Raw genomic sequence first — 54,244 nt, 5'->3', positions numbered from 1 at the left:
AGATTGCCGTCCCCGCCCAGGGCGCCAGACCGCTGACCGAAGTAATATTGACGATATGGCCAGCGCTTCGCGCGCGCATCGAAGGCAGCACTGCCTGGATCATCGCCACCGCGCCAAACAGGTTCACATCGAACAGCGCACGCGCATCATCCAGCGATATTTCCTCGATCGCGCCGATCAGGCCATAGCCGGCATTGTTCACCAGCAGGTCAACCGTGTCCAGGCGTTCTTCCGCATCGGCCACAATCCTTGCCGGCGCGGATTGATCGGAAAAGTCGAGCACGCTCGCAAAGGCCCTGCCGGGCGCCAGCGCCTCGAAACTGTCGCGACTTTCCCGGCTGCGCGATGTGCCGAACACACGGTCCCCGCGTTCCAGCGCCGCCAGGGCAACTTCACGCCCCAATCCACCCCCGATTCCGGTAATCAGCCAGTTCTTCATTGCGCGGCCCCTCCTTGGACGACCATTCCTGTTCCCTAAGCGAGTCTGTGCGCCGCGCTTTGCAACAAGACCCGCAATTATTGTCCCTCGGCGCACGAACGGCCCGCTCGCTTGCCGCACAGGCCTCAAACATGCTGATGCGATACGGAAAATCTCGCCAAAGGAGGCAGCCCAATGGCCGTGCAGGTCGCAGGTTCCATCAATGTGGACCTGATCCAGTCCGTCGAACTTCTGCCGCGTCCGGGTGAAACCGTGCTCGCACTTTCCTCCAGCCGCCTGCCCGGCGGCAAAGGCGCGAACCAGGCGGTTGCCGCGGCGAGAATGGGCGCTGCGACCAATATGATCGCGGCGATCGGCGATGATGAAAACGGCCAGTGGATGCGCAGCAAACTGGCCGCCGACAATGTTCATGTGGGCGGCATCGCGACCCTGCCCGGCCAGGCAACCGGCACCGCCTATATCGCGGTGGACCGGAAGGGGGAGAATCAGATCATCGTTGCCTCCGGCGCCAATGCCCGGCTGGCGCCGCTGGACGTGGAATACGCCGCTGCGGAAGCGGATATTTTGCTGGCCCAATTGGAAATACCGATCGAAACTGTGCTTGCCTTCTTCACGGCACCGAGCGCGGAAAGCCGCATCCGAATACTCAATGCGGCACCTGCCCGACCGGAAGCGTCAAGCCTGTTCGCACACACCGACATACTGATCGTGAACGAACATGAACTGGCAGTCTATCTTGGCCTTGATGGCGAATTGTCACATGCGGACAGGGCGCGTGCCGCGCGCGGATTGATAAGCCGGCCCGATCAGATAGTCGTCGTAACGCTGGGCGCGCAGGGCGCGCTGGCCGTGCGCATGGACGATGAACTCCACGTTCCCGCCGCGAAGGTGACGCCGGTGGATACGATCGGCGCGGGGGACTGTTTCACCGGCGCGCTGGCCGCGCTGATCGATGGCGGGCTCGCAGTGGCGGATGCGCTCCCCCTCGCCAATATTGCAGCGGCCCTGTGCACGCAGCAACATGGCGCAATACCCGCCATGCCCACGCGATCGGACGTGGATCGGTTCCTCGCCGCAACGAGTGAGGCCAGCTGACCAAGATAATATGCGCGCGCAGTCAAGAATGGGCGGCGCTTGCCAATACATTCGTAGCCAACGCACAAGACGGGATACGTGAAACATGACCGAGCAAAGCCACACGCCTTTCGGGTTGCCCTCCGACACCGGAGCCAAGGATCTGGGCGTTTTCCTGCCCATCGCCAATGGCGGCTGGATTCTTTCCAGGAACAAGCCGAAGATCGACGGATCCTATGATTATTGCCGCGATGCAGCCGTGCTGGCGGAAAAGCACGGCCTCGACTTCGCGATGGCGATGGCGAAATATCGCGGTTTCGGCGGCGAAACCGAACATTGGGACTACCAGCTCGATTCCTACATGACCGTGGCGGCCATTGCCGAAGCCACCAAGCGGGTGAAGGTCTGGGGCACGGTCCACACGCTGCTGCAGAATCCGGGCGTGGTCGCCAAGATGACGGCGACACTGGACCAGATCAGCCATGGCCGCGCCGGGCTGAACGTCGTCACCGGCTCCTACAAGGATGAATTCGCGCAGATGGGCGCGTGGCGCGACGATGTCGATCACGACCAGCGCTATGATCTTGCCTATGAATGGATCCAGGCGATCAAGGCGCTCTGGACCGAGGATTCGGTGACGAAGCACGGCAAGTATTTCACGCTGGAAGATTGCCGTTCGCAGCCCAAGCCTTCCACCCGCCCCTTCATCGTCTGCGCCGGCACTTCCAAGAAGGGTATGCGCTTCACGGCAGAGGAAACCGACGCGATCTTCCTTTCGGGCGGCACGCCGGAAGAACTGAAGAAGGCCAGCGAAGCGGCCAAGGAAGCGGCTGCCGAAATCGGCAAGACCATCCGCACCTATTCGATGATGACCCCGGTGATCGGTGAAACCGATGCCGAGGCGGAAGCCTTCGCGCAGAATATCCGCGACGGGTTCGACGAAGGTGCTCTGCACGGCATGATGCGCGCTTATGGTTTCCTCGACAGCGAAATCGGCAAGGAAAACGACTTCACGCGCAAGAGCCGTGCCGGCTTCATGACGCCGCATGTCATCGGATCGCCCGAAACGGTGACCGAAAAGCTGACCGAATTGTTCGAGGTTTCCGGCACGGACGGCCTGATGCTGATCTTCCCGGATTACATCAAGGACATCCCGATCTTCGCCGAAACCGTACTGCCTGCGCTGCGTGAAAGCTTCCCCGGCAAGGCTCCGGTCAATGGTTGAGGCGTCTGCCGCGCAATTGCCGATGGTCGATCCGGCCGGGCTTCCGCCGATGATCGTGCCTGAACGCACGGCTCTGGTGGTGGTGGATATCCAGAAGGATTTCGCCGCGCCGGACGGGTTGCTGGGCCGGGTCGGCGTCGATCTGGCCTGCGCGGAGGAGGCGATCGACCGGATCGAGGAACTGATCGCCGCGGCCCGCAAGGCCGGGGCGACAGTCGCCTTCATGCGGGTAGTCACCACGCCGGAAACGGATTCCAACGCGCTGAAAACCTATATGGCGCGCACTGGCCAGCCCGGCGGCGAAGCGATCTGCCGGGTGGCGGATGGCGGGGCCGATTACTATCGCGTCTCGCCCGAAGCCGGCGATATCGAGATCGACAAGCTGATGTTCGACAGTTTCCACGGCACGGATCTGGAACAGCAATTGCGGGATCGCGGGATCGATACGGTCGTGATGACGGGCCTCAGCACCGATTGCTGCGTGGATTCGACCGCTCGCGCCGCCTTCCATCGTGATTTTCATGTCTTCGTGGTCGCAGATGCCTGCGCCGCCTATGACGCGGACCTGCACAATCACACGCTGCAAGTTCTGGCGAAGAATTGCGCGATACTGACGAACAGCGATGCAGTCAGGGAAGCCTGGTCAGCATGAATGCAATGGCGGCGAGCAGGCGTGACAAGCTCGGCATCCTGATCGCCGCCACGACCGGCAGCGCGCTGGCCACCACGGCCACCGTCCATGCCGTATTCGGGACGTTCCTTGTCCCACTCTCGGAAAGTTTCGGCTGGAGCCGCGCCAGCATCTCGCTCGTGCTGGCGATCCTCGCGCTCACGGGTGCGATCGTCTATCCGCTCGCGGGGCGATATGCGGACCGGCACGGGACCCGCAGGATGATCCTGGCGGGCAATGCCCTGCTCGCGCTGTCGGTTGGTGCGCTGGCACTGACCAGCGGAAGCCTGTTCCAGTTCTATCTCACCTATCTGGCAATCGGCATTTTCGGCGCCTTGCCGGCCACGGCCATCTTCTCGAAACTGGTGGCGGAATGGTTTGACGAAAATCGCGGTACGGCTCTGGGCGTCACGGCCGGTCTCGGCAACGGCCTGGGCGCCGTGCTCATCCCGATCCTCGCGGCGGTGCTGGTTTCCAGAGAGGGGTGGCGCGCAGGCTATGTGGGCATTGCGGCGGTCATCCTGCTGGTCGGCTTCCCGATCTTCTTCTTCCTTCTGAAAGACGCACCCGGATCTGCCGGGAAAGAAACGGGCAGCGGCACCAGGGCGATAGAGGGGCTTTCCCTTGCAGAAGCCGTCCGCCTGCCCATTTTCTGGCTGATCATGATCGCAATCGCTGCCGGCGGGGGCATTTCCACCGCAGTTCTCAGCCATGTCGTGCCGATATTGGGCGATCGCGGCTTCAGCCTTGCGACGGGCACGGCGGTAGTCAGCATTTTTGCCCTGGTGGGCTCGATCTGGCAGATCGCCACCGGGAGAATTCTCGACAGGACCAAGGGGCCGCAAGTCGTCGTGCCGATGTATGGGCTCGCCATTCTCGGCCTGCTCCTGCTCGAATTCGGGCAATCGACCATGCTGCTGCTGATTGGCGGAGTCTGCCTTGGCATTGCGCTGGGTTCGCAATTCGGCTCGCTGCCTTTCTTCATCGCCCGTTATTTCGGGTTGAAGAATTTCGGGACGATCATCGGCGTCATGTATTCGGGCGTCATCGCGGCACAGGGCATTACACCCGTCCTGCTGGACCTCGCCTATGACAGCCAGGGAACCTATCGCGGCGCGATCTATGTCTGCATCGCGGTGATGGCATTGGGCAGCCTGCTGCTGTTCCTTCTTCCCGCCTATCGGATGGATCCTGCCCTGCCCGAAACCGCGGGCGTGGCGGCACATTGACGAAATCGCGTTGCCAAGAGGCTGTGCGCCGGCAATCAAGACGGCTTGCAGTACCGGCCACATATTCCATGACCATAGGGTCAAAGCAGAACGAGTCGGGCAATGGTATTTGACGGACGACTGAAATATCTCGTCTTGGCAGCGCTTAGCCTGCTATTCTTCGTGTTAAATGCCTGCACGTTCAATGGCTTGGGCGTAGTTCTTCCCTATATGGTTGAAGAATTGGGCTGGGCCTGGGCCGTTGCTGGCCTTGGTTTTACATTTCTCGGCGTTGCCTGCGGGCTTTCCAGTCTTGCCCCGGCCATCGCCATTCGCCGTATCGGTGTGGCAAAGACCATGCTTCTGGGCGGCGTGATCCTGCTGATCGGTTTCAGCTGCATGGCCATGGCACAGACGGCCTATTCCTATTTCATCGGCACGATCTTCCTCGGCATCGGATTTTCGCTTTGTGGGACCACTACGGCGGTCAATGTGATCTCCCACTCCTTCCAGCGGGCATCCACTGCGATCGGCATTTATTTCACCGCCGGCGGATTGGGTGCAGTTGCCGGTCCTCTGATCGTTTACGCCACGCAGGAAATCGCCGGCGACTGGCGCTATTACTGGGCCGGTGCTGCTGTTTCCTCCATGCTGCTCTCGATCTTCGCCGCCATCGTGACGCGCAATCGCAGCGATCTGCTGACGGATGACAAGACCGCCCGCCCCGCGGCACCGCAGGCTGGCTGGCTCGCCCGCGATGCGTTGCGCACCGTGCAATATTACATCGTCGTGGGCGCCTACACCGCGTTCCTGCTGATCAACACCACCGTGCATGGCTTCGCCGTGCAGCATCTTGCCGAAACGGGCCTGACCATGGGCGGCGCCGCCACGGCCATGAGTGCAATCGCGCTGATCAGCGCCGCCGGATCCATGGGTGCCGGTGTCGCCGGTGAAAAGCTGGGTGCGCGGGAGCTGACCATGATCTCGCTGGGCGCGACCGTTGTGGGCGTGCTGGCGCTGGTCGCCGGGGGCAGCTGGCTGGCCGTCGCCGTTGCGATCATCGGCCTCGGTATCGGTTTCGGCTTCAGCTATGTCAGCACGGCCAATCTGCTGCTGGACCTGTTCGGCAAGCGTTCCAATCTCGAACTTTATTCCACGATGAGCCTGATCTCGACCGCGGCGGCTGTCGGCCCTGCACTGGGCGGCATGATCCGCGACGATACGGGCAGTTTCTCGCTGGTCTTTATCGGCTGCGCAGCCTTGGGCTTCATCTTCCTGGTGGCCCTGTTCGGAATGCGCCCGCCGCAGGAACCGGCCGATATCGTGGATGCCCAGCCTGTTCCGGCTGAATAGAATCATGACTGAAAATACGACAAATGCCGGCGTGCCTTTCGCCGATCCCGCCAAGGCCCCTTATCCGATCAGCGAGCAGGAGCGCGCCGCCATCGCCGCCGCAATCGACCAGGACGAACTGGTCGAACTGGCACTGGAACTGGGCAACATTCCCAGCCGGAGCCGGGAAGAGGCAGAAGCCGCGCAATATGTCTTCGACTGGATGGACCGCGAAGGTTTCCAGCCCCGTCGCTGCGGAGCGACACCCGAACGGCCGAATATCATCGGTGAATATGGCGGCAGCGGCGTTGGCGCCAATCTCCTCTTCACCGCCCATCTGGATACGGAAAGCCCCAGCGGCGATTATTCGCAGGACAAGTTCCGTTACAAGGAAACGACCCTGCGCGATCCGGAATGGACCCAGTGCTGGAAGGACGAGGAAGGCCGTCTGCGCGGCTATCCCATTTCCAATGATCGCGGGCCCATGTCCTGTTTCATGATCGCGGCAAAGGCGCTGAAAAAGGCCGGGATCGGCCTGGCCGGCAAATGCTGGCTCACCGCATGTCCGGGTGAAATCGGCCCCGAACCCATAGAGGAGTTCGAAGGGATCGATTATCTGGGCAAGGATATCGGCGCCCATTATCTGTTCCATCACGGCGGCGTCGCGCCGGATTATGCGATTGCCGCGGAAGGCACCGATTTCGGCCTCACCTGGCAGGGATGCGGCTATGCCGTGTTCCGCGTGCGTATCTTTGGCTCGGGGATGTTCACGCCCATCCTCGAAACGCCGGAATCGGTTTCCGGGCATCCCAATCCGATCTACCGGCTGGGCCCGGTGATCGAAGCGCTGCACGGCTTCGGCCGGCGCTGGGAAGCCGAAAGCGCGCATGAAACGCCGGGCGGCCTGTCCCAGCCAAAAGTGCAGATCGCATCCGTTCGTGCGGGAATGCCGACCGATTATGGCGCCGGGACAGAAGTCTGCGCCCTCTATGTCGAAGTCGGCCTCGCCCCCGGTCAGAAATCGGCCGACGCCTATCACCGCATCACCGCCGCCATGCGCGATGTCGATGTGCAGAGCTTCGATGTCGAACCCGTGGTCGTGCGTCACGGATTCGAGGCAAGGCCGCAGGAAGTAGCGCCTCTTTCCGGCGCGGTCGACGCGGCGACCCGGCTTGCCCGCGGCGCCCCGCTGGAACGGGCCCATCCGGTCTATTCGAGCATGTGGCGCGACCAGAACGTGTTCAACATGCACGGCATCCCCGCAGTCACTACGGGAATGCCGCGCTGGAGGCCGACACCGGAAGACATGGCCAGCAGCGCACTGGTCTATGCACTGACCATGCTTGCCATTTGCGGCCGGGACGATAGTGGCCTGTCCGGGAATGAGACATCTTCCGTCTATGGTGGCAACGACACGCCATTCTGACGGCGTCTTTTCGTCCCTCTTCAACGGAAGGAGTTCCCTTCCCGGCCCGGATTGCTATTAGGGCGTCGGGGGACCTGAGCTTGTAGTCAAGAGTGCCCATTTGCGTTTCACAACCAATGCCTATCCCAAGGAACAGCGCCGCGATTCCTGGCGCTTCGCCCTCAAACGCGTGTCGATTACGCTGGAGGCGGCGGAGGAGGCCAATCTCTACGGCGAGCTGATCCAGTTTCGCAGCGATGCGGGCATGGGCTTCGTCCGCATTGTCGGCACTGCGCAGGAATATGGCGTGGATTTCCGCGATGCGCCCGGCAGTCTGTGGCTGGTCGTTCTGCTCGACGGATCGGGCGTGGCGCGCAGCGGTTCCGAAACAATATCGCTGAATGACGGCGACATGGTCTGCGGCCGGGGCGAAACGCCGCTCTCGCTGGAACTCACCACGGATCACCGCATCCTGCTGCTGAATATTCCCGCAGCTTCGCTGGACCAGCGGCTGAAGGCTCCCCTGCCGGAAAAACCACGCCATCTGGCGGTGGAAGGCGGCCCCGCCCGTGTTCTGTCCGGTATGTTGCGGTCCATCGGCGAAATGGGCAGCGAAGTCACGCAGGAGGATCTGCGGCCGGTGGAACTGGCGCTGCCCGAATTCCTGCTGGCCAGCCTGTTGAGCGATGCGCCCTCGCGCGCGCTGGGCGGTGCGGCCGGTATGCGCGCAGCCCTGCTGGAACGTATCTTCCAGACGATCGAGATGCGCCTTTCCGATCCGAACCTGAATTATCAGCAAGTGGCCAGCGAGCACGGCATTTCCCCGCGCTATCTGCAGAAATTGTTCGAATCCATCGATGACAGTTTCGGCCATTATGTGAAGGTACGGCGGCTGGAACGCTGCCGGCTGGACCTGCGCAGTCCGTTGCACGCGCAGAAATCCATCTCCGACATATTGTTTCAGTGGGGCTTCAACGATTCCGCCTCCTTCAGCCGCGCCTTCCGCGAACAATATGGCGTGTCTCCGCGCGAATATCGCAAGATGCCGCCCAGCGAAGAGGCGGAAAACACCGAGACGCTGCGACGCGGCCGGCCGACCCAGGCAAGCAAGCGCGGATCGGGCGATGCGGAAGAAAGGCTGGAAGAAACCGATCTCGGCACGCTGGAACCCGTTGTTGCCCTGCCCATGTCGGATGAAGGCACCGTGCGGCATCACCACCTGCCGGTCAGCCCGAAGACAGTGCACTGGGGCTATTTCAGCTCGCTGATAAAGCCTGCGATAACCGTGCGTTCCGGCGATTTCGTGACAGTGGAAACGCTGACCCACCACGCAAATGACGATCCCGAACGGATGGTCCAGGGAGATGAAGGCGCGGAGAGCGTCTATCACTGGGACAAGGATGGAAAGGCCGTTGAACGCCGCGGCGCCGGTCCGATGGATGCCAGCGCCCTTGGCCGCGGCGCGGGCGAAGGTTTCGGCGTACATATCTGCACGGGCCCCATCGCGATCACGGACGCGCAGCCGGGTGACATTATCGAGGTCAGGATCCTCAGCCTGGAACCGCGCCGCAGCTGCAATCCCCGCTTCCAGGGCAAGGCTTTCGGCAGCAATGCGGCCACGTTCTGGGGCTTCCAGTATAATGACCTGCTGACGCAGCCGAAGCGCGAAGTGGTGACCATTTACGAGGTGGAAACCGGCAGCGAACGTATGCCGACAGCCCATGCCGTCTATTCCTATCGCTGGACGCCGCAGACCGATCCCTATGGCATCGTGCATGACCGTTACGATTATCCAGGGGTGCCGGTCGATCCCGAAACGATCGAGCGGAAATATGACATCCTGCGCGACGTGGAAATTCCGATCCGCCCGCATTTCGGCGTGATCGCCCTCGCCCCGGCCCATGCCGGCCCGGTCGATACCATTCCGCCCAGTTCCTTTGGCGGCAATCTGGACAATTGGCGCACCGGCCCGGGATCGAGCGTGTTTCTGCCCGTGCAGGTCGCAGGTGGCCTGCTGTCACTGGGCGATCCCCATGCCTCGCAGGGTGATTCCGAGCTTTGCGGGACTGCTATCGAATGTTCGATGACGGCCCTGATCCAGGTGATCCGCCATCCCGCAGGCGAATTGCAGGGCCAGTTGCGCGATCTGGATTACCCGCTGATCGAAACGGACACTGAATGGGTGATCCTGGGATTCAGCCATCCGGATTATCTGATGGAACTGGGCGAGGATGCGCAAAGCGAGGTCTACAAGACCGCATCCATCGACAGCGCCATGCGCGATGCATTCCGCAAGGCCCGCCGTTTCCTGATGACGACCAAAAATCTGGACGAGGACGAGGCGATTTCCCTGCTGTCAGTTGCCGTGGATTTCGGCATCAGTCAGGTCGCCAACGGCAATTGGGGCGCCCATGCGGTGATCCGCAAGGAATTGTTCACCGCCTGATCGGCAGCAGACACCAGCCTTCGCAAAGAAAAATGGCCGGGGATCACCCGGCCATTTTTTTATCAATAAGGCTTGTCACCCGCGATCGTGACGCGGAAGCCGGAACGCGTTTCCGGGAAATAGTCCCAGGTGGCGAAATGCTGCGTGCAGCGATTGTCCCAGAAGGCCACCGAATTCGGCTGCCAGCGGAAGCGAACCTGGAAGTTCGGGTTCTTCACATGCTCTGTCAGGAAGGTCAGCACGGCATCGCTTTCTTCCTTGGACAATTCATTGATCCGCGTCGTCTTCGACTTGGAAATGAACAGGCATTTCTTCTTGGTCACCGGATGGGTGCGAACGACCGGATGGGTGTTGCGCGGATAGGTCTTTTCCACATCGGGGAAGAGTTCGCGATAGATGTGGTTGGAATCATGCACGGCCGTAAGCGGATCAAGGAACGCCTTCATCGCAGGCGATAGCGCTTCATAGGCGGCATACATGCTGGACCACAGCGTATCGCCGCCTGCCGGCGGGACCGTGTGCATATACAGAATGCTGCCCATTGGCGGTTCGGCATCTTCGGACAGGTCCGAATGCCAATCTTCCCCGGCCACGAACTTGCTGTTCGCATCCGCATGGATCGCCACGATTTCGGGATGATCCTCCAGCCCGGAAACCCCGCTATGCAGCGCAAGGTCGCCGAAATAGCGGCCGAGACGCTTGTGGCCTTCATGTTCCAGATTCTGATCGCGGAAGAAGATCACCTGATGTTCCATCAGTGCTTCATGCAGTTCGCCCACCACTTTTTCATCAAGCGGTTCGTTCAGATCGACGCCAAATATTTCCGCGCCGATCCGCTTCGTCATCGGGCGGACATCGAGCACATCATACGTCATGGAATTGTTTCCTCGGAGAGTGGACTGACAGGATAGTAAGCCAGCCCGCCCCTGCAAATCTTGCCTTTGGGCGCAGGCTGGATTGTCCGGCAACGCGCCTCAATGCACTTCGCCGGTGGCACGGGCTCGATTACGGGTGTCGCGGGGCGCCTCGCCATAGCGTTCGCGATAGGCGCGGCTGAAATGGGCCGACTGGCTGAAGCCCCAGCGATAACAGATTTCGGAAATACTCAGCTGGGCATGGAGCGGGCTCTGCAATTCCGCGCGCGCGCGCTCCAGCCGGCGGGCCTTGATATAACCGATCACGGTCTGGCCGAACTTGGAGAATAGCTGCTGCAGATAACGGACGGAAACGCCCTCCCCCGCGGCGACCGACCGGACGCTGAGATCCGGATCGCCCAGCCGGGTTTCGATGGCGCGACATACCCGTTCAAACTGGCGCGCACGCTGCCCGGCCATGCCCCCTTGCGCCGCCGGCCCGCCGGATTGGGCCAGCGCCGGAACCAGCAATTCGATCAGGGCGCTTTCAACCGGCCCGTGATCCCCGGCGTGTTTTGCATCCAGAGAACCGGCTAGGCTGTGCAGCAGGGCCAGCAAGGCGTGGCTGGAAAGCGTTTCGGGTTCGAGGATGGAAACGCGTTCATCCACCGGCGCCAGAAGCCTGGTGTCGATCGCCACTTTGGGAATACGCACGAAGAGCTGGCGGAACGGGCCGCCGAACCGCAATGCGGCATCGACGCCCGTCGCACCGTAAATCAGCATTCCCGGTGAAAGATCAACTGTCTCCTGGCCGACTTCCAGCCTGCCGCAGCCTTCGATCAGCAATCCCAGCCACAAGCCGGGAATTGCCCCTGGCGTGCGCCCCGCGATGATCTGCGGGCCGCCCGAAACCAGCGCATATTCGAAGCCCATCGGCGTCGTCACGGCCGTAACCGTGCCTTCCGCCCCGGCATCGCGCGCCGGTTCCGCAAATGGCAGATGGAGGCGGCGCATGGCACCGGCCCATGCGCTTGCCCGTTCTCCCAGGGGCAGGCAGGCCGCATTGAACGACCAGGCCGCCCCATCGGCGGGTGCGGCCTGGTTCATTGGCTCACTCCGGATCCTTTACACTGCCCTTGGCAGGAAAGATGCCGCGGTCGATCTTCACATGGATGCCCTGCGTGCCATCGACGACCTGCGTGACGCCGAAATCGGCGGCGACGCTCATCAGCGAATAGGCATCTGTCCTGGACAGCCCCTGCTGTTCATTCAGCAGCTTGATCATGTCGAGCGAGGCGCCCTTCATGGCCTGGTCGAGATCATCGCCGAAACCGTGGACGATCCAGTGATCGGGCGTTTCCAGCAGCGGAGACGGGAATTCGAAGTCCTTGCGCACGATCACCTGAAACAGCACGTCCAGCGACGCTTCGATCGCGGTACCGCTGATCTCGCCATCGCCCTGGCCGACATGGGGATCGCCGATGGAGAACAATGCGCCCTTCACCTGCACCGGATAATACATCCGCGAATTCGCGCCGATCCGCCAATTGTCGATATTGCCGCCATGCACGCCCGGTGGGATCGTGCTAATCGGTTCGTTCACTGCCGGGGCCACGCCGGCGGTGCCCAGATGCGGGCGAGCGGGAATGGTGACACCTTTCAGAGCCGGCTGACGATCGCAGGCCGGGCAGTGGGTGATGCGCCCTGGCGTGAGATATTTCTCTTCCACGTCATAGGCATAGAGCGCCCGCGCCGTATTGGCATTCGGGTCCAGCTCGTAAATGGTGACGCGTTCCGTCTCGCCGAATTCCTGGTAGAGATGGCCCCAGTTCGCCTGCAGGTTGCAGCCGTAATTGAAACGCGGCGTCATCTGGAAATAGCGGACTTCCAGCATATCGCCCGGCTCCGCATCCTCGACATAGATCGGGCCGGTCATGATGTGCACGCCGGGTGAGCGGGTGGACGGATCGATTTCGGTGAAGATACGCTGGATATCCTCGTCGAACATCAATTCGGGATCGTCGCCCGCGTGATGCGTGACTGCCTGCGCTTGAATCAGGTCGCCGCTCTGCACTCTCAGGGCCGGCTTCAATTCGGGCGAGAAGAAGCCCCAGTGAACCGTTTCGGGTACTGCCCGAAGATAATGCAGGGCACGCGGCTGGACTTCCGCACGCCGCAAACCGTGGTCACAGATCAACGCCATGTCTTTCCCCTGATAGTGGACTGTAAGGCCGACGGCGCAAGCGTCATTCGGCACCGATCAGGATGCTGGTCATCCCGAGCGACTTGTGATGGATGAAATTCGGGTGGAGCTCAGCCGCCTCGCCCGGATGGCGCGCACCCAGGACATAAAGCAGCGGCCAGAAATGATCGGGCGTCGGCACGGAAAGCCGCGCCGCATCGCCAAGCGTTTCGTAATCGATCACCGCCTGCGGCCGGTCTTCGACAACGGCATCCAGCATCGCGGTGTTGAACTGGTCCGCCCACGGATAAGGGTCCGCGTCCGGATGATCCCAGTCCATGGCCGGCAGATTGTGCACGATATTGCCCGTGCCCATGATCAGCACGCCTTCATCGCGCAGCGGGCGCAGCGCCTGGCCGACTTCCCAATGCTGTTGCGGGGTCTTGGCCACATCCATGCCAAGCTGGACGACGGGAATATCCGCCTCCGGATAGGCATGGCACAGCACAGTCCATGTGCCATGATCCAGGCCCCAGTTCGCATCCAGCCCGACAGGCATCGGATCCAGCAATTCGCGCACGCGAAACGCCAGTTCCGGATCGCCCGGCGCGGGATATTGCATGTCGAACAGGGCCTGCGGGAAAGCCCCGAAATCATGAATGGTGCGCGGCTGGGCCATGGCCGTGACCGCGGTTCCCCGCGTCTGCCAATGCGCCGAAATGCACAGGATCGCCTTCGGCCTGCCGATCCTGTCGGCTATGCCTTTCCAGGCGGCGGTGGTGTCGCTCTTTTCCAGAGCGACCATCGGGCTGCCATGCCCGTAAAATACGACCGGAAGGCGGCTCATCGGAAAAGCCCTTTCGCCCCGAGGCTGGACCGCGATTGCGCGGCAGTTATTTTTGTTTTGGTTATCATGCGCTTGGTTCTGTTGCAGACCCTTGAAGGAACGACTTCACGCTATGGAGGGGGAGCGGCGCGGTCTTGCATGTACGCGCACAAGATATTGTTGCGCGCCTGCCGGACCCCGCCGCACCAACGCTTTATTCCCTGGTGTAATCGTCAGGAATCTCGGGATTTTCCCCGCCCTTCACCCACAGCAGGATCTCGTTGCCCCAGGGGTCGCGGAAGCAGTGATTCTTCCCGTTGAATTCGGCCCAATAATGGTTGCGCCAGAGGATTTCGGCGCCCAGCTTCTCGGCCGTTTCCAGGATGCGTTCGGGCGTATCATCATCACCCACCAGCACCCAGATACGCGGCCCGCGGCCTTCCTTCGCAATGAAGCGCGGCTCCACGCCTTCCGGATTCGGATTGGGGCGGACATTCGCGACATTGGAAATGCCCATGTGCAGATTGCCGATTTCGCTGTCGGTCCCGTCCTTCTTCTTGAAGAAGCCGCCGGGCACCATGCGGTGATATTTGCCGAGCGGACGGGGATCGTTTTCCCAGCCGAAGACCTCGGCGTAGAACTCGCCGGCGGCATTCGGATCGTCCGACGGAATATCGAAGAAAATCAGAGAATTCGTCATCTAAGCCCCTTTGGTAAAAGCTTCTCGGAGTGCTGATTCCGGAGCTAACAGGGGCGGCAGCGCGGGGGCTGTCTGTCTGGCGAACAATCTTTTGATTTTCCAACCGCCCGCCGGTGAGGGATGAAACGGCGGGCGGCTGGAGGGAGGTAACTCAGGAGGTAGCGTGCAGTTTCGTTACCGGGGCGGATGGGCCGCGGCGGCGATTCCATTCGGACATGTAGCGATCGACCAGCCAGACATTGAACTGGCGCTGGGCATCTTCCTGCCAGCTATAGCGGCCACGCGGCGCGAATTTTGACCCGAGGCCCTGCTGGATCAGAAGGTCCGTGTGCAGATCCTGCGCGAAGATGGAATTGGTGTAATCCGCCGTCACCTTCGCCTTGGTTTCAAACAGCGGATCCTCCATCGCTTCGGGCATATAGAGGCTGCCGAACGTCACATTGTGGGTATTCGCCGAATTGGCATCCATAATGATATAGATCGCCACGTCGTTTGTTATCACGAGCGACAGGCTGGGCGGCACGTTCACGAACAGCAGACGGTTCTGCTCATCCTCCGAAAGGTTCGGGAAAACCGGGAACAGCGCCTTTTCCGTCGGGTTGAAGGCGGCATTCTTGTGCAGCGTGCCGTTCAGCCGGTAATATCCGGCCGTGCCCTTCGGAACTTCCGGGAAGCTCGCCTTGGAACTGGGGATATAGTCATGCAGGCCGTGATGCAGGCGGCTGGCGTGATAACCGTCATTGTTGTTTTCGAACTGGACCTTCCAGTTCCAGGCAAATTCCTCAACGATCGGATCGGTGCCGCGCAGATCCTCCAGCCCGTAATTGGCCACCACCGCATCCAGCGGCGCCAGGCGCGGAATCAGCGATTCCGCTTCCGGATCGAAATTGACGAAGACGAAACCCTGCCAGACCTCGACCTTCAGTTTCGGCAGGCTGTTCTTCGCCTTGTCGAAATTGCAGGTCTTGGTCATCGCCGGCGCGCCGACAAGGCGCCCGTCGAGATCGTAGGTCCAGTGGTGATAGGGACAGACGAAGCTGCGGACACTGCCCTTGCCTTCGGCCACCAGCATGGCGCGATGCTGGCACACGGCAGACATGGCCTGCAAATTACCATCCCGGTCGCGCGTGACGATGATCGGTTCGTTCGCATGGGTGGCGGTGAAATAGTCGCCGGCTTCCTTGACCCATTCCTGGCGCCCGACGCACAGCCATTCGCGATAGAACAGCGCCTCTTTTTCGAAGCGGAAGAATTCTTCGCTGGTGTAGATTTCGGGCGGAAGCGTTTCCGCCTCTTCCGTCGGCTTTACCGAGCTGGCGAAGCTGTCGAAGAACTGATCGGTGAGAAGCGTCATTATGTCACCTCGTTTAGGTTGGACCCGTTATTGTGCGGTGCACAAACACGTTACGCCGGATGAGGATGAAGGCAAGAGCCTCTCCACCGGATGACCGGTTGCGCCGCACCGGGCTTTCTGCCGCGATACGTCCATAGTGATAGGCAATCGCCGGCTGCGGCGCTTTGCAGAATGCGTGCAAATTGTTGTTTCGCGCACTTCCCGCGCCTTCGCCCCAACCCTGCCATCCAGCGCAGGCACCCGGTCTGCCGTCAGACGATTTCGGCGAAGAAGCCCTTGAGGTCGGCGGACATCCTGTCCCATCCATGGTTGGACATATCCGGCCGTGCACCTGCCGGAATCTGCCGGATAGCAGAAGCAAAACGGGCTATGTCTTCTCCGGAGAGTTCACCATCATAGAGGTGGACCCATTCACGGCCGAAGCTCTGCTGCAATTCCGGCATGGATCCAAGATTCGGCACCAGCACCGGGCGCGCCCGCGACAGGGCGTGGATGGCCGATCCGCTGTTGAGAACTGCCCTGTAGGGCAGGACCACGCCATGCGCCCCGTCGATCATCCGCTCCAGTTCTTCATCGTCGATCCGCTCGTCGGAAAGTGACAGCCGCAGATTGGCGATATCCTCCGCCTGCTCTTCCACCTCGCGGGAATAGACCGGATCGTGGCGCCGCCCGGCCAGGTTCATTTCAACCGGCATGCCTTGCGTGGCGCGCATGGCCTTTATCAACGCGCCATGCCCCTTGTAGCGGCGGATCATCCCGAAGCTCATCAATCGACATGCTTCGTCCACCGCCGGCGGATAGTAGGGCGTGATCGGCAAGGCGCTGTCATAGCGCGGATGGACAGTCACAAGTTCTCGCGTGTGGGGGGCCACGCGGTATAGTTGGTGGAGCAGTTCCCGCGATCGTTCCGACAGGTAGATGATGCCGTCCAGTTCCCGGATGAAGCGGCGGGGGATGAACTGATGCCGCGCTGCGCCGTCATGCTGTGCCAGATTATGCGCCACCCACACGAACCGCGTCCGCCCCAGCCGCCGCGCGCCCATGATCCGAAGCAAACCCTTGGCGGTAGCGGTCAGCGGTACATCGCCCATGAAGAGATAAGGCCAGTGCATGATGACCACATCGCTGGACATCATCGGCTGGAGATGGAACGAAAGCGGACGCACTTCACATCCTGCACCCGCCGCAGCGGCGGCGAATTGCGGCACAAAACTGTTATACACGCTATCGAATGGGTCGATCGAAACTGTCAGTTTCTTCAAGACTTGTCGGTCCTTCCGTCCACAGATGCCCTTTCGATCTCACGGCCGGCCATCAAGGCCCGGCAAATCACGCATCACCAACGCATCGCTAAAATCACAGTTTTGAATGCGGTGCAGCAAGAAATTCGGTCAATGCGCCGGTTTACACGGCGAGAGGCTCAGCCCGCCATTGCCATGAGCAATCGGCCGGACGCGCAGCCAAGGCTGAGAAGACGGACGGAAGATGCACGCTCGCAGACGGCATCGAACACCGTCTGCGAGCGTGATCAATCAGTCCTTCGCCGGGACAAAGGGCAGCAGCAGGCTGGAAGCATGGGCGCCGCCGGTATGGAACACATGCGTGCCGCGATTGCGCGTGTCCTCATGCAGGGCGAAAGGCAGCATCAGCCCCTCTTCCTTCTCGTAGATATCCGCCCCCGCAATCACCAGGCGCAGGGTTTCACCTGCGGCGAAGCGCACCGAAAACGGCCAGAGCTCGATCTCCAGCGAAACCGGCTCACCCTCTGGCAAGGGATCTTCACGCAGATGGGTATGCACCGGCCGTTCGGGCCGGGACCGCTCCTCGTCCAGTTCCCGGTGGCTGGCACGAAGCCAGCCGAGAGAGACGGGACCGTTCTCGAAAAAGGCATAGAAGGTGAAGCCGACTTCCTGCCCGTCAGCATCCAGCTTCTGCAGGGCGAGGAAGATATCGGCATCATCATTGCCGCGCGTTTCCAGCCATAATTGCAGGCTGGCATGGCCGGTGATCTCGGTTTCTTCATCGAATTGGATATCGAAATGCGCCTTGTCGGAAACGGCATCCTGCTCAACCGATCCCTGCTCGGGCAAATCACGAGTCAATGCGCCCTGCCCTGCATCGAGATACAATCTCTCGAACTCGGTACGCGTAAGCGGGAATTCGGCTTCTTCCCGTTCTTCAGCCACACCGTGGCGATCACGGATCTCCAGCCTCACATTGGGCCAGGCGGCGATTGCCGTCGGCCGGTCGCGCATGAAATGATCGAAAAATGCGAGCTGCCGCTGCCTGCTTTCCGGCCGGTAATAATGCGCCCATTTCTTCTGGCCATGGACGTCGAGCCATTTCCGTTCACTTCCGATACGGGCATAGGCTTCGATCGTGCCGCGCAGGTGCAGGCCCATGTCCGACCAGCTTGCAACCATATATGCCGGCTGGGTAATCGCTTCGAGATCGACATCCTTGCTGTGCCAGAAAGCATCCATCAACGGATGCGCGCGGACATTCTCCCAGGTATTTTCCGTCCGGTTGAGTGAATAGCTGATATTGTCCGATGCGCGCGGCAGGAAGTTCGTTTCCAATATTCCGCCGTGATAGGCGAATTCGCGATACCAGTCGGAAAAGGCTTCCCACACATTGATCGCGGCCAGCGCGGGCGGTTTCAGCGGCGCGACATAATACTGGATCGCCCCCAGATAGGAGACCCCGCTCATCCCCACGCGGCCATTGCTCCAGGGCAGGCGCGCCAGCCATTCAACCGTATCCGCGCAATCTTCCGCTTCCTGGCGGCCATTATGATGGAAATCGCCGCCCGACAGCCAGGCACCGCGCGGATCCACCACCGCCACGCCATATCCTTGCGCACCCCACCAGACGGGATCGGGGCCTTCAAAAGGCGTGAGCGTTGAAAGCCATTCCGGATTGACGCCCGAACGCGGCCAGAAGACCTGGTTGCTCAGCGAATGCTTGCCATAAGGCCCCCAGGCCAGCAGGATCGGCACATCCCGCTCTGCGCCTTCCGGGCGATAAAGATCAGCGAAAATCTCCGTTCCGTCGCGCAACGGGATCACGCAGTTTCGCTCTATCGTCAGCCCCTGCTCATGGCGGAGCGCATAATCCGCAGGCGGCAAAGGCGGCTTGTGCGATGCGCTGAACGGATCGACGCCCGGCCGCATGATCGGCTGGAAAATCTCGCCGCCCATCACCGCACCACGAAATAATGAATGCGATTGGCGCCCGGCATTTTTTCCGCCACGCCAACGAAGACATGGCGCGACATCCATTCATGCGGGCCGGCCGGCGCATCGAATTTCGGCGTGACGCGCATGTAATAATCCTTGCTCGACACGGCCTCGTCCCGGCGCATCTTCTCCGCGATGGCATCGTCATATGCCCAGCGGTAGCCCTGGTTCTGGAGGTAGATCACGGCCCCGTCATCCGCTTCGAGAAGGTAGCGAGCATCGAAATCGATTACGCCGTTCCCTCTTTGCAGGGGAAAATCGCCGCCGGACATGGGAATCACCCGGCCATTCAGCAGCGGCCCTTCCACCGTCCCGGCCGCCGCATAGATGGCCGCCCGCGTATCGCCGCGCGAGCTTGGCTCTATCCAGTATGGTTTGGAAAGGTCGATCGAGATCGTGAAGGCGTGATCGAAGGTCGGTGCAAAGGGATGTGTATCGGACATGCAGCAGAGAAACCGGCTATTTGTTGATTAGTCAACAGTTCTGTGCGCAATGATTCATGAAAGCCGAGAAAGACACACGGCGCGTTCGCGAGCCCGATGGCGACGCTGGCGGCGAAAAAGCCGAAATCGATGTCGGGATTTGCCGCTTCCAGGGTGCTGAAATGCTGGAACGCTTGGTTCTCTCGGAGAGAGCAATTTTATCGCGGGAATGCCGAACCGAGGGGTTCTGCAACGCAGACCTGCCCTTGGCGCAAATTTCAGATTAAGTGGCGGAGAGGGAGGGATTCGAACCCTCGGTACCCGTGAGGGCACAACGGTTTTCGAGACCGCCCCGTTCGACCACTCCGGCACCTCTCCGCAGGAAAGCGCATGGGGGCGCGAGCGCCCGGTCGGCTGGGAGCGCGGCGGTTAGCCGAAGCGACGCGGCTTGCCAAGCCCCTGAAAGCGCACTTTCACACCAAAGTCGGGGATTGCGAATTGTGCAAGACTTGCCCCTCGCCCACGGCTTTCTATATTTTGGCGATATGGATCATTCCAGATACTTCTCTCCGCAAGCAGGTCGGCAGGTCAAGGCGCCGCGCCATGCAGAAGCGCGCTTTGCAATCGGCGATGTCGTCCGGCACCGCATGTTCGATTTTCGCGGCGTGGTATTCGATATCGATCCGGTCTTCGCCAATAGCGAGGAATGGTACGAATCCATTCCTGAAGACATGCGCCCGCGGCGCGACCAGCCATTTTATCACCTGCTGGCCGAGAACGAGGAATCGTCTTACGTCGCCTATGTCAGCCAGCAGAACCTGATGGTCGATCGCGATGGCGGACCTATCGACCACCCGAGCCTTCAGCAGCTGTTCGACGATTTTACCGACGGGCGATATCGCCTGCGTCGCGGCTTGACCCATTGACGAAGGGCGCCGTCCGGCGCCCCCGTCAGCTCTTGATCTTCCACCCGCTTTTCAGCACGCGATAGGTCACGAAACCTAGCGCGAGGTTCAGCACGCCCACGCCCACTGCCGCGCCGATCACCGCGTGGTTGCTGTTGCCGATGTCGCTGGCACCCAGAAACCCGAAGCGGAAGCCCGAAATCATGTAGAAAAACGGGTTTACGCGGCTGATCGCCTGGAAAGCGGGGGCAAGATTGCCGATGACGTAGAACGTGCCCGACAGGAGCGAAAGCGGCGCGACCACGAAATTGGTGATGGCCGCCGCGTGATCGAACTTGTCGGCCCACAGGCTTGTCAGCAAACCCATCAGCGCAAGCAGGGTGGCGCCCATCAGGCCGAACCAGATAATCGCCCAGGGATGGGCCGCCATCAGCGTGACGCCCGGCCACAGGGCCATGGCGAGAGCAACCGCGCCGCCGACCATGATGGCGCGGGTGATTGCCGCGCCGACAATGCCAATCATCAATTCCGCTTCGCTCAATGGCGGCATCAGCACGTCGATGATCGTGCCCTGCAACTTTCCAGACAGCAGCGAGAAGCTGGAATTGGCGAAGGAATTCTGCATCATGCCCATCATGATCAGGCCCGGCGCAACGAAAGTGGCGAAAGGCACGCCCAGCACTTCGCGGCCGCCACGGCCCATCGCGACGGTAAAGATCACCAGAAACAACAGGGTCGTTACGGCCGGGGCCCAGACAGTCTGCGTCTGGACCTTGAGAAACCGCCGGATCTCCTTAATATAGAGACTCCACAGCCCGATCCGGTTGAAGCCCGTGATCAGGGGCTGCCCCTTGGGCGGAAATCTGCGCCCTGCCTTGGTACCGGGGTCGACAAATTCGGGTGAGGTGCCGGCGCCGTCTGGTGCTGCTGCTTGGACTTGATCGACCATGTGGAGCCGACTATCGGCCCTCGCCTGTGCTGGCAAGATGCAGCGCGGCCCGCCCGCATGATGAATTGATGGATTTTTGATGAGCTGGACCGAAGAACGCATCGCGACGCTGACCAAGATGTGGGAGGGCGGCGCAACTGCCAGCCAGATCGCAGAAGAGCTGGGCGGCGTGTCCCGCAATGCCGTGATTGGCAAGGCGCATCGTCTTGGCCTGAAGTCGCGCCCCTCGCCGGTGAAGTCCAATGACGATAAGGGTGCGAGCAAGGGCAAGGCCGCTACCGCGAAACAAGCCGCGGCCAAACCGCCCGCCGCCAAGCCGAAGCCCCCGGCGCCCAAACCGCAACCGCAACCACAGGCGAAGCCGGCCGAACCCGCGCCACGGCAGCAGGAAGCGACAGTCCAGCGGCCGCCGGAAGAACAGCGGCCCGCGCAGAACATGCCCCGTATCGTTTCCGTTGGCCCCGGCGGCTTTCTTCGCCAGGGTCCGGGCGACCAGCAGGCCCCGATTCCGCCGGCCCCGCCGCGCCGCCTTGTGCCGGCCAAGCCGAGCCCGGAAATCGCGGACAAGACCAGCCTTCTCGATCTCAGCGAGCGGGTTTGCCGCTGGCCGATGGGCCATCCGGGAGAGCCTGATTTCCACTTCTGCGGTGAAAAGGTGAATCCCGGCTTCCCCTATTGCGTCGAACATTGCGGCCGGGCCTATCAGGCACAGCTGCCGCGCGGCGCCCGCCGTCCCCCGCCGCCCCTGCCCTTTGGCGGCCCGCGCGTGCGCTGATCCGCACCGCGTCATAATCGAATCGAAGACCCGCCGCGCCCACCCGGGACGGCGGGTTTTTCGTGTCCGGCAGGCAGGGTCGGCCAATCGCCTGGAACAGTTGAAACACAGTCCCGGCGGAGCAATTCCGCGCATCAGCCCGGCCAGACGCTTCCTGCTCCCGTGGCTTCGCACTCGGCATAGGGCGGAGGGACTCAACTCCGCCAGCAGGGTTTACCCCGCAGCCAAGGAGGTGCCCTCCAGCCGACGGCCACAACGGTTCGTCGCACAGAGCGCTCGAAACACCCCTTTAATTAACCATCGCGCCAAAAGCGTTCATGTGCCTGCAAGGTCAAGATGAACAGGCGGGGGCCGTTCACGTGCGGCATGCGCGCCGTACGCCATGCCAACCTTGTGACGGGAGCTTTCACAGCCGGTCGGACCATCATCGTGGTGGGTAGACGATAGGTCGCGAACACGCTGCGCCGGCTGATTTAGTTTGAGGAGAAACCTAGTGAATATCATGTCCCGACGAACCGCCCTTTTCCTTTCCGCAATGCTGGCCGTGCCGGCGACGAGCGTTTCGGCGCAGGAACTGGAACCGGCCAGCAATCTGCGCACGGCGCAGAATGAAGAATCCATCAATGTCTTCGGCGCGCTTCCCGATGACCTGACCGGCCTTGCTGCGGGTCCTGAAGTGGAAGGCTTCATTTCTGCGCGCCGCGGCCGCGAAATGCAGATCACGACCCCGGCCGGCGAAGCGACCAAGGTTCTCGTTTCCGACGCGACAGAGATCAAGGCCAAGGGCGGCTTCCTCGGCCTCGGCCGCACGCAACTGGCCGCCGATGCACTGCTTAACGGCCTGCCGGTCACCGTGGAGACGGTTGAATGGGAAGGCGGGCTGATCGCCAGCAAGATCCGTTTCAAGGACGACGATCTGGAAACCGCCGAAATGATTCGTGGCGGCACGGCCCAGCGCTTCGCCGAACATGACGTGGCGATCGAAAAGAACGCAATGGCGACCGAGGCCCTGCGCGGCCGGATGGGCGATATCGACCAGTACAATCTCAAGGGCACGACCAACGTGCATTTCGACACCGGCAAATGGGCGCTTTCGCGCCAGGCCGAAGCCGATCTGTGCGCCACCGCCAACCAGGCAGAGGCAATGGACAACGCCCTGCTGCTGGTCGTCGGCTACACCGATTCCGTGGGTGACGAGGAATACAACCAGGTGCTGAGCGAGAAGCGCGCCGGCCGCGTGGTGAACTTCCTGCAGCAGCGTTGCGGATGGAAGCCCTATCGCATGCTGACGCCGACCGGCATGTCGGAAGCCGATCCGCTGGCCAGCAATGACACGGAAGCCGGCAAGGCCCAGAACCGCCGCGTTTCGGTGAATATCCTCGTCAGCAAGGCGGTTGACGAGCTGTAAGTTCTCCCCGGGGTGGGCTGCGGCCCACCCCGGCTTTTACGATACCTGACCAATCGGCATTTCCCGATCCGTCTTGACGCCTCGACAATACATCGGGTATTTCCGATGGAATGAACGAGGAAGACGCTCTCTCCGCTTTGGCCGCGCTGGCCCATCCTACCCGGCTGGCCACTTTCCGCCTGCTCGTCCGCCACGAACCGCAAGGGCTGGTGACGGGGCAATTGGTGGAAGCGATGGGCCTTAGCCAGAGCACGCTTTCCACCCATCTGGCCGTGCTGGTGAAGGCCGGGCTGGTTCAATCCGAAAAAAGCGGGCGCAATTTCATCCAGCGTGCACAGATTGACCGTCTGCGCGCCCTCATGCTGTTCCTCGCCCGCGATTGCTGCGAAGGGCGGGCCGATCTGTGCGAACCGCTATTCGCAGATCTGGCCGTCTGCTGAGGATCGCCTCATGCCAGCCGACATCATCATCTACCACAATCCCGATTGCGGGACTTCGCGCAACGTCCTGGCGATGATCCGCAATGCCGGGATCGAACCGCATGTGGTGGAATATCTGAAGACGCCGCCATCCCGCGCTATGCTGGAACGCCTGATCGAACGGGCAGGTATTTCCCCGCGTCAATTGCTGCGGGAAAAAGGCACGCCTTTTGCGGATTTGGGCCTGGGCGATCCCGCCCTTTCCGATGCACGATTGATCGACGCGATGATGGAACATCCGGTGCTTATCAATCGTCCGATCGTGGTTTCGCCGCTGGGCGTCGCACTGTGTCGTCCATCGGAAAAGGTGCTGGACCTGCTGCCTGGACCGCAAATGCGTGCATTCGCGAAGGAAGACGGCGAACAGGTTATTGATTCCAGCGGCCGGCGCATCCTCTGACCGGGAAAGAGGCAAGACCATGAACCAGCAATTGGCCGCCTCTCCGGCCGTTTCCTCTCCGCTCGGTTTCTTCGAGCGTTTCCTTTCCTTGTGGGTGGCGCTGGCGATCATGGCCGGTATCGCGCTGGGCCTGACCATGCCGGGCACGGTCGGGCTGATTGCCGGGCTGGAATATGCCTCGGTCAATCTGGCGGTTGCCGTGCTGATCTGGGCGATGATCTATCCGATGATGGTAGGCGTCGATTTTGCCAGTGTGCGGGATATCGGGCGCAAGCCCAAGGGGCTGGTCATCACTCTGGCGGTCAACTGGCTGGTCAAGCCCTTCACCATGGCCGCATTGGCCGTGCTGTTCTTCGATCATCTCTATTCCGGCCTGATCGGCAGTGCCGAAGCCGACCAGTACATTGCCGGGCTGATCCTGCTGGGCGCAGCACCCTGCACGGCAATGGTCTTCGTCTGGTCGCAGCTTACCCGTGGCGATCCGGCCTATACGCTGGTGCAGGTATCGGTGAACGACCTGATCATGATCGTCGCCTTCGCGCCCATCGTGGCCCTGTTGCTGGGCGTGACCGATATCGAAGTGCCATGGGAAACCCTGCTGCTTTCCGTCCTGCTTTATGTCGTCGTGCCGCTGGTGGCAGGCGCGATCACCCGCCGGCAGGTCATCGCCCGCCATGGCGGAGACGAAGCGGCGGTGGACGCGTTCACCGCGCGGCTGAAGCCCTGGTCGATCATCGGCCTGCTGGCCACGGTCGTCCTGCTCTTCGCCTTCCAGGCGGAAGTGATCGTGGGCAATCCGCTGCTGATCCTGCTGATCGCGATCCCGATCGTGATCCAGAGCTATGGCATATTCGCAATTGCCTATGCGGCGGCCAAGGCCTGGCGCGTGCCGCACAATATCGCCGCCCCTTGCGCGCTGATCGGCACGTCCAACTTCTTCGAACTGGCCGTGGCCGTGGCGATCGGCCTGTTCGGCCTGTCCAGCGGCGCGGCACTTGCCACCGTGGTCGGCGTGCTGGTGGAAGTGCCGGTGATGCTGTCGCTAGTCGCCTATGCCAATCGCACGCGGGGCAGTTTCCCCGCCCCCTAGGCCATGGCGAGCCGCCGCCTTTCCGCTTCTGCCAGGCTCGGCACATGCCGGTCCACCACGAAGGCAGCGGCGGCAATCAGCGCGGCCGACACGGTCAATACGGCGAAGAAAGGCATCGTGCTTTCCCCGCCCGCTGCCAGCAATCCGCCGCCAAAGGCCGTGGCGGAAATCGCGCCGACCCGGCTCATGAAAATGCCGAAGCCGATCCCTGCCGACCGGCAGCTTTGCGGATAGGCATAAGTCATCATCACATACATGCCGGCAATGGCCGCGCTGAAGAATCCGCCCGCCGCGGCGATCAACCATGTAACCAGCGCCTGCTGCGCCGCGTCCGGCGAAGCGGGCAGGCCTTCGACAGCCGATCCCAGCCCGATCATCAGCGCCATCAGAACCGCGCTGATCACCAGCATGACCGGCTTCGATCCGAAACGGCGCATGGCAATGCCGACAATGATCGATCCGATCATGGACGTGATGCCCGCCCAGGCCACGGCATTGCCCGCCACCGCCAGGGTGAAACCGCGCTGGGTCAACATCACGGTGGTCCAGCTCAAAATGGAATAGGCGACCATGGCCGCCGCCGCGAAGGCCAGTGCGATCCCGGCATTCACGCGGGCATTGCTCTTGTGCAGGACGCCGATCGAAGGGCCGTCTTCCGTATCGGTTTCATGCCTTTCCGGCAGCAGTGTCAGATCGTCCTTCAGCACCAGCTTGGCATTGCGCTGTGCCCGTTCAGTCTTGCCGGAAGCGAGCAGGAAGGACGGGCTGTCGCGCAAGGCGGCGGCGATGATCAGCACCAGAACCATGGTGGCGAGGCCGATGCGGACAAAAGTCCCTTCCCAGCCATGCGCAGCGGCAAGATCCGGGCCGATCCAGCCAACGATCGTGCCGCCGATGGGCGTGCCGACCGAAAGCGTGCTGACCGTGACCGGGCGCCAGCGATCAGGCAACCATTCGCCTGCCATGGCCAGCGCATTGGCATAGGCCGCGCCGAAGCCCAGCCCGCCGACCAGCCGCCATCCGGCCATTTGCCACACATCCGTGGCCGTGCCTGCGCCCACTGTCGCCAATGAGAAGACCAGCGCGGCAATCGCCAGGGTCCAGCGCCGCCCGATCCCGTCGCCCAGTTGCCCCCCGGCCCATGATCCGATGCCGAAACCGACCAGGGCCGCGCCCATTGCCCAGCCGAATGTGGTGCTGTCCGTGCCGAAGCTTTCCATCACCAGCGGCGCCACGATGCCCAGCAATTGCAGGTCCATCCCATCCGCCACCAGGATCAGCATGCAGACCGCCACGGTCAGCCACTGAAATGGCTGAACGCTGATGCGCGACAAAGCGTCGCTGAAAGTCGTCTTCATATCTCACCCTCTCCCTGCCGGTGTTTCCCGGCTTGTGTATATTCTTGCGGTCAGCCTTCCGGCAGCGAAGGCACCACCACTTCTCCATCGCTGATTTCCACGACGCCCACGCGGTTGCCTGCCGGATCGACCAGCATCCCCAGGATCACGACGCCGGGCACCACCATGCGCGGGAAGCCGACAGCACCGCCCAGTTCGACCGCCCTTTCCTGCACGGCGGTAATGTCCTCCACACCGAAATAGAGCACTTTTTCCGCCACCGGCGCAGCACCGGGCTGTTCGACCCGCAAGCTGGCCGAAACCGGATCATGCGCCGGGATGGAGAAACGGCCGTCCTCGCCGATTTCCCAGCCAAACAATTCGCTGTAGAAACGGCGCTGGGCAGCGAGATCGAAAGCGGCAATGTCGAAAAAGACAAGCGGCGCCGGCTTAGTCATGCGGAAAACTCCCCCATCCTGACGGGATGGGCCGTGCCCCGGCGCTGCGCCGCCACCGCATGGGGGGCCCGCTTCCACGCCCTATCCGCGCCGTTCCGGCACGGGGCGATTGCCCGGCGCCATCAGATTGCGAACCATTTTCCGCCCGCTCACTCTCGAACCGGATTCTTCCGGGCGGCGGATCCTGGATCGGGAAGGCATCCTCTATCTCGCGATGGCGCTGCCTTACCTCTTCCAGAAATTCGCGATTGGTGAAGATGTAGAACCGGTTTTCCCTGATCGCTTCCACCACGGCCTTGCCCGTATCGAAGGGATCAATCGCTTCGCGCATCGCCTGCCAGAGATTCTTCAGGAATTGGGGCGCGTTCTCTTCATCCACCGTGCCGGGATTATCTTCCGGCAAGGGCACGATCGCCGTGCGCGTGGCGCCGGGAAACAGGCAGGATACGCCGATACCCTGCCTTGCCAGTTGCAGGCGCAAACTCTCCGAGAAACCGCGCACGGCATATTTCGACGTGGAATAGGCACCCAGATTGGGCAGCGGGACAATGCCCGCCATGGAACTGGTGTTGATGACATGGCCGCCTTCACCCTGTTCGCGGATGATCGGGACGATGATCTTGGTGCCGTTTATCACCCCGCCGAGATTGACCGACATGGCGCGGTCCCATTCCTCGAAATCGGGATCGCCCGCCTTGCCGCCGCCATTCACCCCGGCATTGTTGCACAGGACGTGGATCTTGCCGAACACCTCCAGCGCTTCCGCCGCGGCTGCCCGCATGCTTTCGCGATCGGCCACGTCTGCACGCACGAAATGCACCGCATTATTGCCGGAAAGCCCCTCTTTCGCCGCGGCGATATGCTCCTCGCTCCAATCGGCCAGGACCACTTTCATCCCTTCTTCCAAGAATGCGCGGGCCATGCCCAGCCCGATTCCGCTGGCGCCGCCGGTGATGAAGCCTACCTTGCCGGCCAGAACCTCCATCGGCCTATCCATCCTCTTCCCGGAACCTGCCGAAATCGGGCGCATCCTCGACCTTGTCCGGTGTGGCCCCCAGCACGGCCTGCGCCCGCGCCCGCATGGCATCCTTGTAGAAGCCATGGGTGATTATGTAGGTCTGGTTGGCAAGAATGCCGTCAGCCACCAGCATTCCGGCCTCTTCCGGCTCCATCCAGTTTTCACCCACGATCCGGCGGGACAGCTTCTTCTCGCTATCCTTGAACCCACTTCCTTCAAGCAGGTGCGCGGGCCGGTTCTGCTGCGTTTCATGGATATTGGATTTGACCGGGCCCGGCAGCAGGATTGATACGCCGATGCCCTTTTCCATCAGTTCCGGCTTCACCGCTTCGCAATAATGGCACACGGCGGCCTTGCTGGCGGCGTAGATCGCCAGATGGGGCGGCATCACCACTTCGGCGGCCAGGCTGGCAGTGGAAACGATATGCCCGCCCCGGCCATGGGCAACCATCTGCGGAAGAAATTCGATAAAGCCGTTGATCACGCCGCCGACATTCACGCCGAAACCAAAATCGTAATCGGCATAGGTGGCTTCCAGTATCGGCCCTTCCAGCCCGACACCGGCATTGTTCACCAATATATCTATCCCGCCGAATTCCTTCTGCATCCTGGCCGCCGCCTCGCGATAGGCTTCGCGATTGGTGACATCGAGCTGAAGCGCGCTGACGGCATTGGATTGTCCGCCCCCGGCGAACCGGGCCAGCGCATTATCGATATGATCCTGCCGGAGATCGGCAAGGACGACCTTCGCCCCGCGTTCCACCAGCACTTGCGCGATGCCCAGCCCGATGCCGCTGGCACCGCCGGTGATGAAAGCCGTTTTCCCGTCGAAACTTTCGATGGGCATATCTCTCTCCCGCAATTCACTGCACTGTGTGGCAGAGCCTCGCCGGGTCGTCTATGGCCCGCAGAGATAACCGACAGAGGACTGCCATGACCGTTTCACTACATGCCGCAATCATCCCCGGCTGGCTCCAGATCCTGGGCGCCGGAAAGGGTTGGCTGGACAAGGCCGCATCCTGCCACATGAACGAGGAAGAGGTGGTCAATGCCTGCCTGATCGAGGACATGCTGCCCTTCAAATACCAGATAAAGAGCATGGCCGTGCACAGCCAGGGCGCCATCGAAGGCGTCCGCAAGGGCGTGTTCAATCCTGATATGAGCGAGCCGCCCGCAACGCTGGCCGCGCTGGGCGAGAAACTGGACGCGGCTATCGAGTTCCTGAACGGCGTAACCGAAGACGAGATGGAAGGCTTTGTCGGTCAGGACATGCGGTTCGAAATCGGCCCGAAGCGGCTGGATTTCACGGCAGAGGAATTCCTGATGAGCTTCAGCCGGCCCAATTTCTATTTCCACGCCACCACCGCTTACGGCGTGCTGCGCGCCAAGGGCGTGACAGTCGGCAAGCTGGATTATCTCGGCCAGCTGCGCCTCAAGGCTTAATTGCCACCGGGCGAAAGCATCGCCCCAAACGGAAAAAGGGCCGCGGGATTTTCAGCCCCCGCGGCCCCCTCCTCTCCAGTACGGAAAGCAAAACCCCCGCACCGATTATTCGGCGCGGGGGCAGCTTGATCTCTATCAGTCGTCCTTCAGGAAGGCTGGCATGTGATCGGGATTGCCCCCTTCCTTGCCGCCGCCTTCGCCGCGATCGCGACGGGGGCCACCGCGGCCGCCACGGCCACCGCGGCGATCTCCACCGCCACGGCCGCCACGATCACCACGATCCCCACGGGGTTCGCGAGGTTCACGCGGCGGGCGGGTATCTTCCAGCTCTTCGCCGGTTTCCTGATCCACGACGCGCATCGACAGGCGGACCTTGCCGCGATTGTCGATCTCCAGAACCTTGACCTTCACTTCCTGGCCTTCGGACACGACATCGGTCGGCTTCTCGACCCGTTCGTTCTTCATTTCGGAAACATGGACGAGGCCGTCCTTGCCACCCATGAAGTTCACGAACGCGCCGAAATCGACGATGTTCACCACCTTGCCGGTGTAGATCTTGCCGACTTCGGCTTCTTCGACGATGCCTTCGATCCACTTCTTCGCGGCTTCGATCTGGCTGAGGTCGGAAGAGCTGATCTTGATCACGCCCTCATCGTCAATATCCACCTTGGCGCCGGTTTCCGCCACGATTTCGCGGATGACCTTGCCGCCGGTGCCGATAACGTCGCGGATCTTCGACTTGTCGATCTGCATCGTTTCAATACGCGGCGCATGGGCGGACAGTTCGGTGCGGGCAGTGCCCAGCGCCTTGGTCATCTCACCCAGGATATGCGCGCGGCCGGCCTTGGCCTGTTCCAGCGCCTTGGCCATGATTTCCTTGGTGATGCCGGCGATCTTGATGTCCATCTGCAGGCTGGTGATGCCCGCTTCGCTACCAGCGACCTTGAAGTCCATGTCGCCCAGGTGATCTTCGTCACCCAGGATGTCGGACAGGACGGCGAATTCATCGCCTTCCAGGATCAGGCCCATCGCGATGCCCGAAACCGGGCGTTCGATCGGCACGCCGGCATCCATCATGGACAGGCAGCCGCCGCAAACCGTCGCCATCGAGGACGAGCCGTTGGACTCGGTGATGTCGGACAGGATGCGGATCGTGTAGGGGAAGTCATCCTTGCTCGGCAGGACCGGGTGCAGCGCACGCCATGCCAGCTTGCCATGGCCGATCTCGCGGCGGCCGGGGGCGCCGAAACGGCCAACTTCGCCAACCGAATAGGGCGGGAAGTTATAGTGCAGCATGAAGCTCTGATAAGTCAGGCCGTCGAGGCCGTCGATCATCTGCTCGCTGTCCTTGGTGCCCAGCGTGGTGGTGCAGATCGCCTGCGTTTCACCGCGGGTGAACAGTGCCGAACCATGGGTGCGCGGCAGGAAGCCGACCATGCTTTCTATCGGGCGGACCTGGTCCAGCTTGCGCCCGTCGATACGCTTGCCCTCTTTCAGGATGGCGGTGCGCACGATTTCGGCTTCCAGCTTCTTGGTCAGCTTGATCGCGGTCATGCCGGTCCGGCCGTCGGCCTCGGCATAATGTTCCTTCACCTTCGCGCGGGCGGCATTGAGCGCGTCCGAACGGGCCGACTTGTCAGTCAGCTTGTAGGCGGCGGCGATATCGTCACCGATCAGCCCCTTGATCTCGGCCTTCATGGCGGAGCCATCGTCGCTCGTGTCGAGTTCCCACGGTTCCTTGGCGGCCTGTTCAGCCAGATCGATGATCGCGCCGATGACCTTCTTCGATTCCTCATGCGCGAACATGACCGCGCCGAGCATCTCTTCCTCGGTCAGTTCCTTCGCTTCGGATTCGACCATCATCACCGCATCCTGAGTGGCGGCGACGATCAGGTCGAGCCGGCCTTCTTCCAGCGCGGCGGACTGCTGCGGGTTGAGGACATATTCGCCATCGACGAAGCCCACGCGGCAGGCACCGATCGGCCCCATGAAGGGCACGCCGGAAATGGTCAGCGCAGCGGAAGCGGCGATCATCGCAACGATATCCGCCTCAGTCTCGCCATCATAGGACAGGACCTGGCAGATCACGTTGATTTCGTTATAGAAACCTTCAGGGAAAAGCGGGCGGATCGGACGGTCGATCAGGCGGCTGGTCAGCGTTTCCTTTTCGGTCGCACCGCGCTCACGCTTGAAGAAGCCGCCCGGGATACGGCCGGCGGAGGAGAATTTTTCCTGATAGTGGACGGTCAGCGGGAAGAAATCCTGGCCTTCCTTCACACTCTTCGCGGCGGTGACGGCGCACAGCACCACGGTTTCGCCATAGGTCGCCAGAACGGCGCCATCGGCCTGACGGGCGATACGCCCGGTTTCCAGAGTGAGGGTCTTTCCGCCCCACTCCAGCGATACGGTTTTCGTGTCGAACATTCTATTTCCTTTTGCCCGCGGGCCCTATTGCCGGCGGGGTTTACTGCCGGGGATACCGTCCCGGTCCGGTGTGGGGCATTTTGTCTCGCCCCAAGGCGACACTCGCCGAATTGCGAGCTGCACCCCGATTTTTCATTCCCGCGAAAGCGGAAATCCAGTTTCCAGAGCATTCTTTCGCCCCGGCCCCGCATCAGCGGGATACGAATGCGAAACGGCCCGCCAGAGGCGGGCCGAAGCATTCAGATCACTTACGCAGACCCAGCTTCTGGATCAGGTCGTTGTAACGCTGCACGTCCTTCTTCTTCAGATAGGCCAGCAAGTTGCGACGCTTGTTGACCATCATCAGCAGACCACGGCGGGAATGGTTATCCTTGTGGTGGTCCTTGAAGTGTTCCGTCAGGTTACGAATACGTTCGGTCAGGATTGCGACCTGCACTTCCGGGGAACCCGTGTCGCCCGAAACGCGCGCATTGTCCTTGATGATTTCAGTCTTCTTTTCGGCGGTAACCGACATTCATTTCACTCCGCGGTATCCTGACAATTGAAACCCCTGACGACCCTGGCCGTCCCATCCGACAATTCCATCAACGCCACGGGCACATCCCCCGTCTTGGCGAAATAGTGCCCATCGGAAAGGGGCATTCCGGAAAGGATCCGACCCTGACGGGCCGCCTGCGCGCTCTCCGGGTCGAGGGTAAGGGCCGGGATACCGTCCAGCCCCGCCTCCAGCGGCAGAAGATGATCTTCAAGCCGCGCGCCGTTACCGATTTCCTCCAGAATGTCCAGCGAAATCGCCTGACTTTCAGTGAAGGGTCCGGCCTTTACACGCCTCAGCCACGTCACATGGCCGACAGTGCCCAGCGCATGGGCGATGTCGCGCGCCAGGGAACGTATATAGGTACCCTTGGACACATTTGCCACCAGCGTCACCGTATCGGCCAGTTCCAGCGGCGGTTCGGGATCGAAGGGATCGGGGCGGCCAAGCGTGGTGGCGAAGGCGGATTGCACCGGATCGCGCTGCCCCCCGCCGGCGACTTCCAGCGAATGGATGGTGACGCGGCGGCTCTTCATTTCCACCTCTTCCCCCGCCCGCGCCCGGTCATAGGCGCGTTTTCCATCCACTTTCAGCGCGGAATAGGCGGGCGGCACCTGTTCGATCTCGCCCACGAATGTTTCGCAGATCGCTGAAATGGCGGCCATTGGCGGGCGCCGGTCGCTGTGCGCCACCACTTCGCCTTCGGCATCCAGCGTATCGGTTTCCTCGCCGAAGCGGATGGTGAAGGCATAGGTCTTGCTGGCATCCAGCATCCGCCCGGCCAACTTGGTCGCTTCGCCCAGGGCGATAGGCAGCACACCCTCCGCCAGCGGGTCCAGAGTGCCGCCATGGCCGGTCTTCACCTTGCCATAGCCCGCCTTGCGCAGAACGCGTTTCACGGCGCTGACCGCCTGGGTCGAACCAAGCGCGCGCGGTTTGTCGAGGATGAGCCAACCATCGGGCATTGGCGGCCCCTAGCGGACCTGCCCGGCCCTGTCAGCCATGCAAGTGCGGGCAAAGCGGCGGGGACGGCCGGATCAGAATGCGCCCGCCACCCATTGGGCAAGTGCCATGTAACGATCCTGAGCCCAGATTACCGGCGGCAGAACCACTCTTTCGATAATGCCCAGCTCCGGGAAGAAATAGGGTATCACCAGCAACAGCATGAACAGCAGCGGGAAGCCCCATGGGCGCAACCTGGCATAGACCCGTGCGGCCGATGGCGGCAGCAATCCTTCCACGATATGCGATCCATCGAAGGGCGGGATCGGCAACAGGTTGAACAGCGCCAGGAAGATGTTGATCATGATGAAGAATTGCAGGGCGACGAAGAAAAAGCCCGCAACTCCGGTCGGCTGCTCCGTCAAACCGCCAGCAAACAGGCCGAGCAGGATTGCCCCCACGGCGGCCAGGATCAGATTCGTGCCCGGCCCTGCCGCAGCGACCGCCATCATGTCGTAACGCGGATTGCGCAGCCGCCATTTATTGACCGGCACGGGCTTGGCCCAGCCGAATACGGGCGCACCTGTCAGAGCCAGCATTCCGGGCAGAATCAGCGTGCCGAATATATCCACATGGCGGATCGGGTTCAGCGACAGGCGCCTCTGTTCCTGCGCGGTCGGATCCCCCAGCATCAGCGCGACCCAGCCATGGGCAACTTCGTGGAAGACAATTGCGATCACCAGCGCCGGTATCAGCGCCAATGCGATAAGGATCGTGTCGGTCATTTGCCGCCTAGGTAGGGTGCGCAATGCCCCGCGGCAACGTAATCCGCTCAGTTAGCGGGAACGCGGCTCTTTGAATCCACCTGGGGCGGCGCTTCGGAACGGCGGATGCTTACGATCCGGCAGGAAATGCCGGTCTGCTGCGCGCGGACGGAAGTGAATTTGTCGATCGGGCCGGAACCGGCATTGTCGAACAGCAGCGTTTCCATCTGCGGAACGGGACGCAGGCAATTGTCGTTCAACTGCACACGGTACCAGCGATTGGCCCGGTCACGCACGAAGAGCAGGGAATCGGTGGATCTGACCACGCTTTCCACACTGCCCGAAGTGATCCTGGTCTCCTCGTCCGAAACACCGGGCAAGGATCCGCCTTCCTGTGCGGCAAGCGGCGTGGCGAGCAGGGCAATGGCACTTGCGATGGCGAACATGATGCATCTCCTTGTTGCCGCAGAACCATTTTCGCCGTGAACTTTGCGTGAATTCCTATTCGTGCAGGCCCAGCGCTTCCGAGAAGTGGCGGCGGCACAGGGCAAGGTAACGCTCGTTACCGCCGATCTCGGTCTGCGCCCCGGCCATTACCGGGCGCCCCGCCGCATCGACCCGCAAATTCATCGTCGCCTTGCGGCCGCATTCGCATACGGCCTTCAGTTCCACCAAACTATCGGCAATGCCCAGCAGGGCGGCGGAACCGGGGAAGAGCTGCCCCTGAAAATCGGTCCGCAAGCCGTAGCAGAGCACGGGAATATCGTGCCGGTCGGCCAGGCTGGCGCATTGCCAGACCTGCCGGTCGGTCAGAAATTGCGCTTCGTCCACCAGCACGCAGGCGAGCGGCGTTTCGCCATGTTCTTCCAGCACATGGGCCAGCAGATCGGTTGTCTCGTCAAAGCGGTGGGCGTCGCTGGACAGGCCGATGCGCGAACTGATCGCGCCGAATCCGGGCCGGTCGTCAATCGCGGCGGTCCACAGCATCACCTTCATGCCCCGTTCGCCATAATTGAACGCGGCCTGCAGCAGGGTGGAGCTCTTCCCCGCATTCATGCTGGCATAATAGAAGTAGAGCTTGGCCATTCAGGGCCGCTCAGCCTTCATCGTCGTCCAGATCGCGCGCAACCTTGGGGTCGGACAGCAATTTCTCGATCCGATCGGCCTCGTCGAAGCTTTCGTCTTCCATGAAACGCAATTTTGGCGCGAATTTGAGACCCAGCCTCTTCGCCACCTCGCGCTGGAAAAAGGCGGTGTTGCGGCGCAGCGCCTTGAGCACCTCTGCCTCATCCCCGCCCAGCAGCGGCTTGGCATAAACCTTTGCCTGCCGCAGATCCGGCGACATCCGCACTTCGGTAACGGAGACGGTATGCGCTGACAGCGTATCGTCATGCACCTGCTGCCGTGTCAGGATCTCGCTCAGCATATGGCGCACGCGTTCGCCCACTTTCAGCAGGCGGACGGATTGATCTTCATTGGAATGGGTTTGGCGTGACATGATCAGTCCATCTTCTCGATAATCCGCGCGATCGACCGGACATTGCGGGCCGTGCCGCGGCAACCCAGCCGCCGGGCGATGAAACCGCCGGTCAGCTTGCTGTTACCCGTCCCGTCGACATAATCCACATGCAATGCCCTGGTGCCGGGGGCAATCCGTTCCGCCCCCTTGCCCGCGTGATCGGCAATCAGCTTGTCAAACGCCTCCGCATCCGGCTGGCCTTCCAGGAAATGCACATGGACGAGATTATCCTCGCCCTCCCCGGCAAAGGGGCTTTCGTCCAGCGCGGCCTGCAATTCATCGCGGCTGCGCACCACCGCGAAGGTTTCGATGCCGAAGCGATCCTGCACGACATAGGCCAGCTTTTCCGCCAGCCCTTCGCTGGGGCGTTCTTCATGCGTGAACAGCACGTTCCCGCTGGCGACGACGGTTTCGACATCCTCGAACTCCTCGCGTTCGAGAGCGTCACGCAGATCCACCATTTTCAGCCGGTTACCACCGACATTGATGGAACCGAACAGGGCAACGTAACGTGTCATCATGTTCCTATCCCCCTCCCACTCGCGGGAGAGGCTGCGCCACCTGGCGGCACGCGGCAAGATCGGCGGGCAAGGCGGGCCCTTGCGGGCCCACGCTTACCCAGCCCTCCCGCAAGCGGGAGTATGTTACAGTGTCCGTTCTTGCTCCGTCACCTCGAAGACTTCGAGATGATCGCCCGGCTTGATGTCGTTCGTATCGGCCAGCACCACGCCGCATTCCAGGCCGGCGCGGACTTCGTCCACGTCGTCCTTGAAGCGCCGCAGGGAAGCGATGGTCGTTGCCGACACGATGACGTCTTCCCGCGTGAGACGGGCATGGAGCCCCTTGCGGATGGCGCCTTCTACCACCAGCAGACCGGCGGCCTTGTCCTTCTTGCCCGCAGGGAAAACCTGCTTGACCTCTGCACGGCCAACCACGTTTTCGATCCGGAGTGGCCCAAGCTCGCCCGCCATCTCCTTCGCGATTTCTTCGGTCAGGTGATAGATGACATCGTAATATTTCATCTCCACCTTGTCGCGTTCGATCAGCTGGCGCGCCTTGGCATTGGGACGCACGTTGAAGCCGATGATCGGCGCCTTGGAAGCGGCAGCCAGGGTCACGTCGCTTTCCGTGATCGCACCCACGCCGGAATGCAGCACGCGCACCTTGATCTCGTCATTGGAGAGATTGTGCAGCGCGCTGTTGATCGCCTCGACCGAACCCTGCACGTCGGCTTTCACCAGCAGCGGGAATTCGATCACGTCGTTCTTGAGACCGGCGAACATGGCGTCCAGGCTGGTCGGCGCCGTCGCTGTCCGCTTCTCGGTCGCCTTTTCCTGGCGATATTCGGCAACTTCACGGGCGCGCTGTTCGTTCTCGACCACTGTCAGCGTGTCACCGGCCTGCGGCACGCCGCCTAGGCCCAGCACTTCGACCGGAGTCGAAGGACCGGCTTCCTTCACCTGCTTGCCCTTGTCGTCGATCAAGGCGCGCACGCGGCCGCTTTCGGTGCCGACAACGAAGCTGTCGCCCCGCTTCAGCGTGCCGCGCGTCACCAGCACAGTGGCCACCGGGCCGCGGCCCTTGTCCAGCTGAGCCTCGATCACGGTCGCTTCGGCATTGCGGTCCGGCCGTGCCTTCAGCTCCAGCAGTTCGGCCTGCAGCATGATCTTTTCGATCAGTTCTTCCAGGCCCATGCCGGTCTTGGCCGAAACTTCCACATCCTGCACATCGCCGCTCATTTCCTCGACGATGACTTCGTGTTCGAGCAGACGTTCGCGAATGCGCTTCGGATTGGCTTCCGGCTTGTCGCATTTGTTGATCGCAACGATCATCGGCACGCCGGCGGCCTTGGTGTGATTGATGGCTTCCACCGTCTGCGGCATGATGCCGTCATCCGCTGCCACCACCAGCACCACAATATCGGTCACATTGGCACCACGCGCACGCATCTGCGTGAAGGCTTCGTGGCCCGGCGTATCGAGGAAGGTCAGCTGCTGCTTGTCCTTCGTAGTGATCTGGTAGGCGCCGATATGCTGGGTGATGCCACCCGCTTCGCCGCGGACCACATCTGTCCCGCGCAGCGCGTCCAGCAGGCTGGTCTTGCCGTGATCGACATGGCCCATGATCGTGACCACCGGAGCACGCGGCTTCTGCGTTTCTTCCGGATCCGCCTCGCTCTCCTGGATGTCGATATCGCTTTCGCTGACACGCTGGATGTTATGACCGAATTCTTCGACCAGCAGCTCCGCCGTGTCCTGGTCGATCGTCTGGTTGACGGTGACCATCATGCCCAGATTGAACAGCGCCTTCACCAGGTCGGCGCCCTTTTCGGCCATGCGATTGGCCAGTTCCTGGACCGTGATGGCTTCCGGCACGATCACGTCGCGAACCTGCTTTTCGCGCGGACGCTGCTGTCCGTCGCCATGGGCACGGCGTTCCTTCTCCCGCGCACGCTTCAGCGCGGCGAGACTACGGGCGCGGCGGCCTTCATCCTCGTTCAACGCCTTGGTGACAGTGAGCTTGCCCGAACGGCGCTTGTCGCCGCGATCACCACCAGCGCTCTTGACCGGTTGCTGAACCTTGCTCTCGCGCTTCTTCTCGGGCGGGCGCTTCGGTTCGGGCCGGGCGACAGGCGTAAACCTGCGCGGTGCCGGACTGGCAGCCTGGGGGCTCCGCTCGGACTTGGGCTCAGGCTTAGGTTCGGCCTCGGCCTTGGCCGGCGCTTCGCTCGCTGCCTTCTCGGCAGAGGCTGCCTGTTCGGCGGCGGCCTTCTCCTGCTCGGCACGGGCCTTGGCGGCTTCTTCCTCGGCCTTGCGGTTTTCCTCTGCCCGGCGCTTTTCCTGCTCGATCTTCTGCAGCCGTTCCTCTTCCTCGCGGCGGCGCGCTTCCTCGGCCATGCGCAGGCGGTCTTCCTCGGCCTCGCGCTGGAGGCGGGCAACGCGTTCCTGAGGAGTCTCGCCAGCAGGCGCCTTGGGCGCTGCGGGCTTCTTCGCCACCGGGGCCGGCTTCGGCTTCGGAGCGGGGGCCGGGGTCTGAGCCGGCTCGGCAACAGGTTCCGGAGCAGGCGCAGGAGTCGGCGCCGTGTCCTCCGCAGGCGCGGAGCCAGGTTTGGTCAGCTTGCGGCGACGCTTCACCTCGACCGCCACCTTGTTGGTGCGGCCGTGGCTGAAGGTCTGCCGGACCTCCCCAGCATCGACCGAACGCTTCAGCCCAAGCGGCTTGCGGGTGCGCGTCGGTGTGGTGTCGTTATCGCTCATACGCCTCTAATATTCCTTCAAAACTCTTTCGTCGCCAAACTACGGTCCGAAACCGCGCCTTCCGACCCGGATTCCATGACCGCCCGGCCTGCATCGCCTTCAGCCGCATCGGCGGCCTTCGTAAAGTTCAGCAGGCGCCCCAGCGGGATCGCGACCCGCCCCGCCGAGGCCCCATCGGCCAGCGCCAGGTGGACGACATTCTCTCTGCCCAATGCCACAGACAGGGCTGTGCGGTCCAGTGGCAGGCGGATACCTGCCATGCCCGACCCTTCCGCATCCATGCCTACACGAAAGGCCTGGTCCAGTTTGCGGCAACCATCATCGCTGGCATCGGCGGCGTGATAAAGCGCCGCGATGCAACCCATGCGCGCTTCGCCCGCAATCCGGTCCGACCCCAAGATAAGGTGTCCGGCGCGCATTTCGAGGCCCAGCCGCTGAAGGAATGCGCGCATCAGCGCATTTTCCATCAAGGCAGGCAGATCCTCAGGTATCTGCAGCTTGCCGGTCTTGAACGCGCGGGCCAGTGCTGCCTTCAGCTTGCCTGATGCCTGCGCCTGTTCAAGCTCTTCGCGCGAAACGCCGATCCACGCACCGCGGCCCGGCGCGCGGGCCAGCGCATCGGGCAGCACGTCTCCATCGGGCGAAACCGCCAGGCGCAACAAATTGTCGCGCGTATCGATACGCCCGCTCACGATGCAGCGGCGCTCGGGCGTGTCGCCACGCCCGCCCCGCTTGCCGGTGCTATTCGCGTCTAGCGATTCATTGCGAGGATTCCGCATCGGCGGCCTCCTCTGCAGCGGCGGCCGGTGCGGCTGCCGGGGTTTCTTCCTCGTCGTCGAACCAATGCGCGCGAGCGGCCATGATGATCTCATTGCCCTGCTCTTCGCTCAGGCCAAAGGCGCCCAGCACGCCGCCCCTGTCCTCGCTGCGCTGGTTGCGGCGCGGCGCGCTGTCGGCATTGCGACGGCGCGGCGCCTCACGCTTCTTGGCGATCAGTTCGTCAGTGGCGAGATCGGCCAGATCGTCCAGCGTCTTGATACCGGCCTTGCCCAGCACGACCAGCATCTGTTCGCTCAGATGCGGCATTTCCGCCAGCGCATCTTCCACGCCCAGTTCGCGGCGCTCGGTACGATAGTTTTCTTCCTGCCTGTCGAGCGCTTCCTGCGCACGGCTCTGCAGCTCTTCGGCCAGTTCCTCGTCAAAGCCTTCGATGCTGGCCAGTTCGGCCAGTTCGACATAGGCGACTTCTTCCAGCTCGGCGAAGCCTTCGGCCACCAGCAGCTGGGACAAGGTCTCGTCCACGTCCAGCTCTTCCTCGAACATCTTGGAACGCTCGGCGAATTCCTTCTGGCGCTTAACCGAGGCTTCTTCCTCGGTCATGATGTCGATCTGGCTTTCGGTCAGCTGGCTGGCAAGCCGCACATTCTGCCCGCGGCGGCCGATCGCCAGCGAAAGCTGGTCATCAGGCACCACCACTTCGATGCGCGATTCATCCTCGTCCAGCACCACGCGGCTGACCGTGGCCGGCTGCAACGCGTTGACGACGAAGGTGGCCGCATCCTCGCTCCAGGGAATGATGTCGATCTTTTCGCCCTGCAATTCCTGCACCACGGCCTGCACGCGGCTGCCCTTCATGCCGACGCAGGCGCCGACCGGGTCGATGGAGGAATCGTGGCTGATGACGCCGATCTTGGCGCGGCTGCCCGGATCGCGGGCAGCGGCCTTGATCTCTATAATGCCGTCATAGATTTCCGGCACTTCCTGCGCGAACAGCTTCTTCATGAATTCCGGATGCGCGCGGGACAGGAAGATCTGCGGCCCGCGATTATTGCGTTCCACCTTCATGATCAGCGCCCGCACACGTTCGCCCACACGGGCGGCTTCGCGCGGGATCTGCTGGTCACGGCGGATCACGCCTTCGGCCCGGCCAAGATTGACGATCACATGGCCGAATTCGACCGACTTGATCACGCCGGTGATTATTTCGCCCGCGCGATCCTTGAACTCGTCATACTGGCGTTCACGCTCGGCATCGCGGACCTTCTGGAAGATCACCTGCTTGGCGCTCTGCGCGTCGATACGGCCGAGATCGACCGGCGGCAGCGGATCGACGATGAAATCGCCGATATTCGCGCCGGGCTGCAACTTTTCAGCCTGCTTCTGGTCGACCTGCTTGAAGTAGTCTTCAACCTCTTCAACCACTTCGACGACGCGCCACAGGCGCAGATCGCCGGTCATCGGGTCGAGCTTGGCACGAATATCGTTTTCGGCGCCGTAGCGTGCACGGGCAGCTTTCTGGATGGCTTCTTCCATCGCTTCGATGACAATCGACTTGTCGATCATCTTCTCCGAAGCGACCGAATTGGCGATCGCGAGCAGCTCTGCCTTATTGGCGGAAATCGGACTGGCCATCAGTCGTCTGCCTTCTCTTCCTCGAGTGATTCTTCGATTTCGTCCGCGCCGCTCATGTCGAGAGGCTTGGTGGCGGCGATCAGTTCATTGGTCAGAACCAGCTTCGCCGAGTGAATATTTTCCAGCGGCACCTCGATCCGGCCCGCCTTGCGGTCTTCCACAGTGACCACATCGCCTTCGATGCCGATCAGCTGGCCGCGCAATTTGCGATGCCCCTGCACTTCTTCGCGCAGTGAAAAATTGGCCTGGTGCCCGGCCCAGTTGGCGTAATCCTTCGCCCGGGTCAGCGGCCGGTCGATACCGGGGGAACTGACTTCCAGATTATAGGCACCCCGGATCAGTTCCTCGCCCGCTTCCTCCACCGCGTCCACCCGTTCGGAGATGCGGCGGGACAAGGCCATGCATTGTTCGACCACCAGCTGCCCGGTCGCCGGATCTTCGGCCATGACCTGCAGCGTGCGCTCGTCCCCGGAGCCGGTCAGCTTGACGCGCACGAGTTCGAAACCGAGAGCTTCCGCCTCAGGCTCGATCACTTGTATCAGGCGCGCAATATCCGCCATCGGCTCTCCATATGGGCCACAATTGTGGCAACAGGGTTTCGGGCCGGCCCCATCAGGCGCCAGCACCAGACTTTGTCACGACAATGTCGGGATGCGGGCCAGATAGGCGGCAATCCATTTTTTTGCAAGCCGATTCATTTGCGGCCACGAACCGTGCCCGGATTATTCGGTCAGCCCATGTTTGCGAATGCAATGGCGCAGCTGGTCATAGGTAAGGCCCAGCGCCTTCGCCGTCTGGCGCTGGTTCCAGCGATTGGCGCCCAGGTGATGCTCCACAATCTTGCGCTCATAGGCATCAACCGCTTCGCGCAGATCGCTGATCGAATCGTAATCCTGCGCAGCCGGCATGGCTGACGCGGTCGGCGCCGTATCCCGCCCGGCTTCGGGCGGGCGCGGCGGCGCAGCGGGTTTCCACGGGCTTTCGAACGGGTCGAACTGCACGTAGGAAATCGGCCGATCCCAATTGTCCCAGCGATAGACCGCACGCTCCACCACATTGCGCAATTCGCGGACATTGCCCGGCCAGGGATAATCCTCGAACTGCTGGCGGACATGGTCGGAAAAGCCGGGCCAGTCATGCCAGCCGAGTTCGGCAGCCATCCGGCGCCCGAAGAAATCGCACAACACGCCCACATCCCCTTCGCGCACGCGCAGAGGGGGGAGAGTGATGACTTCAAAGCTCAGCCGGTCGAGCAGATCGGCGCGAAACCGCCCCTCCTCCGCCAGTTTCGGCAGGTCTTCATTAGTGGCGGCAACGATTCGCACATCGACACGGATCGGGCGGGAAGAACCGATGCGCGTCACCTCCCCATATTCCACCGCGCGCAGCAAACGCTCCTGCGCACCCATGGACAATGTGCCCAGTTCATCGAGAAACAATGTCCCCCGGTCCGCTTCTTCAAAGCGCCCTTCCCGCGCCCGTGTCGCGCCGGTGAAAGCGCCGGCTTCATGGCCGAACAATTCCGCTTCGATCAGCGTTTCGGGCAAGGCCGCGCAATTCATGATGACCAGCGGCTCCTCCCACCGGTCAGACAGGCGGTGGAGACGTTCGGCGATCAATTCCTTGCCGGTTCCGCGTTCCCCGATGACCAGCACGGGCCGGCGCATCGGCGCGGCGCGGCTGGCGCGTTCCACCGCATCGAGGAAGGCCCCGGACTGGCCGATAAACTGCTTATCCCGATCCACGACCGACATATAGTGGGATTTCCCAACATCTGGCAAGAATTACCACGTGTCGGAATTGCCGAATGCGCAAAAACCAAGGAAATCCGCCATTTTCCGGAATTGGCACGGCGCTTGCTGATATGTGAACGTAAACGCACCAGGAGGAATTCACATGTTCGATCGCAGCTTCTTCGCCAGCAAGCTCGGCTTCGCCGCGCTGGTGAGCATCGCCGCGATGAGCGCGTTTAACGTCTTTGCGTTGACGCAACAAATCGGCATGACGCCCCACGCGGCGATGGTCGCCGCGCCGTTGGTCCAGCTGGCATGAGCCAGGAAGACAATAATCCACTGGTGCCGGTGGGCGGCAGCTCATCCTCGCGGATCGACCGCGAGATAGAGCGGCTGCGGACCAGCCCCACCCCGACCCGCGACACGCTTTCCACAGGAGTTCCCTGGATGGGCATCTTTTCCCGAACCCGCGATATCATTGCCGCCAATTTTACCGAGCTGCTCGACCAGGCCGACGACCCGGCCAAGATGATCCGCATGATCATCCTGGAAATGGAAGAAACGCTGGTGGAAGTGCGGGCGAGCGCGGCACGGACGATTGCCGACCAGAAGGAAATGCACCGCCACACGGTCAAGCTGGACAAATTGCAGGCCGATTGGGCGGAAAAGGCTCAGCTGGCGCTGAGCAAGGACCGCGAGGATCTGGCCCGCGCCGCCCTGATGGAAAAGAAGAAGGCCGGCGACATGTCGGACCAGCTGAAGCAGGAAATTGCCGTGCTCGACGATGCGCTGCGCGCTTACGAGCAGGACATCCAGAAGCTGCAGAACCGCCTGCGCGAAGCGCGCAGCCGGCAGAGCCAGATCGCGGCCCGGCTGGAAAGCGCCGAAAACCGCGTCAAGCTGCGCAGCCTGATGACCAATGAACGCGTGGACGAGGCGCTGACCCGTTTCGACCAGCTGGAACGCCGCGTCGATTATGCGGAAGGCCGGGCGGACTCGCTGAATATCGCCGGCGAAGGGAAGAAGTCGCTCGCCGATGAAATCGAGGCGCTGGGCGGATCGGACAAGATCGACGCCGAACTGGAAGAGATGAAGCGCGCCCTGGGCATGGGCAACGAGAAAAAAGGGGACTGATCCATGGACGAAGTTATCATTATTGCGGCCATTTTTCTCGGCCTGCCCTGGATCATCTTCCATTACATCACGAAGTGGAAGACCGCGGCGACCATCACCAATGACGACGAAGCCCTGCTGGAAGAGCTTTACCAGCTCGCCAAGCGGCTCGACGAACGGATGGACACGGTCGAACGGCTGGTCGCCAGCGACAACCCCGATTTCAAACCCGCGCGGGTCCAGCATGACCGCGATATCGACAACCAGCCGCTGCGCGAACTTGATCGCATGCTCGGCCAGAAAGGAGAACGCCGGTGACCAGCGAACGCACCAAATTCTATCGCGACAAGCAGAATGCGAAGCTGATGGGCGTCTGCTCCGGACTGGAAGATTATACGGGCATTGACGCGATCTGGTGGCGCCTGGCCTTCGTGATCCTCACGATTTCGACCGGCTTCGGCATCCCCGCCTATTTCGCGCTCGGCTTCCTTTCGAGCAAGAAACCGCCGCATCTCTATGTCGACGCGCAGGAACAGAAATACTGGCAGCGCGTGCGACAGAGCCCGAAGCGTACGGCCCGCGAAATCCGTGCCCGCTTCCGCGATATCGATCGCCGGCTGGCCGAAGTCGAAACCTATTACGTGACGGGCAACCGCAGCCTGTCGGCCGAAATCGAACAATTGCGCTGAACAATACAGGACGGAGAACGGTATAATGGATGCAGGGACAATCGGAGTATTCATTCCAATCATCGCACTGATGATCCCGTTCTTCGCCATCTGGATCAAGCACCGCGAAAAAATGATGGACCGGCAGATCGACAGTACGGCCGCGTCCAGCGCGGAAAAGGCGGCGCAATATGCCTCGCGCGTTCAGGAGCTGGAAGACCGGGTCCGCGTGCTGGAGCGCATCGTCACCGACGGCGGTTACAATGTCGCCACCCAGATCGAGGCATTGAGAGATCAGCGCCAGGTGGAAGAGCGGCTCGAAAGCAGCCGCGAGAGAGCCGCAAACTGACGGATATTTGAGGGAACACGCCACGGCGGCCGGCCAGGGCTGCAAACCGAGGGAGGCAGATTATGGATTGGGGAGGTCCGGCTTTCATCGTTGCCATCATCCTGGTGAGCACGTTGGGCTGGCTGGTAAATAACTGGATCAGGGCCAAGCACGGCTATCCGCTGGAGGATGAATGGGGCGGCGAGACCGAACCGGCCGAGCAGGAAATCATCGCCCGCCTGCGGGACGAGAATGAACGCTTGCTGGTCCGGCTGAATGCGAGCGAGGATCGCCTGGCCGTTCTGGAAAAGATCGTGACCGAGCCGGGATATCAGCTTTCCACCGAGATCGAGAAATTGCGCGAGGAGGCCGATGGCTCGGCCAGCAAGAGGAGTGCGGCATAATGAACCCGGCAATGGTGATAATACTGGCCTTGATCGTGGTCGGCCTGCCGGTCGTCGCCGGCATCGGGCTGGAAGCTTACAAGCGCCACGTGCGCTTCAAGGAGAAGGAGCTGGAACTCATGGCCAGCAATACTGCCGAGAAAGCCGCCCAATATGCGGCGCAGATCGAACGCATGGAACAGCGCATGCGCGTGCTGGAACGGATTGCGACCGATCGCGGAGCCGACCTGGCGCAGGAAATCGAAGATCTGCGCAACAAGCCGGTGAATTGAGAGGAAACGCGGCAATGGACCCGATCATCAACGCCGACATCGCCTTTGACAGCGATTTCGTCCGGTGGGGCGCAGGTCCGTCCGGACGGGAGAAGGTCCGGTGAGCTTCTGGACTTTCATTTTCCTGATCGTGATCGCCGGTATTCTCTACAAGGCGTGGCGCACCAGGCAGCTCTCCGAACACGGCATGTATGAGGATGAAAACGGCACGCCGCGCCAGTTCGGCAATCGCCAGCGCGAGGCGGAACTGGAACGCGAGGTCGAGGAATTGCGCGAGCGGATCCAGGTGCTGGAACGCATCGCCACCGACAATCGCGGCGCAAAGCGGCTGTCCGATGAAATCGACAAGCTGCGCGACGAATAAGCTCTGGAAGGAGGCAGTGACACCATGATCTTGAGCGAACCCATGCTGATCGCCGCCTGTGCCCTGATCGGCCTGCTGGTAATTGCCGCTGCCGCGCTGAAAGGCTGGCAGGACTGGCTGGCGCTGAAATCGCGCGAACTGGAACTGAACAGGCGCGCCCAGCCCGCGGAAGTGGATAGCGGCCATCGCGAAGGTGCAGCGCGCATCGAACTGGCCGATCTGAAAGAGCGCATTCGCAAGCTGGAAGCCATCGCCAGCGGGGTGGATTTGTAGGGGGCGCCGTGGGCAGCCCCCTCGCTCGTCCGCACGGATGGGCAGAAGATGTTTGAAAACCACTCGCAAGTCGATAGACGCGGCTCATGCGCTCACTCGACGATATCCGCGAAGAATATGAATTCCTCGAAGGCGATGAACGCTATCGCCTGCTGATCGAACTGGGGCGGGAACTGGATGAAATGCCGGCCGCGCTGAAGACCGATGCCACCCTGGTTCGCGGCTGTTCCGCGCAGGTCTGGGTCTATCCCACGGAGCAGGGAGACACGCTGCATTTCCTGGCCGACAGCAACGCCGCCATCACCAAGGGTATCGTCGCGCTCGTAATCTCCGCCGTGCAGGACAAGCCGGCCGAAGAAGTGGCGAAGATGGACATCACCGCCGCGCTCGAACCGTTCGATCTGCGCAACCAGCTCAGTTCCAACCGCACCCAGGGCGTGCCCAATATGATCGCGCTGGTGCAGGAACACGCCGCGCGCATCGCGGCGGCCTGATCATGCCGCGGCCGTTCTGGTTCGCGGCCGGCCTGTTCTTCCTGACACTTGGCTGGATCGGTGTGATCCTGCCGATGATGCCGGGCTTCGTGTTCTTTCTGGTGGCGGCATTCTGCTTCGCACGCGGCAACCCCGCTTGGGAGCGCAAGATGCTGGAGCATCCGCGATACGGCAAGGCCCTGCGCGACTGGCGCGAAAAACGGGCCATTTCCCGCAAGGCGAAGATTTCGGCCATCACGGCAATGGCGCTGGCCGGTTCCCTCACCTGGTATCTGGTTGGCTATCCCTGGGCGCTGTTGTCAGTCGGAATGCTGGTGGCCGTGGCAGTGTGGATCTGGACCCGCAACGAATAGATTGCTTCGCCTCCTCGTAATGACGAGGATATCAGGCGGTACGATCAGCCGCCCGCGCTCTCCCGCACCACGGCGATACCCGCCTCGCGCTGGCGCTTCAGTTCCGCCTTCAGCTTTGCCGGATCGCGGGCGAGGACAAAGCCGAAGCTGACCCCGCCTTCCTTGCCGATGGTTGCATGATGCAGCTTGTGCGCCTGCACCAGCCGCTTGGCATAGCCGCGTTTGGGCACCCAGCGGAAATAGCGCTGATGCACCAGCCCGTCATGGATCAGCGTGTAGATTATTCCGTAACCAAGAATGCCGAGCCCGATCCAGGTGCCCGGCCACCAGGCATTTTCACCCATTACCAGCGGGCTGCCGACGGCGAACATCGAAATGCTCATCACGGCACCCACCAGCCCGTAGAGATCATTCTTTTCCAGCAATTTGTCATGCGGTTCATGATGGTCGCGGTGCCATGCCCAGCCGAAGCCGTGCATGATATATTTGTGGCTGGCCCAGGCGACCCATTCCATGGCCGCCATGCTGGCCAGCACGATCAGCAGAGGTGCGATCCATTCCATGTGGGCTAAATAGGCTTTTCGCGCGCAAAGCGACAGCCCCCGCTTGCCTTGCCAGCAATCACGCGCCATTTGCCCCGGCATGGCCAGCAAACCACGCACATTGTACGAGAAGATCTGGGACGAACACGTTATCGAACGGCGGGAGGACGGCACATGCCTGATCTTCATCGACCGTCACCTCGTCCACGAAGTCACCAGCCCGCAGGCTTTCGAGGCATTGCGCCTGACCGGCCGCAAGGTCCGCCGGCCCGAACTGACGCTGGCCGTGCCCGATCACAACGTGCCGACCACGGCGCGACTCGACGCGGCGGGCAATCGCCTGCCGATCGAAGATCCGCAAAGTGCGCAGCAATTGGCCGCGCTGGAGAAGAATGTCGCCGATTTCGGCATCCGTTATTTCGGCGCAACGGCGCGGGAACAGGGCATTGTCCATGTGGTCGGCCCGGAACAGGGATTTTCCCTCCCCGGCACCACGATTGTCTGCGGCGATAGCCACACGGCCGCCCATGGCGGCGTTGGCGCGCTGGCCTTCGGCATCGGCACCAGCGAAGTCGAACATGTGCTGGCCACGCAGACCCTGCTGCTGAAGCAATCGAAGACGATGGAAGTGCGCGTCGAAGGCGATTTGCCCGAAGGCGTCAGCTCCAAGGATCTGATCCTGCACATTGTCGGCGCGATCGGCACGGCCGGCGGCACCGGCCATGTGATCGAATATCGCGGCAAGGTGTTCGAGGAGATGAGCGTCGAAGGCCGGTTGACCGTCTGCAATATGAGCATTGAAGGCGGTGCCCGCGCCGGCCTGGTCGCGCCCGACGAAAGGACCTTCGCCTATCTCAAGGGCCGCCCCTTCGCACCGCAGGGCGCGGAATGGGATGCGGCGCTCGAATACTGGAAGACGCTGCGCACTGATGAAGGCGCAAGTTTCGATAAATCCGTGGTGATCCAGGCCGCCGATGTCGAACCGACCGTAACCTGGGGCACCAGCCCGGAAGACACGGTGGCGATCGGCGGCGTCGTGCCCGCACCGGAAAGCTTCAGCGATCCGTCAAAGCAGGAAGCAGCGCGGGCCAGTCTCAAATATATGGGACTGGAACCCGGACAGGCCATGTCCGACATCGAAGTGCAGAACATCTTCATCGGCAGTTGCACCAACAGCCGGATAGAGGATCTGCGCGCCGCGGCCGAAGTGCTGAAGGGCCGCAAGAAGGCCGACAATATCAAATGGGCCATTGTCGTCCCCGGCTCGGGCCTGGTGAAGATGCAGGCCGAAGCGGAAGGGCTGGACAAGATCTTCACCGATGCCGGGCTGGAATGGCGCGAACCGGGCTGTTCGGCCTGTCTCGGCATGAACCCGGACAAGGTGCCTGCGGGTGAACGCTGCGCGTCCACCAGCAACCGCAATTTCGTCGGCCGGCAGGGCCCCGGTGCGCGGACGCATCTGGTCAGCCCCGCAATGGCCGCTGCCGCCGCGATTACCGGCAGGCTGACAGACGTGCGGGATCTTGCCCGCTAGTCCGGTCCGCAAATCCGCTTTTCAACCGGTCGTCGCGCCCGATACGCGCGTGCTGATACTTGGCAGCCTGCCGGGTGAAACCTCACTCGCGCAGCAGCGATATTACGCCCATCCCCAGAACCGTTTCTGGCAGCTGGTCGGCCATGTGATCGGGGTGGATTTGCCCGCGCTCGATTACGAAGCAAGGCTGGCTGCCCTGCTCGCGGCAAGGATCGGATTGTGGGATACGGTCGCCTCCGCCCGCCGCGAAGGGAGCCTCGATGCGTCCATGCGCGATGTGCAGCCGCGCGCCTTGCCGGAACTGACCGCGACTTTGCCGGATCTGCGCGCCGTGGGCTTCAACGGCCGCAAATCGCAGGCTATCGGGATGAAGCAGCTGGCCGATAGCGGGCTGGCATTGGTACCCCTGCCCTCTTCCAGTCCGGCCCATGCGAGCATGAGCCTGGGGGAGAAACAAAACCTTTGGGCAGAGCTCGGCAAATACCTGCCTTGAGACTTGTTTCCGCGCCGCGAGAGTAGCATTGAGTGGCCATGAGCAAGAAAAACGAATTGGGCATCGGCGGCAAGGCTGCCATCGCCGGCGCGATCGGTTCCGCGGCTGTGGCTGCGGCGCTGCTGTTCGTCAGCAAGAAGAAGAAGGACGAGAAGCTGAAAAGCTTCACCACGCCCTTTGACGAACAGCCGGAGACGGATTGATGGAACCCGTGCGCGAAGTGGAAGGCCGCGCCTATCCCTTCGGCCGCAAGAATGTCGATACCGACCTGATCATCCCCGCGCGCTGGCTGAAAACGATCAGCCGCGAAGGTCTGGGCGAAGGCGCATTCGAGGCCGTGCGGGAAGACAAGGACAATATCTTCGACAATCCGGAATTCGCCGGCGCGCCGATCATTGTCGCGGGCGATAATTTCGGCTGCGGTTCCAGCCGCGAACATGCCGCCTGGGCCCTGCTGGACATGGGCGTGAAGGCAGTGATCGCGCCAAGTTTTTCCGACATCTTTTCCGGCAATGCCTTCAAGAACGGCATCCTCACGGTCTCCCTGCCGCAGGAACAGGTGGACCGTCTGCTGGAAGTGGCACAGACCGATCCGATCTCGATCGATCTGGAAAACCAGGTCGTCACCACGCCCTTCCAGGACCGTTTCAGCTTCGACATCGATCCTTTCCGCAAGCATTGCCTGCTGGAAGGGCTGGACGAAGTGGGGCTGACGCTGGCGCAGAACGATACGATCCGCAAATATGAGGATCGGCTGGCTGCGCAAAACCCTGGCTGGCCCGGGGCACAAGCGTCGCGGCCTGACAAATCCTGCCGGCGCATATTTCCCGGCCTTGTCGTCGCAAGGCTTTTGCTTATAGCGCCGCTCTTGCAAGAAGCCCGACGGTCCGACAGGCTCGGAACGAACGGTTCTTCATAATCGAATCTATTGGCGAAAGGCCCGAAACACATGACCGATTTCAAGGATCGCGAGCGCGGCGAAGAAGCCAAGTTCGCCATGGACGAGGAAACCGCGTTCCGCGTCGCCGCGCGGCGCAATCGCCTGCTGGGCCAGTGGGCGGCGGAAAAGATGTCGCTGACCCCCGAAGAAACCGAAGCCTATGCCAAGGCGGTGGTCCAGGCGGATTTCGAAGAAGCGGGCGATGAAGACGTGATTCGCAAGGTTCTGGGCGATCTGACCGCTGCCGGATGCGACATTGACGAAGCCGGTGTGCGTGCCGCTCTCGCGGAAATGGCCATCGAAGCGCGCCGCCAGTTCATGACCGGATCATAACGCCATGGCGATGCCGGCAGCCGAAATCGAAGCGCTGATCAAGGCCGCCCTGCCCGATGCCGACGTGGTGATCGAAGATCTTGCAGGCGATGGCGATCATTATATGGCGCGCGTCATTTCCCCCGCATTCGCCGGGAAAAGCCGCGTGCAGCAGCACAAGATGGTCTATGAAGCACTCGGCGGCCGCATGGGCGGGGAGCTTCACGCCTTGCAACTGACGACAGCCGTTCCCAACTGACTGTCACGATCGAATTCAAGCAAGGCCAGGTAATGTCCGAAACCAACGAACGCATTTCCAAGATCGTGGGCGACCACGACGTCGTCCTTTTCATGAAAGGCACGCCGCTTTTCCCGCAATGCGGTTTTTCCAGCCGTGCGGTGGCAATTCTCGACCATTGCGGCGTCGCTTATGACAGCGTCGACGTGCTGCAGGATTCGGAAATCCGCCAGGGCATCAAGTCCTATTCGGATTGGCCGACCATTCCGCAGCTCTATGTGAAGGGCGAATTTGTCGGCGGCAGCGACATCATGATGGAAATGTACGAAGCCGGCGAATTGCAGCAGCTCATGAACGAAAAGCAGGTCGCCAAGGCCGAATAAGGCCGGGCAGACAGGTTTGAACGGCCCTCGGGCCATGTCGGGCTCCCGCAAGCGGGGCCCGTTTCATTTGCGGCATGGTGAAACCCGCCTCCCGCCTTGCCCGCAATACGATATGAGAGCGGATGGCCGGGATCAGGCCGGTGGGAAGGCGGCACATGGCCGCCTTCACGCCATTATCAGTCGGCGAAAGGATCCCGCACCAGGATTGTATCGTCGCGTTCAGGACTGGTCGAAACGCTGGCCACCGGACATTCGATCAATTCTTCGATCCGGCGGATATATTTGATTGCCTGGGCAGGCAGTTCGGCCCAGCTGCGTGCGCCTGCGGTCGTCTCGCTCCAGCCTTCGATCTCTTCATAGACCGGTTCGACACGGGCCTGTTCGGCGGCGTGGCTGGGCAGATAGTCGATTACTTCTCCATCCAGGCGATAGCCGGTGCAGATACGGATCGTTTCAAAGCCGTCCAGCACGTCCAGCTTCGTCAGCGCAATACCGGTCACGCCGCTGATGGCGCAGCTCTGCCGGACCAGTACGGCATCGAACCAGCCGCAGCGTCGCTTGCGTGACGTCACGGTGCCGAATTCATGCCCCTTGCGGCCCAGCGTCTCACCCGTTTCGTCTTCCAGCTCCGTCGGGAACGGGCCAGAACCTACGCGCGTGGTATAGGCCTTGACGATGCCGAGCACGAAGCCGGCCGAATTCGGACCCAGCCCGCTGCCGCTCGCCACCGTTCCGCTGACGGTGTTGGAACTGGTGACGAAGGGATAGGTGCCGTGATCGACATCCAGCAGCACGCCCTGCGCGCCTTCGAACAGGATCTTCGCTCCTTCCTTGCGCACATCGCGCAGGCGTTTCCACACCGGCTGCGCGAATTGCAGGACGAAAGGCGCGATTTCGCGGAGTTCCGCCAGCATGCCGCACGGTCCACCGGCGGTTCGCCAAAGCCGGCCCGCAGCGCATCGTGATGAGCGCAAAGCCGGTCCAGCTGCGGTTCCAGCTCGTCCAGATGGGCCAGGTCGCAGACGCGGATCGCACGGCGGCCGACCTTGTCTTCATATGCCGGTCCGATACCGCGCCCCGTCGTGCCGATCTTGCCCTTCCCGGCGGCAGATTCGCGCAGCCCGTCCAGATCGCGATGCAGCGGCAGGATCAGCGGGCAATTATCGGCAATGCCGAAATTTTCCGCCTCGATCGATACGCCCTGGCCTTCAAGCCGTTCAATCTCCGCCTTCAGCGCCCAGGGGTCGAGCACCACGCCATTGCCGATCAGCGACAAGGTGCCGGTCACAATGCCGCTGGGCAGCAGGCTGAGCTTGTAGGTCGTATCGCCTACCACCAGCGTGTGGCCGGCATTGTGGCCGCCTGGAAACGGACAACCACATCGGCACGGCTGGCCAGCCAGTCGACGATCTTTCCTTGCCCTCGTCACCCATTGGGCGCCGATCACGGTAACATTAGCCATGGATACACTCCTCCACCCTGCCAGCTGGATCCGGATCGCCCTTCGACAGGACTCGGCGAGCGGATGGAATAGACGGGCCGCAACAGCCCAGAATGCGCCGGCGCCCTACAAAGCCGCTTCGCACTGCGTCAAGGCCCTAGCAGAATGTCGCGCGGGGCGTGTCATTTTCATCCCCGGCACCTCCATGAACGCCCGCCGATCTTGCCACTTCTGTTCTGCAAAGGCCGTACAGCAGGCTACTGCGCCAGGGACAGTAACCAGATTGAAAGCATGATATTTCCCGAACTGAGCGGCGCGGCCCGGCCTGCGCCCTGCCCATCGTGAAAATCATTTCGCCATCTCAACGGATCATTAGCCAATTCGGCTCCAAAGAGCATGCACAACGGAGAGTGCATGATGTTGGCAAGGTCGCAGCCGGCGGTTCTGGAACCCATTGGCGATAGACGCAGAAAATCCCGGAAAAGGCTGCGCCTGCAAGCGCTCCATACCGCTGATCCGCAGGCGAATCAGGAAGAGGTCCTGATTCATGACCTGTCCGAAACCGGCCTGCTTCTGGAAAGCTCGCTGCAGCTGAAAGTCGGCGAGACTGTTCAGGTCGATCTGCCCACGCTGAAACAGGTCAGCGCGCGAATCGTGTGGCAGAGCGGCAAGCTGTATGGTTGCCAGTTCAACCAGCCGATCCCGCGATCGGCCCGCAGCGCCGCTATCCTGCGTTCCCCGCCACTGGAGCGCCAGGAGGCGCTGAAACTCCGTGGACAACCAACGCACTTGCCGAAGCGCCGGAACCGGCAGTGGAGCTTTTTCCGCGCGGTGTCCGGATGGCGCTGGCGCTTGGCCTGATGCTGGC

Annotated in this window: 62 protein-coding genes, 1 tRNA gene and 2 pseudogenes (1 of these 65 cut by a window edge); 34 read left to right on the top strand and 31 right to left on the bottom strand. The window is 61.9% G+C overall.

The annotated features are described in order from the left end of the window. A protein-coding gene (locus WYH_RS00315) for an oxidoreductase (protein ID WP_046902236.1) crosses the window boundary here: on the bottom strand, positions 1–439 show its 5' portion. 404 nt of this gene lie to the left of the window's left edge; 439 of the gene's 843 nt are visible here — the first part of the coding sequence; its start codon is at positions 437–439; its stop codon lies beyond the left edge, outside the window. 174 nt (positions 440–613) lie between these two features. Between WYH_RS00315 and WYH_RS00310 the strand changes: the two genes are divergently transcribed. The 7 genes from WYH_RS00310 (at position 614) to WYH_RS00280 (ending at position 9,799) form a co-directional block, all read left to right on the top strand. Beyond that, the gene (locus WYH_RS00310) at positions 614–1,534 is read left to right on the top strand and encodes a ribokinase (protein ID WP_046902235.1); all 921 of its coding nucleotides are present in this window, start codon (positions 614–616) and stop codon (positions 1,532–1,534) included. 85 nt (positions 1,535–1,619) lie between these two features. Beyond that, positions 1,620–2,738: an LLM class flavin-dependent oxidoreductase gene (locus tag WYH_RS00305; protein ID WP_046902234.1), complete on the top strand. Its 1,119-nt coding sequence runs from the start codon at positions 1,620–1,622 to the stop codon at positions 2,736–2,738. Then, positions 2,731–3,390, top strand: coding sequence for a cysteine hydrolase family protein (locus WYH_RS00300; RefSeq protein ID WP_082347683.1), 660 nt, complete (start codon positions 2,731–2,733; stop codon positions 3,388–3,390). The genes WYH_RS00305 and WYH_RS00300 overlap by 8 nt, the downstream gene beginning before the upstream one ends. After that, complete coding sequence (locus WYH_RS00295; RefSeq protein ID WP_046902232.1) at positions 3,387–4,637, top strand: MFS transporter; 1,251 nt, start codon at positions 3,387–3,389, stop codon at positions 4,635–4,637. The genes WYH_RS00300 and WYH_RS00295 overlap by 4 nt, the downstream gene beginning before the upstream one ends. Positions 4,638–4,739: 102 nt before the next feature. Further along, positions 4,740–5,969 carry an MFS transporter gene (locus WYH_RS00290; protein WP_046902231.1) on the top strand — a complete coding sequence of 410 codons (1,230 nt, stop codon included), beginning with the start codon at positions 4,740–4,742 and terminating at the stop codon, positions 5,967–5,969. Positions 5,970–5,973: 4 nt separating this feature from the next. Continuing rightward, positions 5,974–7,374 carry a zinc-binding metallopeptidase family protein gene (locus WYH_RS00285; RefSeq protein WP_046904650.1) on the top strand — a complete coding sequence of 467 codons (1,401 nt, stop codon included), beginning with the start codon at positions 5,974–5,976 and terminating at the stop codon, positions 7,372–7,374. Positions 7,375–7,474: 100 nt separating this feature from the next. Continuing rightward, complete coding sequence (locus tag WYH_RS00280; RefSeq protein ID WP_046902230.1) at positions 7,475–9,799, top strand: acetamidase/formamidase family protein; 2,325 nt, start codon at positions 7,475–7,477, stop codon at positions 9,797–9,799. Between the two features lie 62 nt (positions 9,800–9,861). Here the strand turns inward: WYH_RS00280 and WYH_RS00275 are convergent, their stop codons facing one another. The 9 genes from WYH_RS00275 to WYH_RS00235 form a co-directional block, all read right to left on the bottom strand. Continuing rightward, complete coding sequence (locus WYH_RS00275) at positions 9,862–10,674, bottom strand: TauD/TfdA dioxygenase family protein (protein WP_046902229.1); 813 nt, start codon at positions 10,672–10,674, stop codon at positions 9,862–9,864. Positions 10,675–10,773: 99 nt separating this feature from the next. Beyond that, positions 10,774–11,760 (bottom strand): helix-turn-helix domain-containing protein, encoded by a 987-nt coding sequence (locus WYH_RS00270; protein ID WP_046902228.1) that lies wholly within the window; start codon positions 11,758–11,760, stop codon positions 10,774–10,776. Positions 11,761–11,764: 4 nt separating this feature from the next. Next, a complete protein-coding gene (locus WYH_RS00265) occupies positions 11,765–12,856 on the bottom strand; it encodes an acetamidase/formamidase family protein (protein ID WP_046902227.1) in 1,092 nt (363 codons plus the stop codon). 43 nt (positions 12,857–12,899) lie between these two features. Continuing rightward, entirely contained in the window at positions 12,900–13,682 is a 783-nt protein-coding gene (gene ygiD, locus WYH_RS00260; RefSeq protein WP_046902226.1) for a 4,5-DOPA-extradiol-dioxygenase, read from the bottom strand. Positions 13,683–13,875: 193 nt separating this feature from the next. Beyond that, positions 13,876–14,361, bottom strand: a complete 486-nt coding sequence (locus WYH_RS00255) for a VOC family protein (protein ID WP_046902225.1) — start codon at positions 14,359–14,361, stop codon at positions 13,876–13,878. 151 nt (positions 14,362–14,512) lie between these two features. Beyond that, positions 14,513–15,715: an aromatic ring-hydroxylating oxygenase subunit alpha gene (locus tag WYH_RS00250; protein ID WP_046902224.1), complete on the bottom strand. Its 1,203-nt coding sequence runs from the start codon at positions 15,713–15,715 to the stop codon at positions 14,513–14,515. A 251-nt stretch (positions 15,716–15,966) separates the two neighbouring features. After that, entirely contained in the window at positions 15,967–16,977 is a 1,011-nt protein-coding gene (locus WYH_RS00245; RefSeq protein ID WP_053833309.1) for a glycosyltransferase, read from the bottom strand. A 270-nt stretch (positions 16,978–17,247) separates the two neighbouring features. Beyond that, positions 17,248–18,915 (bottom strand): CocE/NonD family hydrolase, encoded by a 1,668-nt coding sequence (locus tag WYH_RS00240; RefSeq protein WP_053833308.1) that lies wholly within the window; start codon positions 18,913–18,915, stop codon positions 17,248–17,250. Next, positions 18,915–19,397 (bottom strand): DUF3237 family protein, encoded by a 483-nt coding sequence (locus tag WYH_RS00235; protein WP_053833307.1) that lies wholly within the window; start codon positions 19,395–19,397, stop codon positions 18,915–18,917. Before WYH_RS00235 ends, WYH_RS00240 begins: the two co-directional genes overlap by 1 nt. A gap of 56 nt (positions 19,398–19,453) precedes the next feature. On the opposite strand from WYH_RS00235, the gene WYH_RS00230 reads away from it, so the two are divergent. After that, on the top strand, positions 19,454–19,663 hold the full coding sequence (locus WYH_RS00230) for a hypothetical protein (RefSeq protein ID WP_046902223.1): 210 nt from the start codon (positions 19,454–19,456) through the stop codon (positions 19,661–19,663). 1 nt (position 19,664) lies between these two features. Here WYH_RS00230 and WYH_RS00225 read toward each other — a convergent pair. Then, positions 19,665–19,754, bottom strand: a tRNA-Ser gene (locus WYH_RS00225). 167 nt (positions 19,755–19,921) lie between these two features. Here WYH_RS00225 and hspQ point away from each other — a divergent pair. Then, entirely contained in the window at positions 19,922–20,302 is a 381-nt protein-coding gene (hspQ, locus tag WYH_RS00220) for a heat shock protein HspQ (RefSeq protein WP_046902222.1), read from the top strand. 25 nt (positions 20,303–20,327) lie between these two features. Here hspQ and WYH_RS00215 read toward each other — a convergent pair whose 3' ends face one another. Continuing rightward, positions 20,328–21,230 carry an ABC transporter permease gene (locus WYH_RS00215; RefSeq protein WP_046902221.1) on the bottom strand — a complete coding sequence of 301 codons (903 nt, stop codon included), beginning with the start codon at positions 21,228–21,230 and terminating at the stop codon, positions 20,328–20,330. Positions 21,231–21,309: 79 nt separating this feature from the next. Between WYH_RS00215 and WYH_RS00210 the strand changes: the two genes are divergently transcribed. The 5 genes from WYH_RS00210 to arsB all read left to right on the top strand — a co-directional run bounded on the left by WYH_RS00210 (position 21,310) and on the right by arsB (position 25,382). After that, entirely contained in the window at positions 21,310–22,005 is a 696-nt protein-coding gene (locus WYH_RS00210; RefSeq protein ID WP_046902220.1) for a GcrA family cell cycle regulator, read from the top strand. A gap of 502 nt (positions 22,006–22,507) precedes the next feature. Then, positions 22,508–23,413: an OmpA family protein gene (locus tag WYH_RS00205; RefSeq protein WP_179945437.1), complete on the top strand. Its 906-nt coding sequence runs from the start codon at positions 22,508–22,510 to the stop codon at positions 23,411–23,413. Positions 23,414–23,523: 110 nt separating this feature from the next. Next, entirely contained in the window at positions 23,524–23,853 is a 330-nt protein-coding gene (locus WYH_RS00200; RefSeq protein WP_046902218.1) for an ArsR/SmtB family transcription factor, read from the top strand. Between the two features lie 10 nt (positions 23,854–23,863). Further along, positions 23,864–24,292 (top strand): arsenate reductase (glutaredoxin), encoded by a 429-nt coding sequence (gene arsC, locus WYH_RS00195; protein ID WP_046902217.1) that lies wholly within the window; start codon positions 23,864–23,866, stop codon positions 24,290–24,292. A gap of 19 nt (positions 24,293–24,311) precedes the next feature. Then, positions 24,312–25,382, top strand: coding sequence for an ACR3 family arsenite efflux transporter (gene arsB / locus WYH_RS00190; RefSeq protein ID WP_046902216.1), 1,071 nt, complete (start codon positions 24,312–24,314; stop codon positions 25,380–25,382). On the opposite strand, the gene WYH_RS00185 is transcribed toward arsB, so the two are convergent. From WYH_RS00185 to WYH_RS00170, 4 genes are read right to left on the bottom strand one after another with little or no spacing between them, the layout of a single operon-like run. Continuing rightward, the gene (locus WYH_RS00185; RefSeq protein ID WP_046902215.1) at positions 25,379–26,740 is read right to left on the bottom strand and encodes an MFS transporter; all 1,362 of its coding nucleotides are present in this window, start codon (positions 26,738–26,740) and stop codon (positions 25,379–25,381) included. The two genes, arsB and WYH_RS00185, sit on opposite strands and share 4 nt — an antisense overlap. Before the next feature lie 50 nt (positions 26,741–26,790). Continuing rightward, the gene (locus WYH_RS00180; RefSeq protein ID WP_046902214.1) at positions 26,791–27,177 is read right to left on the bottom strand and encodes a VOC family protein; all 387 of its coding nucleotides are present in this window, start codon (positions 27,175–27,177) and stop codon (positions 26,791–26,793) included. Beyond that, a complete protein-coding gene (locus WYH_RS00175) occupies positions 27,170–28,174 on the bottom strand; it encodes an SDR family oxidoreductase (protein WP_169780659.1) in 1,005 nt (334 codons plus the stop codon). The genes WYH_RS00180 and WYH_RS00175 overlap by 8 nt, the downstream gene beginning before the upstream one ends. Further along, positions 28,167–29,042, bottom strand: a complete 876-nt coding sequence (locus tag WYH_RS00170; RefSeq protein ID WP_046902213.1) for an SDR family NAD(P)-dependent oxidoreductase — start codon at positions 29,040–29,042, stop codon at positions 28,167–28,169. Before WYH_RS00170 ends, WYH_RS00175 begins: the two co-directional genes overlap by 8 nt. Before the next feature lie 86 nt (positions 29,043–29,128). On the opposite strand from WYH_RS00170, the gene WYH_RS00165 reads away from it, so the two are divergent. Further along, entirely contained in the window at positions 29,129–29,638 is a 510-nt protein-coding gene (locus WYH_RS00165; RefSeq protein WP_046902212.1) for a DUF1993 domain-containing protein, read from the top strand. A 135-nt stretch (positions 29,639–29,773) separates the two neighbouring features. On the opposite strand, the gene pnp is transcribed toward WYH_RS00165, so the two are convergent. The 13 genes from pnp to pspF form a co-directional block, all read right to left on the bottom strand. Beyond that, positions 29,774–32,062 (bottom strand): polyribonucleotide nucleotidyltransferase, encoded by a 2,289-nt coding sequence (gene pnp, locus WYH_RS00160; protein ID WP_046902211.1) that lies wholly within the window; start codon positions 32,060–32,062, stop codon positions 29,774–29,776. Positions 32,063–32,306: 244 nt separating this feature from the next. Then, entirely contained in the window at positions 32,307–32,576 is a 270-nt protein-coding gene (rpsO, locus tag WYH_RS00155) for a 30S ribosomal protein S15 (protein ID WP_046902210.1), read from the bottom strand. Positions 32,577–32,581: 5 nt separating this feature from the next. Next, positions 32,582–33,562, bottom strand: a complete 981-nt coding sequence (gene truB, locus WYH_RS00150; RefSeq protein WP_046902209.1) for a tRNA pseudouridine(55) synthase TruB — start codon at positions 33,560–33,562, stop codon at positions 32,582–32,584. A gap of 72 nt (positions 33,563–33,634) precedes the next feature. Next, positions 33,635–34,324, bottom strand: coding sequence for a site-2 protease family protein (locus tag WYH_RS00145; RefSeq protein ID WP_046902208.1), 690 nt, complete (start codon positions 34,322–34,324; stop codon positions 33,635–33,637). 47 nt (positions 34,325–34,371) lie between these two features. After that, positions 34,372–34,749 carry a hypothetical protein gene (locus WYH_RS00140; protein WP_046902207.1) on the bottom strand — a complete coding sequence of 126 codons (378 nt, stop codon included), beginning with the start codon at positions 34,747–34,749 and terminating at the stop codon, positions 34,372–34,374. 55 nt (positions 34,750–34,804) lie between these two features. Further along, on the bottom strand, positions 34,805–35,389 hold the full coding sequence (locus WYH_RS00135; RefSeq protein WP_046902206.1) for a thymidine kinase: 585 nt from the start codon (positions 35,387–35,389) through the stop codon (positions 34,805–34,807). A gap of 10 nt (positions 35,390–35,399) precedes the next feature. Next, the gene (rbfA, locus tag WYH_RS00130) at positions 35,400–35,801 is read right to left on the bottom strand and encodes a 30S ribosome-binding factor RbfA (RefSeq protein WP_046902205.1); all 402 of its coding nucleotides are present in this window, start codon (positions 35,799–35,801) and stop codon (positions 35,400–35,402) included. Positions 35,802–35,803: 2 nt separating this feature from the next. Then, positions 35,804–36,343: a DUF1697 domain-containing protein gene (locus WYH_RS00125; RefSeq protein ID WP_328700727.1), complete on the bottom strand. Its 540-nt coding sequence runs from the start codon at positions 36,341–36,343 to the stop codon at positions 35,804–35,806. A gap of 123 nt (positions 36,344–36,466) precedes the next feature. Beyond that, positions 36,467–39,079 carry a translation initiation factor IF-2 gene (gene infB, locus WYH_RS00120; protein WP_046902204.1) on the bottom strand — a complete coding sequence of 871 codons (2,613 nt, stop codon included), beginning with the start codon at positions 39,077–39,079 and terminating at the stop codon, positions 36,467–36,469. Between the two features lie 17 nt (positions 39,080–39,096). Continuing rightward, positions 39,097–39,858: a DUF448 domain-containing protein gene (locus WYH_RS00115; RefSeq protein ID WP_046902203.1), complete on the bottom strand. Its 762-nt coding sequence runs from the start codon at positions 39,856–39,858 to the stop codon at positions 39,097–39,099. Next, a complete protein-coding gene (nusA, locus tag WYH_RS00110) occupies positions 39,839–41,491 on the bottom strand; it encodes a transcription termination factor NusA (RefSeq protein WP_046902202.1) in 1,653 nt (550 codons plus the stop codon). Before nusA ends, WYH_RS00115 begins: the two co-directional genes overlap by 20 nt. After that, positions 41,491–42,051, bottom strand: a complete 561-nt coding sequence (gene rimP / locus WYH_RS00105; RefSeq protein WP_046902201.1) for a ribosome maturation protein RimP — start codon at positions 42,049–42,051, stop codon at positions 41,491–41,493. Before rimP ends, nusA begins: the two co-directional genes overlap by 1 nt. A 162-nt stretch (positions 42,052–42,213) precedes the next feature. Further along, the gene (pspF, locus tag WYH_RS00100) at positions 42,214–43,236 is read right to left on the bottom strand and encodes a phage shock protein operon transcriptional activator (RefSeq protein ID WP_046904644.1); all 1,023 of its coding nucleotides are present in this window, start codon (positions 43,234–43,236) and stop codon (positions 42,214–42,216) included. A 151-nt stretch (positions 43,237–43,387) separates the two neighbouring features. Between pspF and WYH_RS16930 the strand changes: the two genes are divergently transcribed. The 11 genes from WYH_RS16930 (at position 43,388) to WYH_RS00050 (ending at position 47,493) form a co-directional block, all read left to right on the top strand. Continuing rightward, positions 43,388–43,543, top strand: coding sequence for a hypothetical protein (locus WYH_RS16930; protein ID WP_169780657.1), 156 nt, complete (start codon positions 43,388–43,390; stop codon positions 43,541–43,543). After that, positions 43,540–44,358: a phage shock protein PspA gene (gene pspA, locus WYH_RS00095; RefSeq protein ID WP_082347678.1), complete on the top strand. Its 819-nt coding sequence runs from the start codon at positions 43,540–43,542 to the stop codon at positions 44,356–44,358. The genes WYH_RS16930 and pspA overlap by 4 nt, the downstream gene beginning before the upstream one ends. A 3-nt stretch (positions 44,359–44,361) precedes the next feature. Continuing rightward, the gene (gene pspB / locus WYH_RS00090; RefSeq protein ID WP_046902200.1) at positions 44,362–44,655 is read left to right on the top strand and encodes an envelope stress response membrane protein PspB; all 294 of its coding nucleotides are present in this window, start codon (positions 44,362–44,364) and stop codon (positions 44,653–44,655) included. Further along, the gene (gene pspC, locus WYH_RS00085; protein ID WP_046902199.1) at positions 44,652–45,026 is read left to right on the top strand and encodes an envelope stress response membrane protein PspC; all 375 of its coding nucleotides are present in this window, start codon (positions 44,652–44,654) and stop codon (positions 45,024–45,026) included. The genes pspB and pspC overlap by 4 nt, the downstream gene beginning before the upstream one ends. 25 nt (positions 45,027–45,051) lie before the next feature. After that, positions 45,052–45,354, top strand: coding sequence for a hypothetical protein (locus tag WYH_RS00080; protein ID WP_046902198.1), 303 nt, complete (start codon positions 45,052–45,054; stop codon positions 45,352–45,354). Between the two features lie 62 nt (positions 45,355–45,416). After that, positions 45,417–45,737, top strand: a complete 321-nt coding sequence (locus tag WYH_RS00075; protein ID WP_046902197.1) for a hypothetical protein — start codon at positions 45,417–45,419, stop codon at positions 45,735–45,737. Beyond that, entirely contained in the window at positions 45,737–46,009 is a 273-nt protein-coding gene (locus WYH_RS00070) for a hypothetical protein (RefSeq protein ID WP_046902196.1), read from the top strand. Before WYH_RS00075 ends, WYH_RS00070 begins: the two co-directional genes overlap by 1 nt. 100 nt (positions 46,010–46,109) lie before the next feature. Next, on the top strand, positions 46,110–46,373 hold the full coding sequence (locus WYH_RS00065; RefSeq protein WP_046902195.1) for a hypothetical protein: 264 nt from the start codon (positions 46,110–46,112) through the stop codon (positions 46,371–46,373). Between the two features lie 24 nt (positions 46,374–46,397). Then, the gene (locus WYH_RS00060; protein WP_156320024.1) at positions 46,398–46,646 is read left to right on the top strand and encodes a hypothetical protein; all 249 of its coding nucleotides are present in this window, start codon (positions 46,398–46,400) and stop codon (positions 46,644–46,646) included. An 86-nt stretch (positions 46,647–46,732) separates the two neighbouring features. After that, the gene (locus tag WYH_RS00055) at positions 46,733–47,140 is read left to right on the top strand and encodes a SufE family protein (protein WP_046902194.1); all 408 of its coding nucleotides are present in this window, start codon (positions 46,733–46,735) and stop codon (positions 47,138–47,140) included. Between the two features lie 2 nt (positions 47,141–47,142). After that, positions 47,143–47,493: a YbaN family protein gene (locus tag WYH_RS00050; protein WP_046902193.1), complete on the top strand. Its 351-nt coding sequence runs from the start codon at positions 47,143–47,145 to the stop codon at positions 47,491–47,493. A gap of 44 nt (positions 47,494–47,537) precedes the next feature. Here WYH_RS00050 and WYH_RS00045 read toward each other — a convergent pair whose 3' ends face one another. Then, entirely contained in the window at positions 47,538–48,056 is a 519-nt protein-coding gene (locus WYH_RS00045; RefSeq protein WP_046902192.1) for a sterol desaturase family protein, read from the bottom strand. A 79-nt stretch (positions 48,057–48,135) separates the two neighbouring features. On the opposite strand from WYH_RS00045, the gene leuC reads away from it, so the two are divergent. The 7 genes and pseudogenes from leuC (at position 48,136) to grxD (ending at position 51,935) form a co-directional block, all read left to right on the top strand. Beyond that, complete coding sequence (gene leuC / locus WYH_RS00040) at positions 48,136–49,569, top strand: 3-isopropylmalate dehydratase large subunit (RefSeq protein WP_046902191.1); 1,434 nt, start codon at positions 48,136–48,138, stop codon at positions 49,567–49,569. After that, complete coding sequence (locus tag WYH_RS00035; RefSeq protein ID WP_046902190.1) at positions 49,559–50,062, top strand: DNA-deoxyinosine glycosylase; 504 nt, start codon at positions 49,559–49,561, stop codon at positions 50,060–50,062. Before leuC ends, WYH_RS00035 begins: the two co-directional genes overlap by 11 nt. A 38-nt stretch (positions 50,063–50,100) precedes the next feature. After that, a complete protein-coding gene (locus WYH_RS16725) occupies positions 50,101–50,265 on the top strand; it encodes an isopropylmalate isomerase (protein ID WP_156320023.1) in 165 nt (54 codons plus the stop codon). After that, positions 50,265–50,834: pseudogene (leuD, locus tag WYH_RS00030) on the top strand (3-isopropylmalate dehydratase small subunit); the annotation flags it as partial. The gene WYH_RS16725 and the pseudogene leuD, both read left to right, overlap by 1 nt. Before the next feature lie 177 nt (positions 50,835–51,011). Continuing rightward, positions 51,012–51,335: a DUF1476 domain-containing protein gene (locus tag WYH_RS00025; protein WP_046902189.1), complete on the top strand. Its 324-nt coding sequence runs from the start codon at positions 51,012–51,014 to the stop codon at positions 51,333–51,335. 4 nt (positions 51,336–51,339) lie between these two features. Further along, entirely contained in the window at positions 51,340–51,573 is a 234-nt protein-coding gene (locus WYH_RS00020) for a BolA family protein (RefSeq protein ID WP_046902188.1), read from the top strand. A gap of 32 nt (positions 51,574–51,605) precedes the next feature. Continuing rightward, on the top strand, positions 51,606–51,935 hold the full coding sequence (gene grxD / locus WYH_RS00015) for a Grx4 family monothiol glutaredoxin (protein ID WP_046902187.1): 330 nt from the start codon (positions 51,606–51,608) through the stop codon (positions 51,933–51,935). Positions 51,936–52,111: 176 nt separating this feature from the next. Here grxD and WYH_RS00010 read toward each other — a convergent pair. Further along, positions 52,112–53,397, bottom strand: a pseudogene (locus tag WYH_RS00010) (adenylosuccinate synthase). A gap of 393 nt (positions 53,398–53,790) precedes the next feature. Between WYH_RS00010 and WYH_RS00005 the strand changes: the two are divergent. Next, entirely contained in the window at positions 53,791–54,237 is a 447-nt protein-coding gene (locus WYH_RS00005; RefSeq protein ID WP_053833304.1) for a PilZ domain-containing protein, read from the top strand. Positions 54,238–54,244 lie beyond the last annotated feature (7 nt).

The sequence above is a fragment of the Croceibacterium atlanticum genome, assembly GCF_001008165.2.
GTDB lineage: Bacteria > Pseudomonadota > Alphaproteobacteria > Sphingomonadales > Sphingomonadaceae > Croceibacterium_C > Croceibacterium_C atlanticum.
This window is presented reverse-complemented; position numbering and strand designations above follow the sequence as displayed.

What these genes read in the sequence shown, in the direction of transcription:
- WYH_RS00265 (WP_046902227.1), bottom strand. Translation starts at nt 12,856, where the DNA reads ATGGCGTTGATCTGTGACCACGGTTTGCGGCGTGCGGAAGTCCAGCCG.
- WYH_RS00135 (WP_046902206.1), bottom strand. Translation starts at nt 35,389, where the DNA reads ATGGCCAAGCTCTACTTCTATTATGCCAGCATGAATGCGGGGAAGAGC.
- WYH_RS00300 (WP_082347683.1), top strand. Translation starts at nt 2,731, where the DNA reads ATGGTTGAGGCGTCTGCCGCGCAATTGCCGATGGTCGATCCGGCCGGG.
- WYH_RS00185 (WP_046902215.1), bottom strand. Translation starts at nt 26,740, where the DNA reads ATGAAGACGACTTTCAGCGACGCTTTGTCGCGCATCAGCGTTCAGCCA.
- WYH_RS00240 (WP_053833308.1), bottom strand. Translation starts at nt 18,915, where the DNA reads ATGGGCGGCGAGATTTTCCAGCCGATCATGCGGCCGGGCGTCGATCCG.
- WYH_RS00205 (WP_179945437.1), top strand. Translation starts at nt 22,508, where the DNA reads ATGTCCCGACGAACCGCCCTTTTCCTTTCCGCAATGCTGGCCGTGCCG.
- WYH_RS00295 (WP_046902232.1), top strand. Translation starts at nt 3,387, where the DNA reads ATGAATGCAATGGCGGCGAGCAGGCGTGACAAGCTCGGCATCCTGATC.
- WYH_RS00235 (WP_053833307.1), bottom strand. Translation starts at nt 19,397, where the DNA reads ATGTCCGATACACATCCCTTTGCACCGACCTTCGATCACGCCTTCACG.
- WYH_RS00215 (WP_046902221.1), bottom strand. Translation starts at nt 21,230, where the DNA reads ATGGTCGATCAAGTCCAAGCAGCAGCACCAGACGGCGCCGGCACCTCA.
- WYH_RS00045 (WP_046902192.1), bottom strand. Translation starts at nt 48,056, where the DNA reads ATGGAATGGATCGCACCTCTGCTGATCGTGCTGGCCAGCATGGCGGCC.
- WYH_RS00230 (WP_046902223.1), top strand. Translation starts at nt 19,454, where the DNA reads ATGAAAGCCGAGAAAGACACACGGCGCGTTCGCGAGCCCGATGGCGAC.
- WYH_RS00025 (WP_046902189.1), top strand. Translation starts at nt 51,012, where the DNA reads ATGACCGATTTCAAGGATCGCGAGCGCGGCGAAGAAGCCAAGTTCGCC.
- WYH_RS00055 (WP_046902194.1), top strand. Translation starts at nt 46,733, where the DNA reads ATGCGCTCACTCGACGATATCCGCGAAGAATATGAATTCCTCGAAGGC.
- WYH_RS00255 (WP_046902225.1), bottom strand. Translation starts at nt 14,361, where the DNA reads ATGACGAATTCTCTGATTTTCTTCGATATTCCGTCGGACGATCCGAAT.
- WYH_RS00290 (WP_046902231.1), top strand. Translation starts at nt 4,740, where the DNA reads ATGGTATTTGACGGACGACTGAAATATCTCGTCTTGGCAGCGCTTAGC.
- truB (WP_046902209.1), bottom strand. Translation starts at nt 33,562, where the DNA reads ATGCCCGATGGTTGGCTCATCCTCGACAAACCGCGCGCGCTTGGTTCG.
- ygiD (WP_046902226.1), bottom strand. Translation starts at nt 13,682, where the DNA reads ATGAGCCGCCTTCCGGTCGTATTTTACGGGCATGGCAGCCCGATGGTC.
- rpsO (WP_046902210.1), bottom strand. Translation starts at nt 32,576, where the DNA reads ATGTCGGTTACCGCCGAAAAGAAGACTGAAATCATCAAGGACAATGCG.
- WYH_RS00005 (WP_053833304.1), top strand. Translation starts at nt 53,791, where the DNA reads ATGATGTTGGCAAGGTCGCAGCCGGCGGTTCTGGAACCCATTGGCGAT.
- WYH_RS00250 (WP_046902224.1), bottom strand. Translation starts at nt 15,715, where the DNA reads ATGACGCTTCTCACCGATCAGTTCTTCGACAGCTTCGCCAGCTCGGTA.
- WYH_RS00050 (WP_046902193.1), top strand. Translation starts at nt 47,143, where the DNA reads ATGCCGCGGCCGTTCTGGTTCGCGGCCGGCCTGTTCTTCCTGACACTT.
- arsC (WP_046902217.1), top strand. Translation starts at nt 23,864, where the DNA reads ATGCCAGCCGACATCATCATCTACCACAATCCCGATTGCGGGACTTCG.
- leuC (WP_046902191.1), top strand. Translation starts at nt 48,136, where the DNA reads ATGGCCAGCAAACCACGCACATTGTACGAGAAGATCTGGGACGAACAC.
- WYH_RS00275 (WP_046902229.1), bottom strand. Translation starts at nt 10,674, where the DNA reads ATGACGTATGATGTGCTCGATGTCCGCCCGATGACGAAGCGGATCGGC.
- nusA (WP_046902202.1), bottom strand. Translation starts at nt 41,491, where the DNA reads ATGGCCAGTCCGATTTCCGCCAATAAGGCAGAGCTGCTCGCGATCGCC.
- rimP (WP_046902201.1), bottom strand. Translation starts at nt 42,051, where the DNA reads ATGGCGGATATTGCGCGCCTGATACAAGTGATCGAGCCTGAGGCGGAA.
- WYH_RS00285 (WP_046904650.1), top strand. Translation starts at nt 5,974, where the DNA reads ATGACTGAAAATACGACAAATGCCGGCGTGCCTTTCGCCGATCCCGCC.
- WYH_RS00310 (WP_046902235.1), top strand. Translation starts at nt 614, where the DNA reads ATGGCCGTGCAGGTCGCAGGTTCCATCAATGTGGACCTGATCCAGTCC.
- WYH_RS00175 (WP_169780659.1), bottom strand. Translation starts at nt 28,174, where the DNA reads ATGGATAGGCCGATGGAGGTTCTGGCCGGCAAGGTAGGCTTCATCACC.
- WYH_RS00125 (WP_328700727.1), bottom strand. Translation starts at nt 36,343, where the DNA reads ATGATGACACGTTACGTTGCCCTGTTCGGTTCCATCAATGTCGGTGGT.
- WYH_RS00165 (WP_046902212.1), top strand. Translation starts at nt 29,129, where the DNA reads ATGACCGTTTCACTACATGCCGCAATCATCCCCGGCTGGCTCCAGATC.
- WYH_RS00115 (WP_046902203.1), bottom strand. Translation starts at nt 39,858, where the DNA reads ATGCGGAATCCTCGCAATGAATCGCTAGACGCGAATAGCACCGGCAAG.
- WYH_RS00210 (WP_046902220.1), top strand. Translation starts at nt 21,310, where the DNA reads ATGAGCTGGACCGAAGAACGCATCGCGACGCTGACCAAGATGTGGGAG.
- pspB (WP_046902200.1), top strand. Translation starts at nt 44,362, where the DNA reads ATGGACGAAGTTATCATTATTGCGGCCATTTTTCTCGGCCTGCCCTGG.
- WYH_RS00020 (WP_046902188.1), top strand. Translation starts at nt 51,340, where the DNA reads ATGGCGATGCCGGCAGCCGAAATCGAAGCGCTGATCAAGGCCGCCCTG.
- WYH_RS00200 (WP_046902218.1), top strand. Translation starts at nt 23,524, where the DNA reads ATGAACGAGGAAGACGCTCTCTCCGCTTTGGCCGCGCTGGCCCATCCT.
- WYH_RS16930 (WP_169780657.1), top strand. Translation starts at nt 43,388, where the DNA reads ATGTTCGATCGCAGCTTCTTCGCCAGCAAGCTCGGCTTCGCCGCGCTG.
- WYH_RS00060 (WP_156320024.1), top strand. Translation starts at nt 46,398, where the DNA reads ATGATCTTGAGCGAACCCATGCTGATCGCCGCCTGTGCCCTGATCGGC.
- arsB (WP_046902216.1), top strand. Translation starts at nt 24,312, where the DNA reads ATGAACCAGCAATTGGCCGCCTCTCCGGCCGTTTCCTCTCCGCTCGGT.
- pspA (WP_082347678.1), top strand. Translation starts at nt 43,540, where the DNA reads ATGAGCCAGGAAGACAATAATCCACTGGTGCCGGTGGGCGGCAGCTCA.
- WYH_RS00070 (WP_046902196.1), top strand. Translation starts at nt 45,737, where the DNA reads ATGAACCCGGCAATGGTGATAATACTGGCCTTGATCGTGGTCGGCCTG.
- WYH_RS00075 (WP_046902197.1), top strand. Translation starts at nt 45,417, where the DNA reads ATGGATTGGGGAGGTCCGGCTTTCATCGTTGCCATCATCCTGGTGAGC.
- WYH_RS00270 (WP_046902228.1), bottom strand. Translation starts at nt 11,760, where the DNA reads ATGAACCAGGCCGCACCCGCCGATGGGGCGGCCTGGTCGTTCAATGCG.
- WYH_RS00140 (WP_046902207.1), bottom strand. Translation starts at nt 34,749, where the DNA reads ATGTTCGCCATCGCAAGTGCCATTGCCCTGCTCGCCACGCCGCTTGCC.
- rbfA (WP_046902205.1), bottom strand. Translation starts at nt 35,801, where the DNA reads ATGTCACGCCAAACCCATTCCAATGAAGATCAATCCGTCCGCCTGCTG.
- grxD (WP_046902187.1), top strand. Translation starts at nt 51,606, where the DNA reads ATGTCCGAAACCAACGAACGCATTTCCAAGATCGTGGGCGACCACGAC.
- pnp (WP_046902211.1), bottom strand. Translation starts at nt 32,062, where the DNA reads ATGTTCGACACGAAAACCGTATCGCTGGAGTGGGGCGGAAAGACCCTC.
- infB (WP_046902204.1), bottom strand. Translation starts at nt 39,079, where the DNA reads ATGAGCGATAACGACACCACACCGACGCGCACCCGCAAGCCGCTTGGG.
- WYH_RS00180 (WP_046902214.1), bottom strand. Translation starts at nt 27,177, where the DNA reads ATGACTAAGCCGGCGCCGCTTGTCTTTTTCGACATTGCCGCTTTCGAT.
- WYH_RS16725 (WP_156320023.1), top strand. Translation starts at nt 50,101, where the DNA reads ATGAGCAAGAAAAACGAATTGGGCATCGGCGGCAAGGCTGCCATCGCC.
- hspQ (WP_046902222.1), top strand. Translation starts at nt 19,922, where the DNA reads ATGGATCATTCCAGATACTTCTCTCCGCAAGCAGGTCGGCAGGTCAAG.
- WYH_RS00305 (WP_046902234.1), top strand. Translation starts at nt 1,620, where the DNA reads ATGACCGAGCAAAGCCACACGCCTTTCGGGTTGCCCTCCGACACCGGA.
- WYH_RS00080 (WP_046902198.1), top strand. Translation starts at nt 45,052, where the DNA reads ATGGATGCAGGGACAATCGGAGTATTCATTCCAATCATCGCACTGATG.
- WYH_RS00170 (WP_046902213.1), bottom strand. Translation starts at nt 29,042, where the DNA reads ATGCCCATCGAAAGTTTCGACGGGAAAACGGCTTTCATCACCGGCGGT.
- WYH_RS00145 (WP_046902208.1), bottom strand. Translation starts at nt 34,324, where the DNA reads ATGACCGACACGATCCTTATCGCATTGGCGCTGATACCGGCGCTGGTG.